Below are 54,869 nucleotides of genomic sequence, written 5' to 3'. Positions count from 1 at the left end.
GGTTGTGGCCGGCGGGCAGCTCATCCAGCGGCACCCCGCAGTCGGGGCACAGCCCTGGGCAGTCTTCACGGCACACGGGATTGGCGGCCAGGGAGAGCACCACCGCGTCCCGCAGTGCCGGCTCCAGGTCGATCAGGTCGCCCTGCAGCCGTCCGACCTCGTCCTCGTCGGCCGTCTCGTCCGTGGTGCTGTGCTCATAGGCATAGAACTCTTGGATCGGGACGTCCAACGTGGCACTGATCGGGCGCAGGCAGCGTCCGCACTCGCCCACCAGCGGGCCGGTGACGGTGCCGGAGACGAGGACGCCTTCTGACACCGACTCCATCCGAAGCTGGAGGTCGAGCTCGGCGCCGACAGGCACGCCGATCAGCTCCAGACCGAGGTCCTCAGGTGCCGGCACCTGTCGCGAGACCGCATGCATCGCGCCCGGGCGGCGCGGCAGGTCCACCGTTTCGAGGACCAGCGGCTTGCGGGGATCGAGGTGCGGGTGCGAGTGATTTGGCATCTTCAGACTCCGGCCAGGCAGGGCCGACGGACAAGGCTACCCGAGCGGCGGAACTCCCGTCGAATCGCCCCGGTCGGTCCCCGTCGCTTCGGGCACTTTTCTAGAAAGGCAGCGGCCGGTCGTCGTCGCCGGACGGTGTGAACGAGCCTATCTCGCGCAGCGCGTGCATCTTGTCGCGCCCCCGCTCGATCGAGGCGAGCGAGCGGGTGAGGAACTGCTCGAAGTTGGCCAGGGCCGTGTCGACGTAGTCGTCGACCTCGTCGCGGAGGCGCTGGGTCTCGGCCCGCGCCTCGTTGATCATGCGGGACGCCTCGTGCTCGGCGGAGACGACGATCTCGTTGATCGACACGAGCCGGTTGTGCTCGGCCTCCGCCTCGGCGATGATCCGCTCGGCCTCGCGCCGCCCGGCATCCACGATCTTGTCCCGCTCGTCGAGCAGCGCGGTGGCCCGGCGGAGCTCACCGGGCAGGTCGGCGCGCAGCTGGTCGAGCAGGTTGATCATCTCGGCGCGGTCGGCCACGAAGTTGCTCCGCGACATCGGCGCCGACCGTGCACCCTCGACCAGCGCGATGATCTGGTCGATGCTCTCGAGCGGATCCACTTGCGGTCACTCCCTGTCCCACGGCAAACAACTCCACCATCATGCGGCCCAAACCATGATGCCGCTCCATCGCCACACGGGAAGCCCTCAGTTTCAGGGTTTCACGAGCCGTTCCCGAAGCAGGTTCGCCACGAGATCGGGCACATGCGGCGAAACGTCGCCGCCCCATTTGGCGACCTCTTTGATGAGGCTCGACGAGACGAAGGAGTACTTCGGGTTGGTCGGCATGAAGAGCGTCTCGATGGCGCCGAGCCCGTAGTTCATCTGCGCCATCTGCAGCTCGTAGTCGAAGTCGCCGGCGACCCGGACGCCCTTGACGATCGCGCTGATGTCATTGGCCCGGCAGAAGTCGACCAGCAGGCCCTGGAACGCGTCGACCCGCACGTTGTCGTACGGCGCCGTCACCTCCTGGAGCATCTCCTGGCGCTCCTCGACCGTGAACAGCCCGGCCTTGCTCGTGTTGATCAGCACCGCGACGACGACCTCATCGAACATTTTCGACGCGCGTCCGACGATGTCCAGGTGCCCGTTGGTGACCGGATCGAACGAACCCGGACACACCGCGCGCCTCATTGCACCAGCCCAAGCCTCATGAGCGGGGACCGTACCAAAGTGCCCGCGGCCCTCCGCGTCACCCGCCCGCGTCGCGTCTGGCATACCACAGCGTCGTCTCGCCGTACCGCCGCTCGGCGCGCTGCACCAGGCCCTCGGGCCAGCGCATCGGGGCGCCACGGCTGCTGCGCTCGACCACGACCACCGCGCCGTCGGCCAGCCACCGCTCGGCGAGGGCCCGGAGCACCTCGCCGACCCGCTCGTCCGTCACCGCGTACGGCGGATCCACGAACACCACGTCGAACGGCTCGTCGGGCTCCTGCTGCAGCAGCCGCTCGACCTTGTCCGCGACCAGCTTGACGGTGCCACCGACGCCCAGTGTGGCGATGTTGGCCCGCACGATCCTGGCGGCCTTGGCGTCGGACTCGGCGAGCAGCACGTGCGCCGCCCCGCGCGAGCAGGCCTCGAAGCCGACGGCGCCGGAGCCCGCGTACAGGTCGGCGAACCTGGCACCGTCGAGGTCGGTCATGGCCTCCAGGCTGCTGAACAGGGCCTCGCGCACCCGGTCGGAGGTGGGGCGGGTGCCCTGGCCGGCGGGGACCGTGAGGCGCCGGCCGCCGAGGGTGCCGGCCACGATGCGTGTCACGCACTCCAGCCTAGGCTCCGGCGGGCAGTGACCTGCGCCACTCCCACTCCGGACATTCCCGATTTTTCATGTTGTACTGGCTTTCAATCCGGCATGACGGTTCCGCAGGCTTGACTACGGAACGTAATCGGCCTTTGAGCAGGACTTTTCAGCGTTGCGTGACGGGTTCTACGCTGATTGCGGTCGCGACAAATCGTCACGACCACCCAGAAAATGGGGAGATGCAGATCCGGGCCGAGCATCAATCGGTCACCGCTTTGCGGCCCGGGGAGTCAGTGGTGAGACCGCCCCCAGACGAGACGCCTTGGGGGCCACGTCTTGCGCAAGACCCTGCTCGTGCTCGGCTCGACCATGCTGTTCGGGGGTGCCTTCGCCGGCACCGCGTACGCCTCGGCCGCCACCTCCACGCCGTCCTGCGTGTCCGCGTCCGCGGCGACCTACCGGCACACCTTCGACGGCCCCGCCGGCACCGCCACGGTCACCGCGTCCGCGCCGCTGTGCGACGGCGAGCGCCAGGCGTTCACGCTGGTGTCGTACACCGCCCCGGCGAAGTCGTTCGGCAACCCCCAGTTCGTCTACGCCACCGACACCGCCACCGTCACCGCCGCCACGCCGTCGGTGACCCTGCGCGTCGACGTGCCCCGCTGCTACACCCAGGTCGACACGGTCTTCGGCACCGCTGTGATCAATCCCATCGTCGACGGCGGCCCGCGCTACGGCACGACGAAGGTCGGCGACACCGCCGCCCCCGGCAACCGCTCGTCGGGCGTGCGGGCCTGGTACAACGGCGGCACCACCACCTGCGCGCCGCGGCCCGCCGCCACCTTCACCAGCGCCTGCGACGGCACCCTGGCGGCGCACCTCACCAACGGCCCGGACGCGAACGTGGACGCCGTGTTCGCCCTCGACGGCCGGTTCGTGCGGGTCGCGCCGGGCGGGACGGCGGACGTGCCGGTCCCGGGCGGGCAGGTCACGGTGCGGGACAACACGTTCACCACCGTGCCGGGCACCTGGACGCGGCCGCCGTCGTGCGACACCGGGACCCCGGCTCCGACGGCCTCCCCCGAACCGTCTCCCTCGACGTCCGCGTCTCCTTCGGCGTCCGCGTCTCCCTCGGCGTCCGCGTCTCCCTCGGCGTCCGCGTCTGCGTCGACGTCCCCGTCCTCGTCCTCGTCTGCGACCGCTTCACCGTCCGCATCCGCACCGCAGACGAACTCCCCGGTCGAGACGGTCACCGAGATCACACCCGGCAACGGCAACGGCGACGGCAACGGCGCGATGCCCGCCACGTCCGCCTCCACGACGGGCTCGACCACCGGCTCGACAACCACCTCGACCGGCCTGCCCGTCACCGGTGCGAACGCCACCGCGCTCGGCGCCGCGGCCCTCTTCATGATCGCGTTCGGTGGCGGCCTGATCCTGCTCAGCCGCCCGTCCCGCCGCGGCCGTCACGCCGCCTGACCGCCGCCGTCACTCCCCCGCTCGGCGACCTCCTCTCCGGCCGTCAGCCCTTCTCCAGGTATTCGGCGCGCTCCTCGTCGACGAGCTGGGCCACCGTGGCGGCGAGGCCCGGGTGGCGGGTCAGCTCCCGGTCCTCCTCCAGCAGCTCGAACGCCTCGGCCCGGGCGTCACCGATCAGCTCGGCGTCGCGCAGCAGCGACAGCAGCTTCAGGTGCGAACGCCGGCCGGACTGGGTGGCGCCGAGCACGTCGCCCTCGCGGCGCTGCTCGAGGTCGAGCTCGGCGAGCTTGAACCCGTCGGTGGTCGAGGCGACCGCGTCCAGGCGTGCCCTGGCCGCGGTGCCCTCGCCGGACTCGGTGACGAGCAGGCACAGGCCCGGCGCGCTGCCCCGGCCGACCCGGCCGCGGAGCTGGTGCAGCTGGGAGACGCCGAAGCGGTCGGCGTCGAGGATCACCATCATCGTCGAGTTGGGCACGTCGACGCCGACCTCGATGACCGTGGTCGCGACCAGGACGTCGAGGTTGCCGGCGGCGAAGGAGCGCATGACGGCGTCCTTCTCGTCGGCGGGCAGCCGGCCGTGCAGGACCCCGACCCGCAGCCCGTGCAGCGGCCCCTCGGCCAGCTGCGGGGCGACGTCGAGCACGGCGAGCGGGGCCCGGCGCTCGTCGTCGCCGGCGGGGAGGTCCTCGCCGTCGGACTTGGCGTCGCCGATGCGGGGGCAGACGACGTACACCTGATGACCGGCGGCGACCTCCTCGCGGATGCGGCGCCAGGCCCGGTCGAGGAACGCCGGCTTGTCCATGGCGGGCACGACGTGCGACGCGATCGGCGAACGGCCGTTGGGCAGCTGGCTGAGCACGGAGGTCTCCAGGTCACCGAAGACCGTCATCGCGACCGTACGCGGGATCGGCGTCGCGGTCATGACCAGCACGTGCGGCGGCTGGTCGGCCTTGGCGCGCAGCGCGTCGCGCTGCTCGACGCCGAAGCGGTGCTGCTCGTCGACGACGATGAGACCGAGGTCCTTGAACGTGACCCCCTCGTACAGCAGGGCGTGGGTGCCGACGACGATGCCGGCCGCGCCGGAGCCGATCTCCTCCAGGACCTTGCGCTTGGCCGCGGCGCCCAGCGAGCCGGTGAGCAGCGCCACCCGGGTCGCGTCCGGCGCGGCGTCGAGCTCGCCCGCGCGGGCCAGGTCGCCGAGCAGGTCGATCACGTTGCGGTGGTGCTGGGCGGCGAGGACCTCGGTCGGGGCGAGCATCGCGGCCTGCCCGCCGGCGTCGACGACCTGCAGCATGGCGCGCAGCGCACAGACGGTCTTGCCGGAGCCGACCTCACCCTGCAGCAGACGGTGCATGGGGTGCGGCCGGGCCAGGTCGGCCGCGATCTCGTTGCCGACGTCGCGTTGGCCGCGGGTCAGCTCGTACGGCAGCCGCGCGTCGAAACTCGCCAGCAGCCCGTCGTCGCGCGAGGGCCGGGACCGCGCGGGCCAGTCGGCGGCGCGGTGCTTGCGCTGCACCAGGGTGAGCTGGAGCGCGAACGCCTCGTCCCACTTCAGCCGGCGCTTCGCGAAGTGCAGTGACTCGCGCGACTCCGGCCGGTGGATCTCCCGCAGCGCCTTGTCGAGCGACGAGAGCTTCCGCTTGGCCCGGACGGTGCCCGGCACCGGGTCGGACACGGGCGGCAGCACGTCCAGGACGGTGCGCACCGCGGCGGCGATCCGCCACGTCGGCACCTTCGCGGTCGCCGGGTAGACGGGGATGATCGCGCCGGCGAACTCCTCGACGCTCTCCTCCCCCTCGGCGCCGTCGAGCAGGATGTAGTCGGGCTGGTTGAGCTGCAGCTTGCTCTGGAACCGGCCGACCTTGCCCGAGAACAGCCCCCACCGGCCGGGCCGCAGCTGCGACTCCCGCCAGGGCTGGTTGAAGAACGTGACGCTCAGCTCGCCGCCGCTGTCGTCGCCGACGACGACCTCCAGCAGCGAGCCGCGCTTGCCCGCCGTCTTGCCCCGCTGCTGCATGAACGTCCGCGACGACACCCGCTTGACCTGGCCGAACACCGTGACCTCGGTGTCCATCTCCAGCGACCGGATGTCGGTGTGCTCGCCCCGCTCCTCGTAGCGGCGCGGGAAGTGGTACACCAGATCACCGACCGTGTGCAGGTTGAGGCTGTCGGCGAGCAGCTTGGCGCCGTTGCCGATCACCTTCTGCAGCGGCGTGGTCAGGTCGATCTCGGTCACCGGCTCACTCCACCCCGACCAGCAGCGGATAGTGCGGCTGGCCTCCCTCGTAGCACTGGACTTCGACGAACGGCCACGCCCCGGCCACGTGCGCGGCCAGCGTCTCACCGAGCCCGGCGGGCGCCCCCTGCCCCGCGATGAGCGTCACCAGCTCCCCTCCGCCCGCCAGCATCCGGTCGAGCAGCAGGCACGCGGTGCGCTCCAGATCCTGCCCGATCAGGTTGACCTCCCCGTCGACGATCGCCAGCACGTCACCCTGCTGGCAACGCCCGGCGACGGTGAGCGCCTCCCGCGCCGCGACGGTCAGCTCCGCCGACCGGCACCGCGCCGCCGCCTCGGCCATCGCGATCACGTCGTCCTCGAACCGCCGGCCCGTGTCCCGGACCGCGATCGCGGCCAGCGCCTGCACCGGCGACCGCGTCGGCACCACCCCGGCCCGGATCCCCGCGGCCCGCGCCTCGGCCGCCGCCGCGTTGGCCACGGCCAGGACGTTGGCGTCGTTGGGCAGGACCACCACCCTGGCCGCGCCCGTCGCCCGGATCCCCGCCAGCATCTCCGCCGTCGACGGCGTGCCGCTCAGCACCGTGGCCCCCTCGGCGGCGAGCAGCTCACCGATGCCCCGCCCGGTGCACACGACCACGACGCCCGACCCCTCCGAGCGGGTGGCAGACGACCCGGCCGGCGCGCCGACGGGTTCGCCGGTGGACCGGCTCGCGGACTCCCCGCCGGACGGACCGGTGCGCTGCCCCCCGGACGGCCCGGCGGATGACCCGGCGAACTGCCCGGCGAGCGCCCCGCCAGACGAACCGGTGGACGAGCCGGCAAGCGACCCGGCGGACGGGCCGGCGAACTGGCCTGCGGACGGGTCCGCGGACGGGCCGGGCCCCTGGGCCGAGCGTTGCTCCGCGATCTGCTCGGCGAACCGTGTCACGGTGATCCTGCTCGGCCGCCCCGCCGCGATCCCGGCCTCGATCGCCGCCCCGACGTCGTTGACGTGCACGTGGACGTGCCAGGTCGGGTCGTCGCCGACCACGACGAGGGAGTCGCCGAGCGCGCCGAGCGCCTCCCGCAGCGGCCCGATCGCCGCCGCCGGGGCGTCGAGCAGATACTGCACCTCGTAGCCGAACTCGGTCGACCCTGCCTCGCGCTGCATGACCCCGCCGGGCGCGGTGCCGTGCCCCGCGGGCGCCGGCGCCGCGACGGGCGGCGCCTCCCCGGTCAGCGACGTCACGAACGCCTCCAGCAGCACCACCAGCCCGCGCCCGCCGGCGTCGACGACCCCCGCCCGCGCCAGCGCCGGCAGCTGCTCGGGCGTGCGGGCCAGGGCGATCCGGGCCCCCTCGGCGGCCGCCCGCGCCACCGCCACGACACCCCCGGCGGTGAACCCCGAGGAGCCACCGGACGCGGCGACCACCGACGCCGCGGCCCGCGCCGCCGCGGTGGCGACCGACAGGACCGTGCCCTCCACCGGGGCGGCCACCGCCGCATACGCCGACCGGGCGGCACTGTCCAGCGCGGCGGCCAGCTCGGGCCCGCCCACGGCCCGGGCCGAGGCGAGCGACGACGCCAGGCCCTTGAGCAGCTGCGCCAGGATGATGCCCGAGTTGCCCCGGGCGCCGAGCAGGGCGCCCCGGGCGGCGACGGCCAGCAGGTCCGCGGCCCCAGCGGCGGGCGGCGCGGCGTCCACGGCGTCGGCGGCGGCGGACATCGTCAGAGCCAGGTTGGTCCCGGTGTCGCCGTCGGGCACCGGATAGACGTTGAGGGCGTCGATCTCTGACCGGTGCCGACGCAGCGCGTCGAGACCGGCGGCACACCACCGGCGAACGGCGGCACCGTCCCCACTCTCTGGCACGCGCCCGAGCCTATCGGCGACCACCGACATTTTCCTCGCGCGCCGCCCGCCGGGCAGGACAGGACCCCGACAAGGGCCGATTGGGAGTCGGCGGGTCCCATCAGGTAACCTTGCGGGGTTGCCCGCCGGTCAGCCGGTCGGTGACACCTGGAATCCGCCGCCGGCGACGCCGGTGAAGGGTCCAGCCCGAGACGCAATCAATCCCAGGAGATCCCCGTGGCTAGCGTGTGCGACGTCTGCGGCAAGGGACCGGGCTTCGGCCACAACGTGTCCCACTCGCACCGGCGGACCAACCGCCGTTGGAACCCCAACATTCAGACGGTGCGCACCCCGGCCGGTGGCGGCACCACGCGGAAGGTGCAGGCCTGCACCTCCTGCCTCAAGGCCGGCAAGGTCGTTCGCGGCTGATCGCCTGCACCGAAGCAAGGCCGAGGCCGCACCGGCCGAAGCGCTGAAGAAGCCCCGCGACCCGATGGTCGCGGGGCTTCAGCACGTACTAGAGCGAACGCCCGAACGACCGCACGCTCGGGTACCCCTTGTAGTGCCCGAAATCCGGGATGCGCGAGTAGCCGGCCTGCTCGTACAGCGCGATCGCCTCGGGCTGCGCCGTGCCGGTCTCCAGCCAGATCCGCTCCCGACCGGCCCCGCGGGCCGCCTCCTCCACCGCCGCGAGCAGCCGCCGGGCCACCCCCTGGCCGCGGAACTCGGGCACCACGTAGAGCCGCTTGAGCTCCGCGGTGGTCTCGTCCTCGGCGAAGGTGCGCCAGCCGCAGCACCCCGCCGGCACGTGGTCCACGTACGCGACGAAGAAGCCGCCCATCGGCGGGTCGAACTCACCCGGCTGGACGGGGGTGGTGTCCCCGTCCCCGCCGTAGCGCCGGCTCAGGTCGGCGAGCGTGGCGCTGATCAGTTCGGTGGCGACCCGCGAGCCGTAGCGGGTCAGTCGGATGTCGAGCTCAGTCACCCGTAAAGGGTATAGAGGCGATCACTCGTTACCGGAAGTGGTCCCATCCTGGGGCTCCGCCCGTGTACCGGCGACCGTCCACAGTCACGCCGTCACCCGCGGTGAAGAGGCTGGCCGGCAGGACCTCACCGACGATCCGCCACTCGTCGGGCAGCCGCACGGACGAGGGGAAGGTGGCAGCCAGGGCGTGGTCGTCGCCGCCGGCGAGGATCCAGCCGTACGGGTCGACGCCGAGCGCGGTCGCCGCGTCACGCATCTGCTCCGGCACCACGAACGCGGAGCGGCGCAGGTCGATCCCGACGCCGCTGGCGGTCGCCACGTGGCCCAGGTCGGCGAGCAGCCCGTCGGACACGTCGATCATGGAGGTGGCCCCGAGCAGCGCCCCGGCCGGGCCGGCGGCGTAGGGCACCTGCGGCCGGCGGTGCGCCTCCACCAGCAGCTTCGGCGAGCGGAAGCCGCGGGAGAGGATGGTGTAGCCGGCCGCCGCGTACCCGATGCGCCCGCAGACGGCCACCACGTCACCGGGGCGTGCCCCGCTGCGGACCAGCGGCTCGCGCCCCTCCAGGGTGCCCAGGGCGGTCACCGCGACGGTCAGGGTGGGGCTGGCGGACGTGTCGCCGCCGACGACGACCGCCCCGACCTTGCCGGCCTCGGCGGCCAGCCCGTCGGCGAGCTCCTCCGCCCAGGCGATCTCGAGGCTGGCGGGTGTACAGAGCGCGACGAGCAGCGCCGTCGGGCGGGCCCCCATGGCGGCGATGTCGGCGAGGTTGGCGGCGGCGGCGCGGTGGCCGATGTCGCGCGCGGCGGACCAGTCGCGGCGGAAGTGCCGGCCCTCCACGAGCACGTCGGTGCTCGCCACGACCCGGCCGTCAGGCGCCGCGACCAGGGCCGCGTCGTCGCCGGGGCCGAGCTGGACCAGGGGCGACGCCGCCCCGAGCCGGGCGGTCACCCGTGAGATGAGCCCGAACTCACCGGCGGTTGCAACGGTCACCCGTCCTCCAAATATCGAACACTGACTGCGCAATGTTGAAGTTGACGCAGCGTGTCGTGGCACGATCACGCACGGCTGCTGCTTCGCTGCCTCCCATGGTGCGGTAGGTTCAGCGCTGATCAGCGCTCGCGCGGCGCAGGAAGGAGTCGTGTCGTGGTACAGGCATACATCCTGATCCAAACTGAGGTCGGCAAGGCACGTGATGTGGCGACCGCCATCCAGGAGCTCGCCGGCGTCGTCCGGGTGGACGCGGTCACCGGGCCGTATGACGTGGTGGTGCTCACGGAGGCGCGCAGCGTCGACGAGCTGGGCAAGCTGATCGTCAGCAACGTGCAGCTGGTGCCGGGCATCACCCGCACCCTGACCTGCTCGGTGGTGCACTTATAGATGACGGCGATGAGCCCCGCCAGGCTCGCCACCATCACCGCGGTCCCGGTCGCGCTGGTGGTCGGCGTCCTGGCGTTCTGGCTGCTCGGCGGCTTCCCCAAGGCCGCCGCGACCGGTCAGGTGCGCACCGACGCGGCCCCGATGGACGAGGCCACGGCGGCGACCTGCCGCGCCCTGGTGGCCCGCCTGCCGGAGACGCTCGGCGGGCTGCACCGGCGGCCGGTCAGCGCCGGGCCGGAGCAGAACGCGGCGTTCGGCGACCCGGCGATCGTGCTGTCCTGCGGCACGGTCGGTAAGCGGGCAATTCCGCAAGATGCCCAGCTGATGGGCCTGTCGGACGTATGTTGGTATCCGGAGGAGCGAGGCGAGGAGACCGTCTGGACGACGGTGGACCGCCAGGTCCCGCTGCGGGTCGTGGTGCCGGCGAAGGCGGACGGCGCGTGGCTGGTCAACCTCTCGGCACCGATCGTCGCGACCGTGCCGTTCGCCGATCCGGGCACCACCCACTGCTGAGACCGAATCTCCCCTCGGTTGCGCAACCGGACGAGGTTGCGCCCGGACGAGGGAGAGATCCATGCGTACTGTGCTCACCGCCGCGGCCGCCCTGGTCGTCGGCGCCACGACCGGCGTCACCCCGGCGGCGGCCGCGCCCGCACCCCGAAGCGTGTCGCTGAGTGCCTACCTGAGCGGCGCCCAGGAGGTGCCCAAGGGCAAGGGCGACCCCGACGCGACCGGCATCGCGCTGCTCCAGCTGCACCGCGACGGCCGTCTCTGCTACGTGCTGCGGGTGCGCAACGTCGGCGGCGACATCGACGCCGCCCACCTCCACCGGGGCCGGCCCGGCAAGAACGGCCCCGTCAGCGCTCCCCTGGCCGCGCCGGTCTGGTCGGGGTCGGTCGCGGCGTGCACGCGGGTCGGCGACCGGCTCGCGTGGCGGCTGCGGGACGACCCGGAGCGCTACTACGTCAACGTGCACTCCTCGGCCTACCCCGACGGCGCGCTGCGCGGGCAGCTGCACCGCACCTGAGCCTCGGCTCAGTGCAGGCCGGTCCCCCGCCGCACGGCCGCCTTGACCAGTCTGGAGATCAGCGTCTGGTACGCGACGCCGCTGGCCTGCCACACCACGGGGAACGGGGCGCCCGGATCGAAGCCTGGCATGGTGTCGATCCGGTCGAAGAAGACCTGGCCGTCCGGGGTGACGGTGCACTCGACGACCGCCAGCCCGGCGCAGTCGAGGGTGACGAACGCCGCCACGGCCAGGTCCCGGACCCGGCGCTCGACGTCGCGGTCCAGCTCGGCCGGTGCGGTCGTGCGCCCGCCGACGACTTCGCCGGGGACGCTGGCCTCGGGCCGGTCGGCCGCGCCGGTGTCCAGCACGCCCACGGTGATGCGGCGGCCGGCGGGCGCGGCGGCGACGACGACCTTCGCGTCGACGGCCCGGGCCGCGGCGACCGCGGGCGGCAGCTGCGCCCAGTCGGTGACCTCGGTCACGCCCCCGGCGCCGCGGGCCGGGCGGACCACGGCGGGCAGGCCGAGCCGGTCCCGGTCGGCCGCGGTGACCTCCGCGTCGCCCCTGAGCACGACGTACGGGGCGACGGGCAGCCCGGCGGCCACGACGAGCTTGCGGGAGAAGTCGTGGTCCATCGCCACGGCGGCGGCGAGCACGCCCGACCCGACGTAGGGCAGGTCCGCCATCTCCAACAGCCCCTGGACGGTGCCCTCGTCGCCGAAGACGCCCTGCAGGACGGGGAAGACCACGTCGACGCCGCCGAGGCTGGCGACCCCGGCGCCGGCGTCGACGACGGTGACCGCGGCGCCGGCCGACACCAGGTCCGTCGAGGGCCGCTCGGCGCGGGCGGCGGCGCTGAGCACCCAACGGCCCTCGTGGGTCACCCCGATCGGCACGATCTCGAACTCGTCGGTGTCGAGGGCGTCGAGGAGGTCGGCGGCGCCGACGCTGGACACGGCGTGCTCGGTGCTGCCCCCGCCGAACACGACGGCGACCCGGGTCTTCTCTGGCGTTTCCACGCGCCGACCCTAACGGCCCGGTCAAGCCGCCGCTGTCGGGCCGTCGTCGGGGTCACAGCCGCGAAGCCGACCCGTCGCGGTGCGTCAGCCCTTGATCGCGTCGAGTGCGCGGCGTACGTCGGCGACCAGGTCCTCGGTGTCCTCGACGCCGCACGAGAAGCGGATCAGACCCTCGGGGGTGGCATCGCCCCACTGCGCCCGGCGGTCCGCCGAGGTGTGCAGGCCACCGAAGGACGTGGCGGCGAAGACCAGCTCCGACGCCTCCAGGAACCGCTCGGCGGCGGCCCGGTCGGCGACGGTGAACGTGACCACGCCCGGGATCCGGCGCATCTGCCGGGAGGCGACCTCGTACGCGGGATCCTCCGGCCGGCCCGGCCAGCGCACCGACAGGACCGCCGGGTGCGCCGCGAGGACCTCGGCGACGGCGGCGGCGTTGGCGGACTGCCGGGCCAGCCGCAGGTCGAGGGTGCCGAGCGAGCGGTGCGCGAGCCAGGCCTCGAACGGGCCGACCACGGCGCCGGTGGCGCCGCGCCACGCGGTGAGGGCCGCGGCCCGCTCGGGGTCGCGGGTGCACACGTACCCGAGCAGGATGTCGGAGTGGCCGGTCAGCGCCTTGGTGCCGGAGGCGACCGAGAAGTCGGCGCCCAGGTCCAGGGGGCGCTGCCCGAGCGGGGTCGCGGTGGTGTTGTCGACGGCGACGAGCCCGCCGCCGGCGTGCACCCGGGCGGCCAGCTCCGCGATGTCGCACACGTCGAGGCCCGGGTTGGCGGGGGTCTCGACGAGCAGCAGCCGGACGGCGTCCAGCGCCGGGTACGGCCCCACGGTCGGCGCCTCGAGCACCGTGACGCCGCGCTCGGCGAGGTGCGAGGACGCGAACGCCCTGGTCTTGTAGTAGCCGTCGGCGGGCACCACGACGGTGTCACCGGGGCGCAGCACACTGAGCAGCACCGCGCTGACGGCGGCCATGCCGGAGGCGAACGTCACGCACTCGGCGCCCTCCAGCGAGCCGATCGCGGTCTCCAGCGCGCGCCAGGTCGCGTTGTCGGTGCGGCCGTAGCCGTCGACGCCCGCCTGCGGGCCGGCGACCGGGTCCAGGTGGTAGGGCGCGCCGAAGGCCGGGTTGGGCAGGAACGGCCGGCCGGGCACCGGCTCGGGCAGCCCGGCATGCACCACTGCAGTCCCGTCACCGGTCACGACGTCACCTCCGCTGCGGCGCCCCGCCAGTGATCGCGCCCCTGGGGCCCGACCCTACTGAAGCTCGGACGTCGACGGCACGCCGGGCCGCTCCGGCTTGGTCTCGCGGGACATCAGCGCGGCGAGCGCCTTGAGCGGGTCGACGCCCTCGTGGCAGACGAGCTCGACCTGCTCGGTGATCGGCATCTCCACGCCGACGCTGTGCGCCAGGTCGCGGATCGACAGGCAGCTCTTCACGCCTTCGGCGGTCTGCCTGGTCGCGGCCTGGGCCTGCTCCAGGGTCTCGCCGCGGCCGAGGTGCTCGCCGAACGTGCGGTTGCGCGACAGCGGCGAGGAGCAGGTGGCGACCAGGTCGCCCAGGCCGGCGAGGCCGGCGAACGTCATCAGGTTGGCGCCGAGCGCGCCGCCGAGCCGGGTGGTCTCCGCGAGCCCGCGGGTGATCAGCGTCGCCCGGGTGTTGTCGCCGAACCCGAGGGCCGAGGCCATCCCGTAGGCGAGGGCGATCGCGTTCTTGACCGCGCCGCCCAGCTCGCACCCGATGACGTCGTCGTTGGTGTACGGCCGCAGGTACCGCGTGCTGATCGCGCGCTGCACCAGCTCGGCGCGGCGGATGTCGGTGCACGCCACGACGGTCGCCGCCGGCTGCTCCGCGGCGATCTCCAGGGCAAGGTTGGGGCCGGTGACCACGGCGATGCGCTCCGGCTCGACGCCGGCGGTGTCGACGATCACCTCGCTCATCCGCTTCAACGTGCCCAGCTCGATGCCCTTCATCAGGCTCACCAGCGTGGCGTCGGCGCCGATCGTGCCGGCCCAGGCGCCCAGGTTGTCGCGCAGCGTCTGCGACGGCACCGCCAGCACCACCAGGTCGGCGCCGTCGATCGCCTCGCCGGCGTCGCCGGTCGCGGTGATCGCCTCGGGCAGCCACATGCCGGGCAGGTAGTCCGGGTTCACGTGCCGCTCGCGGATCGCCTCGGCCAGTTCAGCGCGCCGGGCCCAGACGGTGACCTCCGGCGTGCCGGCGTCGGCGAGCAGCTTCGCGAAGACGGTGCCCCACGATCCGGCCCCGAGCACCGCGGCGCGTCGAATGCTCATGTGCGCTCCGTCCCAGTCATGCGTGTGTCTTGCGCGGTGTCCACAGCGGCGGCGGGGTCCCGCCGCGGATCTCCACGAGCATGTCGCGGAGGTGCAGCATGATGTGGTCGGTGATCTCGTTGAGCGTCTGGGCGGTCGGCTGCGCGTCGTCCCAGGCGGACAGGTCGATCGGCGCGCCCGCCACGACCGTCACGTCGGCGCGCGGCAGGAGCCGCAGCTTGCTGGTGCGGGGGTCGTAGATCCGCTCCGGGCCCCACATCACGATCGGGATCATCGGCGCGCGGGTGTCCAGCCACAGGCGCGCGGCGCCGGTCTTGCCCCGCATCGGCCACAGGTCGGGCTCGCGGGTGGTGGTGCCCTCGGGGTAGATGACCACGGCCTCGCCGTCGCGGACCCCGGCCCGGGCGGCCTCCAGGGCCTTCACCGCGTCGGTGGTGCCGCGGCGGACCGGGATCTGGTGGGTGGCCCGCAGCAGGTAGCCGAGCACCGGCACGCTGAACAGGCTCGACTTGGCCAGGAACGACGGCCAGCGGCCGGCGTCGTAGATGTAGTGCGCGACGGTGAGCGGGTCGGCGTGCGAGATGTGGTTGACCACGATGATCACCCCGCCCCCGGCCGGGACGTGCTCCATGCCCGACCAGGTGCGGCGGGTCAGCATCCGCATCGTGGGCTTCACGGTCACGACGGCGAAACGCCGCCAAAAGCCGAGCCTCCGACGCGTCATCTCACCCTCCCCTCATGGTTCTGCTGCGAATCATGCCACTGCCGGGCGTCGGGGCGGCGTGTCAGGATGGGTCATGCTCAGCACCCGGGTGGCCACCTGGACGGCGGTCGTGCCCGTCAAGCCGCTCGGTGCGGCGAAGACGCGGCTGCGCGGTGCCGTGCCGGACGCCACGCATCCCGGGCTGGTGCTGGCCATGGCCCGGGACACGGTCGCCGCGGTGCTCGCCTGCCCGGCCGTGAGCAGGGTGGTCGTGGTCTGCGACGACCCGCAGGTGCGGGCCGGCCTGGTCGCCGCCGGCGCCACCTGCCTGCCCGACACCCCCGCCGCGGGCCTCAACGCGGCGCTGGCCTTCGGCGCCCGCGCGGCCGGCGGCGCGCCGGTGGTCGCGCTCACCGCCGACCTGCCCGCCATGCGCCCCGCCGACCTGGCGGTCGCCCTGGCCGAGGCGGCCCGGGCCGGCCGCCGCGCGTTCGTGCCGGACCTGGAGGGCAGCGGCACCGTGCTGCTCGCCGCGCCCGCCGGGGTGCCGCTCGACCCGCACTTCGGGCCCGGGTCCGCCGCGGCGCACCTGCGCTCGGGCGCGCTGCGCCTCGACGGCGACTGGCCGAGCCTGCGCCGCGACGTGGACACGGCCGCCGACCTCGACGCCGCCGCCGGCCTCGGCCTCGGCTCGCACACCGGCGAGATCCTCTGCACCCTCGCGTAACACAACCGGCACGCGGGCGCTGTCACGCGAAACACGCCAGCACATCGACACGCGGTAGCGTGGACTGATGCAGGGAACCGTGGCGACGTTCGACGACGACACCCACACCGGCACGGTGCTGCTGGACGACGGCACCGAGCTGCACTTCCCGGCCGCCGCCTTCGACGCGTCGGGGCTTCGGCACCTGCGCCTGGGGCAGCGGATCCGGCTCGATCACGACGCCGAGGGCGCCGTCGTGAAGGTCACACTGCCAACCTTGCCGTAGCCGCCAAGCCGCGGGAAGTTCATGTTCAGACCGGCACAAACGGGCCATGATGATCCGGTGGACGAGACGCCGACCGGTCGCAGCCGCCCCCGCAACTCCGCGCAGCGCCCTGACCCGCAGAGCGCGCCCCCCAAGGCCGCCCCGCGCAAGGCGGCACCGCGACGGGCGGCTCCGGCAACTGGCGCGACGCCACGTGTCCGGCGGGCAACGAAGGCCGCGGCACCGGCAACCGGTGAAGACGCCCCCCAGGCGCCCGAGGAGGTCACCATGAGCGACACGGTGGCGGAACAGACCCCCCTGGTACCCACCCAGAAGACCACGGCCGGGCCGTCGCCCGAGGACGACGCGCTGGTCGTGCCGAGTGAGAAACCACTGCCCGAGGACCGGTACCTCAACCGGGAGCTGTCCTGGCTGGACTTCAACGCGCGGGTGCTGACGCTGGCCGAGGACCCCGCGACGCCGCTGCTGGAGCGGGCGAAGTTCCTCGCCATCTTCGCCAGCAACCTCGACGAGTTCTACATGGTCCGGGTCGCGGGCCTGAAGCGGCGGCTGCAGACCGGCATCCCGGTGCGCCGCCCCGGGTTCCTGCCACCGACGGAGCAGCTGGAGCAGATCGCGGAGCGCACCACGGCGCTGGTCGCGCGCCAGTCGCGGGTGTTCGCCGAGGAGATCGCCCCGGCGATGGCCGAGGAGCACATCCACATCGTGCGGTGGAGCGAGCTCGACCCGGCCGAGCGGGAGCGGATGCGCACCTCCTTCCGGGAGCAGATCTTCCCGGTGCTGACGCCCCTCGCGGTCGACCCGGCGCACCCGTTCCCTTACATCTCCGGCCTGTCGCTCAACCTGGCGGTCGTGGTCCGCGAGCGCGACGGCGGCCAGGAGCTGTTCGCCCGGATCAAGGTGCCCAACAACGTGCCGCGCTTCTACGCGCTGGACCGCATCACCCGCGACGGTGTGCGCACCGTGCGGTTCCTGCCCGTGGAGGAGCTGATCGCGGCGCACCTCGGGCAGCTGTTCTCCGGGATGCAGGTGGTCGAGCACCACCTGTTCCGGGTGACCCGCAACGCCGAGGTCGAGCTCGACGAGGACCGCGACGAGGACCTGCTGCAGGCCCTGGAGCGGGAGCTGGCGCGGCGCCGCTTCGGTCCGCCGGTGCGCCTGGAGGTCGCCGCGTCGATCTCCGACCATGTGCTGGAGCTGCTGGTCCGCGAGCTGGACATGGACTCCCACGACGTGCTGCGGGTGCCGGGGCTGCTGGACCTGACCGCGCTGTGGGAGATCTACAACGGCGTGGACCGGCCGGCGCTCAAGGACCCGCCGTTCGTGCCGGCGACGCACCCGCACTTCGCCGAGGGTGAGACCCCGCGCAGCGTCTTCGCCCGGCTGCGCGACCACGACATCCTGGTGCACCACCCGTACCACTCGTTCTCCACCAGCGTGCAGCGCTTCGTGGAGCAGGCCGCCGCCGACCCGCACGTGCTGGCGATCAAGCTCACGCTCTACCGCACCAGCGGCGACTCGCCGATCGTGGACGCGCTGGTCGACGCGGCCGAGGCGGGCAAGCAGGTGGTCGTGCTGGTCGAGGTGAAGGCGCGCTTCGACGAGAAGGCCAACATCGGGTGGGCCCGCACGCTGGAGCGGGCCGGCTGCCACGTCGTCTACGGGCTGGTCGGGCTCAAGACCCACACGAAGACCGCGCTGGTGGTGCGCCAGGAGGGCAACCACATCCGGCGCTACTGCCACGTCGGGACCGGCAACTACCACCCGAAGACCGCGCGGCTCTACGAGGACTACGGCCTGCTGACCGCGGACCCCGAGGTCGGCGCGGACCTCACCGACCTGTTCAACGTGCTCACCGGGTACAGCCGGCAGACCTCCTACCGGCGGCTGCTGGTCGCCCCGCACGGGGTGCGCCGCGGCATCATCGACCGGATCGACGGCGAGATCGCCCTCGGCGAGCGGGGCCTCATCCAGCTGAAGGTCAACTCGCTGGTCGACGAGGAGATCATCGACTCGCTCTACCGGGCCGGCCAGGCCGGGGTGAGCGTCGACCTGATCGTGCGCGGCATCTGCGCGTTGCGTCCCGGCGTGCCGGGCATGTCGGACAACATCCGGGTCCGGTCGGTGCTCGGCCGGTTCCTGGAGCACTCGCGGGTGTTCCGGTTCGGCCGCGACGCCGCCGCGGAGTACTGGATCGGCTCGGCCGACCTGATGCACCGCAACCTCGACCGGCGGGTCGAGGCCCTGGTCAAGGTGACCGACCCGGCCGCGACCGGCGAGCTGGACCGGATGCTGACGCTCATGATGAGCGACGACACCGGCGGGTTCGAGCTGTCCGGCGACGGCACCTGGCACCGCCGGCAGGGCAGGAACCCGCAGGAGGTGCTGCTGCGGCGGATCGTCGACCGGGCGGAGCCGACCACGTGATGAGGCGGCCGGCCCGGTTCGCCGTCGGTGACGGTTTCACCCTGCCGGGCCTGGCCGGACCCGGCGGCGCCGTCACCCTCGACGCCACCTGCCACGACACCCCGGACGCGGCGCTCGCGCACGCCGGGGTGTCGCTGCGCCAGCACCGGGACGGCACCTGGTCGCTGCTGCTGCCGGGGCGTGAGCTGCGCCGCCCGGCCGCCGGCGCCGGGGTCGTCCCGCCGGACCTGCTCGACGTGCTGACCGCCCTGCACCGGGGTGCCGGCCTCACCGCGGTGCGGACGGTCCGCACGGCCGTCCACGTGCTGTCGTCGGCGGGTGGCGTACTGGCCGAGGTCCGCGTCCTGTCCGGGCGCGCGACGGGCCGGCGTCCCCGCGCCGTCGAGGTGGTGCTCATCGACGGCGGCGCCGCGGATCTCGCCGAGGTCGAGGCCGCCCTGACCGCGGCCGGCGCGGTGCCCGCCCGACCCGGCGGCGCCGACGACCCCGGCGAGGACGACGGCAGCGCGGGCGCCGTCGTGACCCGCGCCGTGCGCTCCGGCGTCGCCCGGATCCTGCGGCACGACGCCTTCGCCCGGTTGCGCGAGACCATGCCCAACGGCGACACCCCCGTGCACCAGATGCGGGTCGGCACCCGGCGGCTGCGCAGCGACCTGCAGACGTTCCAGGCGCTGCTGGACCCCGCGTGGAGCCGGCCGCTGCGGGCGGAGCTGGGCCGGCTGGCCGGCGCGCTCGGCGGCGCAAGGGACGTCGAGGTCATGCGGGCGCGCCTGCGGCTCACCGCCGCGGCCGACCCCCTCGCCCCGCTGGACACCGAAGCCGTCGAGCGCATCGACGCCGCGCTCGCCGGCCGGCAGGAGACCGCGCTGTCCGCGCTGGACGAGGCGTTGCGCTCGCCGCGGTACGTGCCGCTGCTCGACGCGCTGACCCGGCCGCCCCGGCTGGCCGGCAAGCACACGGCGCCGGCCGCCCGGGTCCTGCCGGGCCTGGTGCGCAAGCCGTGGCGGAAGCTGTACGACGCGGCGGAGGCGCTCAGCCCGCACCTGCCGGACGACGACTGGCACGAGGTGCGCAAGCTGGCCAAGCGGGCCCGGTACGCCGCCGACGCCGCCGCCCCGGTCGTCGGTGCGGAGGCGGCCGCCCTGGCCAAGCGGATCGCCAAGGCGCAGAAGATCCTCGGTGAGCACCAGGACGCCGCGACCGCCGCCGACACGTGGCTGTTCGTCGCGAGATTCCTCGACCGTGGCGAGCACCGTCTCGCCGTCACCGCGGGCAGACTGTTCGAGCGGGAGCGGGCGGCGGTCACCCGGGCGCGGGCCGCGTTCCCGGCGGTGTGGGCCGCGGTCTGCGAGGAGAACACCACGGCATGGCTGAGATGAGCACGGTCGTCCGCTCGGCGGGCGGGGTGGTGTGGCGCCCGGCGAGGGACGGCGTGGAGATCGTGCTGGTGCACCGTCCCCGCTACGACGACTGGTCCCTGCCCAAGGGCAAGATCGATCCCGGCGAGCACGAGCTGGCCGCGGCGGTGCGCGAGGTGCACGAGGAGACGCTCGTGCACGGCGTGCCGCAGGCCCGGCTGCCGTCGATCCGGTACCTGACCGGCGCGCCGGGCGTGGAGAAGGTCGTCGACTTCTGGTCGATGCGGGCGCTGGTGTGGCAGGACCGGCCCGCCGACGACGAGATCGAGGAGGCGCGCTGGGTGCCGGCCACGCAGGCGCCCGCGCTGCTGAGCTACGCGCACGACCGGGGCGTGGTGAAGGCGTTCCTGGAGCTGCCGCCGGTGACGTCGGTGGTGGCGCTGGTGCGCCATGCCCGGGCGGGCAAACGCAAGGAGTGGAAGGGCCCCGACGGGCTGCGCCCGCTGGACCGCGACGGCGAACGCGACGCGGAGGCGCTCAGCGGCCTGCTGCGGCTCCTGCGGCCGGAGCGGGTGGTGTCGGCCACCCCCCTGCGCTGCCAGCAGACGGTGGAGCCGCTGGGGCTGCCGTTCGCCCTGGACGCCACCTTCGACGAGGAGCGGTCGCCGACCGCCGCGGCGAACGCGCTGCGGGCCCTCGCCGCCCCGGGCGGCACGACCGTCGTGTGCAGCCAGGGCAAGCTGATGCCGCCGCTGCTGGTCGCATTGACCGGCCGCACCAATGTGGACTTCCACACCCGCAAGGGCAGCGGGTGGATCATCACCTTCAGCGGTGACCGGCTCCTCGGCTGGGAACCGCTGCGGCCGCTCACGGTCTGAACCACGACGGAAGGGGGCGGGCGCCACACGTGGCGCCCGCCCCCTTTTCCGTTCGTCCTACCGGTGCCGCCGCCGGGTCACTTGGCGGTGGCGGCCTTCTTGGCGGGCGCCTTCTTGGCGGCCGTCGTGGTGGAGGCCGTGGTGGTCTTGCGCGCGGTCGTCGACGCGGCGGCGCGCGTGGTCTTCGCGGCGGTCTTCTTGGCGGGGGCGGCCTTCGCCGTGGTGGCCTTGGCCGTCGCCTTGGTGGCGGTCGCCTTGGTGGCGGCCTTGGCCGGAGCGGCCTTCGCCGTCGTGGCCTTGGCGGCGGACGCCTTGGCCGGAGCGGCCTTGGCGGTGGTGGCCTTGGTCGCGGCCTTGGCCGGGGCGGCCTTGGCGGTGGTCGCCTTCGCGGCGGTGGTCTTGGTGGCGGCGGCGGCCTTCTTGGCCGGGGCGGCCTTCGGCACCTTGCCGGCGGCGACCATCTCGCGGAAGCTGGCGCCGGCCCGGAACGCGGGCACCGACGTCTTCTTCACCTTGACGGCCTCACCGGTGCGCGGGTTGCGCGCGGTTCTCGCACCACGGACGCGCTTCTCGAAGACCCCGAAACCGGTGATGGCAACCTTGTCGCCCTTGGTCACGGCAGCCTGGATCTCGGCCAGCACCGCGTCCAGCGCCGCGTTTGCCGACTTCTTGTCGCCCAGGCGAGCGCTGAGCGCCTCGATGAGCTCGGCCTTGTTCACGTTGTTTCCTCCCGTACCAGAAATAAGTCCCTGTGGGCAAGGTATCCCAACGAACACAGGATACAAACATATGACGGAAAAGAAATCGTTGTGGAGCAACGGATTGGGCCGGGGGCTCATCGAGACGCCCTGCTGGTGCCTAGTGAACGACGGGTGTCCACTCCGGACGGCGTTGTTCGAAGGCGGTGATGACGTCTTCGTGGCGCAGTGTCAGACCGATGTCGTCAAGGCCTTCCAGCAGGCGCCAACGGCTGAAGTCGTCCAGCGGGAAGGCCCATTCGCGGCCCGCCGCACGCAACTGGCGGTCCTGCAGATCGACCGTTACCGGCGCGGCCGGTTCCGCCTCGATCGCGGCCCACAGTTCCTCGACGGTTTCCACGTCCAGCTCGACGGGCAGGAGCCCGGCCTTGAGCGCGTTTCCCCGGAAGATGTCGCCGAAACGCGGTGCCACGACAACCTTGAAACCGTAGTCCTGCAAGGCCCACACGGCGTGCTCGCGCGACGATCCGGTGCCGAAGTCGGGCCCGGCCACGAGGATCGAGGCCCCGGCGTAGGCCGGATTGTTGAGCACGAATGCGGGATCCGAGCGCCAGGCGTTGAACAACCCGTCCTCGAACCCGGTGCGGGTGACGCGCTTGAGGTAGACGGCGGGGATGATCTGGTCGGTGTCCACGTTGGAACGGCGCAGCGGCACGGCCGTGCCGGTGTGGACGGTGAACTTCTCCATGTCAGATTCTGCCTGTCTTCTCGGCTAGTTCAGGTCCGCGGGGGCCGCGAGGCGGCCGACGACGGCGGTTGCGGCGGCGACCTGCGGCGACACCAGGTGGGTGCGGCCGCCACGGCCCTGCCGGCCCTCGAAGTTCCGGTTGGACGTCGAGGCCGAACGCTCGCCCGGCTTCAGCGTGTCGGGGTTCATGCCCAGGCACATGGAGCAGCCCGCGAAGCGCCATTCCGCGCCGGCGGCGGTGAAGACCTCGTGCAGGCCCTCCTCCTCGGCCGCGGCGCGCACCGACGCGGACCCGGGCACCACCAGCATCCGGACGCTGTCGGCGACCTTGCGCCCGCGCAGCACCTCGGCCGCGGCCCGCAGGTCCTCGAGCCGGCCGTTGGTGCACGAACCGAGGAACACCACGTCCACCGCGACGTCGCGCAGCGGCGTGCCCGGCGTCAGCGCCATGTACTCCAGGGCCTTCTGCGCCGCGACGCGGTCGGCGTCCTCGGCGAAGTCGGCCGGGTCCGGCACGCTCGCGCCCAGCGGCGCGCCCTGGCCCGGGTTGGTGCCCCAGGTGACGAACGGGGTCAGGTGGGTGACGTCGAGGGTGACCTCGCGGTCGAACTTCGCGCCCTCGTCGGTGCGCAGCGAGGCCCAGTACGCCTTCGCCCGCTCCCACTCCTCGCCCTTCGGCGCGTACTCGCGGCCCTCGACGTAGGCGAACGTGGTCTCGTCCGGCGCGATCATGCCGGCCTTGGCGCCCCACTCGATCGACATGTTGGAGACCGTCATCCGGCCCTCCATCGACATCTTCTCGATGGCGGGGCCGCGGTACTCCACGACGTGGCCGCGGCCGCCGCCGGTGCCGACCTGGGTGATGAGCGCCAGCACCAGGTCCTTGGCCGTGACACCCGGGGCGAGCTCGCCGACGACGTTGACCGCCATCGTCTTGAGGTGCGGCTGCGGCAGCGTCTGGGTCGCCAGGACGTGCTCGACCTCACTCGTGCCGATGCCGAACGCGAGCGCGCCGAACGCGCCGTGCGTCGAGGTGTGCGAGTCGCCGCACACGATGGTCATGCCCGGCTGGGTCAGCCCCAGCTGCGGGCCCATGACGTGCACCACACCCTGCTGGGCGTCGCCCAGCGAGTGGATCCGGACCTTGAACTCCTCGCAGTTGCGGCGCAGCGTCTCGATCTGCAGGCGGGACACCGGATCGCTGATCGTCAACAGGTTGTCGGTCGGCGTGTTGTGGTCCTCGGTCGCGATCGTGAGATCGGTGCGGCGCACGGTGCGCCCGCTCAGGCGCAGTCCGTCGAACGCCTGCGGGCTCGTGACCTCGTGCAGCAGGTGCAGGTCGATGTACAGCAGATCCGGCTCGCCGTCGGCGGCACGGACGACGTGCGCGTCCCACACCTTCTCTGCGAGCGTCCGCGGTCGTGCTTCTCCCACCATCTGGACATCCTAAAGTTTGGGAGGTATGTTTCGGTCTGTGGGACACAGTATGAGCGGTGTTGGCGTGCTCGACAAGGCGGTGGTCATCCTGGCCGCTTGTGTCGACGGCGCCAGCCTGGCCGAACTGGTGGACCGGACCAAGCTTCCCCGGGCAACGGCGCACCGGCTCGCACAGGCCCTGGAAATCCACCGATTGCTCGTTCGCGATGCACAAGGACGCTGGCGGCCGGGCCCGCGCCTGGGCGAGCTCGCCAACGCGGCACCCGACGTTCTCCTGACCGCGGCCGAGCCGATGCTCACCGCGCTGCGCGACGCGACCGGCGAGAGCGCGCAGCTCTACCTCCGCCGCGCCGACGAGCGGCTCTGCGTGGCCGCCGCCGAGCGCGCCAGCGGCCTGCGTGACACGGTGCCGATCGGCTCGGTGCTGCCGATGACCGCCGGCTCCGCCGCACAGGTGCTCCTGGCGTGGGAGCCGCCGGAGGCCGTCATGCCGCTGCTGCCTCGGTGCAAGTTCACCGGCCGCACCCTCGCCGAGGTCCGCCGCCGCGGCTGGGCGCAGAGCGTCGCCGAGCGCGAGGCCGGCGTCGCCAGCGTCTCCGCCCCGATCCGCGACCGCACCGGCCGGGTCATCGCCGCCATCAGCGTCTCGGGCCCGATCGAGCGGCTCGGCCGGCGCCCCGGCGACCGCCACGCGATGGCCGTGGTGCGGGCTGGACAACGCCTCTCCGGCCTGTAGCGTGCCGCACATCGAGCACGCCTGACTGGAGGAGCCAGTGCCTGAATCCACCCCGGCCGCCCCCGAACCGATCGACGACGGCCTCTCCGAAGCACCCGAAACCCCCGAGGGCGAGGCCTCCGGCGTCGGCGAGGCCCCGTCCGGCGCCCCGGACAAGCCGTCGACCGGTCCCGGCTCGCCCAGCCCCGACGGCCCCCAGCGCCCCGCCCCGCCGACCGTGCCGGCACCCCCGGCCCAGGCTCCCACGGGCGGCCGCGGCGGCTGCATGACCATGGTGCTGAGCCTGATCGTGCTGGTCGCCGCCCTGCTGGGCCTCGCGTCCCAGCTGTGATCGCTCCGGGTGCTCCGCGGTCCCCTCACCGCGGAGCACCCGGCGGCGCCGATTACAGGTCGACCACCTCGCGGCCCAGGGGCCAGAACGCGGCGGGGACCAGCTTGAAGTTGGCGATGCCGAACGGGATGCCGATGATCGTGAGGCACAGGGCGACGCCGGCGGCGATGTGGCTCAGCGCCAGCCACCAGCCGGCGAGGACGACCCACAGCACGTTGGCCAGGCCGGTGGCCACGCCCGCGTCGGGTCTGGCCTGGACCGTGCGGCCGAACGGCCAGAGCGAGTAGACGGCCAGCCGCCACGACGCCACGGCGAACGGGATGGTGATGACCAGCACGAAACAGATCGCCGCGGCGAAGGCGTAGCCCACGAACAACAGGAAGCCGCCCCCGAAGATCAGCCACAGGACGTTCAGGATGAAGCGAATCATCCTTCGATCATGCGCCTGCCGCGCCAGCGGCGAGGGTGACGACCTCGTCGGCGCAGCCCCAGGCGAGCGTGATCCCGGCGCCGCCGTGGCCGTAGTTGTGCACGACCCGCGGATCGCGCGGATCCGCCTCGACCCGGGCGCCGCCGTGGCGGGCCGGGCGCAGGCCGGCCGCCTGCCACAGCACGGGCGCACCGGCCAGCTCCGGGACCAGCTCGACGCAGCGGGCGAGGATGGCGGCGGTGACGGCCGGGTCGGCGCCGGTGTCCCACTCCCCGGGCTCGTACGTGCCGCCGAGCACGACGTCGCGGCTGCGGGGGTGGATGTACGTCATCCCCGCCGGGTGGTCCTCGTCCCGCACCGACGTGACGAGGCCCGGGTTGCCGACGCCGACGACGCGGCCGCGGGCGGGATGCACGGCGGGGTCGCCGGCGAGGTCCCGCGCCGCGAGGCCGGTCGCGTTGACCACGACGTCGGCGCCGCCGGACACCCGCGGCGCGTCCGACAGCCGCGCGACGCGGTGGCGCGCCACCCGGCCGCCGGCCGTCCCGAACCGGCTGAGCAGCCACGGCAGGTACCACTCCATCTCGACTGACGGGACGGTGAAGCGCCACTCGCCCGGTGCGGCGGCGAAGTCCGGCACGGCCGCCGCCCACCACGGCGTGGCGTGCGGCCCCCGCAGGATCATGCGGGTGGGCCGGGCGACCACCCCGGGCACGCCCGCGGCGGCCTGCGCGGTCAGCTCGTCGTACGTCCGGCCCGCCCAGGCCAGCACCCGCGGGTCGGCGGCGGTGTGGGTGGGGTACCAGACGGCGGCGGCCAACCGGGAGACGGTCGCGGCCGGCTCGTCGGCGGTCACGACCGTCACCGCGTGCCCGGCCTCCTGCAGGCGCACGGCGCAGGCGAGCCCGCTGATCCCGGCGCCGACGACAGTCACGTCCATGCGGCCCACGCAACCACGCCCGGCACGCGGTGTCCAAGACCGGCCGGCTGCGTCGTGATAAGCCTGGCTTATGGAACTGCGGCGACTGCGGTACTTCGCTGCCCTGGCCGAGGAGCTGCACTTCACGAGGGCCGCGGCGCGGTTGCGCATCGCCCAGCCGGCGCTGAGCCAGCAGGTCGGCGCCCTGGAGCGGGAGGTCGGCGCGCGGCTGGTCGAGCGCCGACGCGGCGGGTGCGCGCTGACCCCGGTCGGGGTGATCGTCGCGGCGGAGGCGGCGGCACTGCTCGCCCAGGCCGCCGCCGCCGAGCAGCGCATCGCCGCGGCGGTGCTCGGGCAGGGCGGCCGGCTGCGGCTGGCGTACACGCGGTCGGCGCGCGGCGGGTGCGTCGACGAGCTCATCGAGCGGTTCCGGGCCGCGCACCCGAACGTGGAGGTGGTGCCGGAGACCGGCTGGACCGCGCCGAACGTGGCCGGGCTGCTCGCGGGGCGCTACGACGCGGCGTTCGTGCGGCCGCCGGTCGACGACCCGGGGATCCGCTGGGTGCGGGTCGGCACGGAGGAGCTGCTGATCGCGCTGCCCGCCGGGCATCCGCTCGCGGCGCGCCGGCGGGTGCCGCGGGAGCTGCTGCGCGGCGAGCCCGCGGTGATGTGGCCGCGGGACAACGGCCCCGGCATGCACGACCGGATCGTGGCGCAGATCTGGCCCACGGGCAAGTTCACCCTCGCTCGGCACGAGCCCGACGACGAGCAGCTGCTGCGGGCCGTCGCCGCCGGCGGGGTGGTCGCCGCGGTGCCGGAGGGCCGGGCGAGGGCGCTGCGGCTGCCCGGGGTCGTGCTGCGCCGCTGCACCGGCCCCACGCCGACCGTCGACATCGGCCTGGCCTGGGCCGAAAACACCACGAATCCCGTGGTCCGCGGCCTGATCGGGCTCGTGCCTTAAGGCGGGCTGGACCCTACCTTAAGTGAGAGCGCTCTATCGACCCTTTTCCATAAAGGTTATTTACTGTTAACAATCCTTCCTTTACATTGGCGGCATCACCCCCACTGCACGAAGGGAGCGATCGATGCGAAGAACGATCGCGCTGGCACCACTTGCGCTCGCCGCCATCGCCACATCACTGCTCGTCTCGGCCCAGCCGGCCGCGGCGCACGGCTACATCTCCTCGCCCGCGAGCCGCCAGGCCATGTGCGCCCAGGGGCGCGTCGCGAACTGCGGCGAGATCGTCTACGAGCCGCAGAGTGTCGAGGGTCCCAAGGGCCTGATGAGCTGCAGCGGCGGCAACAGCCGGTTCGCGCAGCTGGACGACCCCAACAAGGGCTGGCCGGCCACGGCCGTCGGCAACTCCGTCACGTTCAACTGGGTGCTCACCGCCCGGCACAACACCAGCACGTGGGAGTACTTCGTCGGCGGCACCCGCATCGCCGTGATCGACGACGGGGGCCGCCAGCCCGGCGCCACCGTCTCGCACACGGTGAGCCTCGGCGGGCGCACCGGTCGCATCCTGGTCCTCGCCCGGTGGAACGTCGCGGACACCGGAAACGCCTTCTACTCGTGCGTCGACCTGCAGGTCGGTGGCGGCGGCAACCCGACGCCGACGCCCACCCAGCCGAGCCCGACGCCCACCGTCAACCCCACGCCCACCCCGACCTCCACCACGCCCCCGGCGGGCGGCACGTGGCAGGCGGGCACCGCGTACAAGGTCGGCGACCGCGTCACGTACGGCGGCGTCACGTACCAGTGCCGCCAGGCGCACACCGCCATCGCCGGTTGGGAACCGCCCAACGTCCCGGCGCTCTGGCAGCGGGTCTAGATCGCCCCTCGGGGTGCCCGGCCCGATGGCGGGCACCCCGTCCCAGCGGAGGAGTTCGAGTGCGGTTCCTGCTAGCGCTCACCTCGGCGTTGCTCCTCGCCGGCTGTGCCGCCGCCCCGGCACAGCCGGCCCCGGCGGCCGCCGCGACGGGCAAGGTCTACAACGACACCGACGTCATGTTCGCCCAGATGATGGTCGCCCACCACACCCAGGCCCTGGAGATGGTCCGCCTGGCGCGCACCAAGGCCGTCCGGGAGGACGTGCGCACCCTCGCCGCCGCGATCGACGTCACCGAGGCCGACGAGGCCAAGACGATGCGGGTCTGGCTGGAGTCCTGGCAGCAGCCGCCCAGCGCCGCCGCCGACTCCCACGCGGGGCACGGCGGCGCGCACGGCACGAACGCCGACGACATCGCGGCCCTCGCCACGTACGACGGCGCCCAGTTCGAGCGGCGCTTCCTCAACATGCTCGTGGCCCACCAGCACAACGCGGTCGAGATCGCCCGCATGGAGACCGGCTCCGGGGTCAACCCGGGCGCCCTGGACCTGGCCGGGCGCATCACCGACAGCCGTACCGCCGAGATCCAGCAGATGCTGCGGTACCTGGAGACGCTCTGACCACTCGCGGGCGATCCCGCCGCCGTCCCGGCTACTCGCAGGCGATCCCGTCGCCGTCCCGGTCGAGCCTGTAGACGTCGGTGCCGATGACCCTGACCGGCCCCTGCACGTAGGACGGGCCGTTGCCGCCGCCGCCCGCGCAGTCCACGTCCACCGGGTCGTTCGGCACGCACGGCGAGTAGTTCGGGTTGCAGTTGCCCGCCGGCCTGGTGGTCGCCTTCGTCGTCGGCGCCTTGGCCGGGCCGGTCGTCTTCGTCGCGGCCGGCGTCCTTGCCGCGGGCGGTGTCGTCGTGCTCGCGGGCGGTGCGCTCGCGGGCGGTGTGGTCGCGGGCGGCGGTGTGGTCGTGGCCGCCGTTTCCGGCTGCGCGGCCGCGCTGGCCGTCCGTGTCGCGCCGGTCGGCGGCGCGAGCGCGGCGGCGCCCTTGATGTCACCCGTCGGGTCGCCCCGGTCGTCGCTGCCGGCGGCCGCGACGATGCCGCAGACCAGCAGCACGCCGAGCACGGCGGCGCCGACGGCGAGCTGCGGGCCCCGGCGAGGGCTCCGGCGAGGACTCTGGACGGGCCGGTTGAGCGGCGGAAATGTCACCGGGAAAGTCTGTGACGGGCCGCACCCGCCCGCCAGTAGCCGAACGGTCGCGGTCGGTGATACCCGGGGTGGGGCCGGGCGGCGAACGGTGCGCCGCGAATAGACTCGGCCGCATGAGCATCACCAACTGGGCGGGCAACATCGCGTTCGGTGCCGCCCGGGTGCACCGACCGTCCACCGTGGACCAGGTGCGCGCCGTGGTGGCGCAGGCGCAGCGGGTGCGCGTGCTCGGCTCCGGGCACTCGTTCAACGACATCGCCGACACGCCCGCCGATCTGGTCAGCGTGGCCGGACTGCCGGTGGCGCCGCGGATCGACCCGGCGGCGGGGACCGTGACCGTGGCCGGCGGCGTGCGGTATGGCGAGCTCGCCGCGCACCTGGACGCCCAGGGGTATGCACTGCACAACCTCGGGTCACTGCCGCACATCTCCGTCGCGGGGGCCGTCGCCACCGGCACGCACGGGTCCGGTGCCGCCCTGGGCAACCTCGCCACCGCCGTGACCGGCATCGAGCTCGTCACCGCCGGCGGGGACCTGGTCCGGCTGGACCGCGGTGACGCCGAGTTCCCGGGCGCCGTCGTCGCACTGGGCGCCCTCGGGGTCGTGGTGGGTGTCACGTTGGCGGTGCGGCCGTCGTACAGCATCCGCCAATTCGTCTTCGAGCACCTGCCGCGGGCCGTGCTGGACGAGCGCTGGGAGGAGATCGCGAGCGCCGGCTACTCGGTCAGCCTGTTCACCCGCTGGGCCGGCGACACCGTCGACCAGCTGTGGCTCAAGCTCGCCGACGGGCAGGAGCCGGACGGGTTCGGCGCGACGCCGGCCGGCCGGGCGATGCACCCGATCGCGGCGATGCCCGCCGAGAGCTGCACCGAGCAGGGCGGCGTGCCCGGCCCGTGGCACCGGCGGCTGCCGCACTTCAAGCTCGACTTCACGCCCAGCAGCGGCGAGGAGCTGCAGAGCGAGTTCTTCGTGGCGCGCGGCGACGCGGTCGAGGCGTTCGCCGCCATCGAGCGGGTGCGGCACCTCGTCACGCCCGTGCTGCAGATCTCCGAGATCCGCACGGTCGCCGCCGACGACCTGTGGCTGAGCCCACACCACGGGCGCGACAGCGTCGCGCTGCACTTCACCTGGATCAAGGACCACGCGCGGGTGGCGCCGGTCGTCGCCGCGCTCGAGGAGTCCCTGGCGCACCTGGCGCCGCGCCCGCACTGGGGCAAGGTGTTCCACCACGCGCCGCGGCCCGAGCGGCTGGCCGACTTCCTGGCGTTGCGGGAGCGGCTCGACCCCTTCGGGAAGTTCAGCAACGCGTTCGTGGAGCGGCACCTGACGGGTTCGTAGCCCGGCACCGGCGGCGGAGTAGATTTCACGACGTGCGTATCGCTCGTTTCGCCCACAGCAGTGGCATGTCGTTCGGAGTCGTCGAGGGCGAGCCCGCCGCCGGGCTCACCGGACTCACCGTCGCCGAGATCGACGGTCACCCGTTCGGGGAGCTGCGGTTCACCGGTCAGCGCTGGGCGCTCGCCGACGTGCGGCTGCTCTCCCCGATCCTGCCCAGCAAGGTGGTGTGCGTGGGGCGCAACTACGCCGACCACGCCGCCGAGCTCGGCAACGACGTGCCGAAGGAGCCGCTGCTCTTCCTCAAGCCGTCCACGTCGATCATCGGCCCCAACGACGCCATCCGGATCCCGCCGCAGTCGCAGCAGGTCGAGCACGAGGCCGAGCTCGCCGTCGTGATCGGCGTCACCGGCGCCCGCCGCGTCGACCGGGCCGGCGCCGCCGCGGCCATCTTCGGCTACACCGCCGCCAACGACGTCACCGCCCGCGACCTGCAGCGCAAGGACGTCCAGTTCACCCGGGCCAAGGGCTTCGACTCGTTCTGCCCCATCGGCCCCTGGATCGTCACCGGCGTGGACGTCAGCGACGTCGAGGTCCGCTGCGAGGTGAACGAGGAGGTCCGCCAGCTCGGCCGCACCAAGGACATGGTGTTCGACGTGCCGACCCTCGTGTCATATGTGTCACACGTCATGACCCTGCTCCCGGGCGACGTCATCCTCACCGGCACCCCCGCCGGCGTCTCCCGCATGGTGGCCGGCGACGAGGTCACCGTCTCCATCGAGGGCATCGGCGCGCTCAGCAACAGGGTCCTGACCTTGGAATAGGCGTGTTTGCGACAACCGATTTGGCCGGATGGGTTCGCTCCGGTAAAGTTTCCAACCGGCGCTGACAGCGCCGATGGGGTATGGGGTAATTGGCAGCCCAACTGATTCTGGTTCAGTTAGTCTAGGTTCGAGTCCTGGTACCCCAGCACCGCAGCAAGATCGCGGTGCTGTATTGTTCCACCCGCAAGGCCGCACCACCCGCACCACGCACCACCTGGGGCCCCGTCGTCTAGCGGCCCAGGACGCCGCCCTCTCAAGGCGGTAGCGCCGGTTCGAATCCGGTCGGGGCTACAGTCCGCAAAGCGGCTGGTCAGAGGGAAGTTTCCTCCGGCCAGCCGCTTTCGTTTGCGGTCCGGTCAGACGCCCGCAGTCAGCGGATCGTCAGCGAGGGTCGTCGAACACCCCCGTCACGCGGCCGTGGTACTCGCTCGGCGCGTGGGTGTAGAGGTTCAGCGTGGTCGAGGTGCTTTCGTGCCCCATGACCGCCCTGACGACGTTCACGGGCACGCCGTCGGACACCAACCACGTCGCGTACGAATGCCTCAAGTCGTGGAAGTGCAGTCCGCCGGCCGCGTGGGCAACGGCGTGCTCCACCGCCTCGCGCTCCCCTTCGAACTCCCTGGTGTGCTCCAGCCCCGCCGCATCGGGCCAGGAGGCGAGCCACCCCCGGGGCGGGCGCTCCGTCACCCGGCCGAGAAGAGCAGGGCGGTCGGCCTCGGCGGCGCGTCGAGCGACTTCCGCAGCTGCGTCAGCTCCTCCACCAGGAACGCGGGCAGCGGGATGGAGCGGACGCCCGCCCGCGACTTCGGGTAGGGCTTGATGCTCCGCACACCCCCGGACTCGATGACGACCTGGACCACGCGCACGCGCGCCGCGTCGAGGTCGACCGCGCCCCACGCCAGCCCGGCCGCCTCGCCCCAGCGCAGCCCGGTACCGGCAGCCAGCGCCACCAGCGCGCGGTAGTTCGGCGCCGTGGAGGGCAACAGCCGCTCGAAGAAGTCGGCACGGCTGAGTGCCTGTGCGGGACGGCGCGGCTTGTGCGTGCTCGGGAGGTTCACGCCCTTGCACGGGTTGATGCCGATCAGCCGGGCGTAGATCGCGGAGTCCATCACCATCGACAGCACGCCGAAGCACTTGGCGACCGACGCCGGGGCTAGCTTGCGGCTGAGCGCGTTCACCCACTCCTGCACGGCGCGGTGGTCGATGTTCGCCAGCGGCCAGCTGCCCCACTGCGGCAGCACGTGGATCCGCATCACGGACAGCGTCCGCTCGTGCGTGCGCACCTCCACGTGCCGCCCGGCGAGCCAGCCCTCAGCGTGCTTGGCGAACAGGAGCTTGCCCACCTGCGGGTCGATGTAGGTGCCGTGGTTCTTGGCGCTCTCAACCTCGGCGAGGAACGCCTTGGCCTCCTTCTGGGTCTTGAACGTCTTGGCCTTCTGCTTGTTGGAGGGGTCGCGCCAGTTGGCGCGGAACTTGCCGGACGGGGTCGGGGATACGTGTCCCATGGGGTTGACTGCTCCTCAGGTGTCGTGACTGAGCGTGTTTTGGGCGTGGGGCATCGCGGCGCCTCGCTAGCAGCAGCTCGGGGTGTCGGATTCGGCGTCCTGACGCGCTTCGGGCCGTTTGCGCTGGTGGGCTGCTAGTCGCTAAGCGCCTGATGGGGTACGGAATTCGGTGCTAGCGGGGGTGCTAGCGCTAGCAGGGAGGGCCGCTAGCGCTAGCACCGATCGCCGGGCGTTCGGGCGACGCTGTTCGGCTACGCGCCGTGATGGGTGCGGTCGCGGCCGGCGGCGCGGTCGAGGGCCGCAAGCTCGCGGTCGAGGTCGTCGGTGCTGGCGGTGGGCAGGTTGTTGAGCCACGTCTCGAAGCGGCGCACCGGGATGACCCATCGGCCGCCGAGCTTCATGGCGGGGATGTCGCCCTTGCGCACGAGGGCGTAGGTGCTGCCGGTCGAGAGCGAGAGCAGCTCGGCGACCTCGGCGACGGTGTAGACCGCGCGGGTAACGGTCGCGGGCGTGGCACGCTCGGGCGCGTCGGCGGGATCGCTGTTACGGGGCGTGAACGGCAGGACGTTGCTGGACATGGGGTGGATCTCCCTCAGCGGTAGCGGGTAGCGGTGAGTAGGTGGGCCGAAATCGTGCTGTGGGCTGGTTTTCGGGGTGCGGGCGGCGGTGCCGCTACCCGCTACCTTTCGGTGTTCGTGCTGGCCAGGCAGGTAGCGGCTGAGGTAGCGCTGTCGCTACCTGGTAGCGGGCCGCTACCTGCGCCGCTACCTGCCGACGATCGACGGGTGACCGTTACGCACGGTCAGGACGGCGCTATCGGTTGCCGGGCGGGTAACGCGGATCGTGGGGGCCGGTTCAGGGCTGCGGCGGGGGCATCTCGCCTCGTTCGGGGCGTGCCGTTACCGGCCGTCGCGGCGACGTCGGCGCAGGCCGGACGGCGGATCGGCGGGTAACGGCAGCGGTAACGCGGGCGTTACCGGTCCCGCTGCCGTTACCCGTGCCGTTACCTCGGTTCGGGGATGCAGTCGTCACACAGGGCGTAGGCGAGTAGGACAGGACCGAACGCGGCGACGCTGCCGGTGAGCAGGGGTGCGGGCAGGTGGCACCGGTCGCACGTGGTGTCGTCGGGGCTGGGGTCGAGGGCGGGCAGGCAGTCGAGGCAGACGAGCAGCCCGGGGTGCCACGCGGCGGCGTGCAGCAGCTGCGGCGCGGCGCCGATGTGGGGGCAGCAGCGGGCGGCGCGGTTGAGGATGGCCGCGCGGATCGCGGCGGCCTGAGCAGCGAGCCACTCCGCGGGCGGGTTCGCGTCGAGGACCGCGCGGCCGTGGTCCGCTGCGCTGGTGAGGATGTGGCGGGCGTGGGCGGTCGCGGCGCCGAGCTGGTCGGCCAGGGCGACGGGGTGCAGGGTGCGGGCGTTCATGCTGCGGCTCCTTCGCCGGGGCGCGGCCGAGCGTGGCCGCTGTGGTCGGTGACTGCGGTTACGTCGGTGACATGCCTGGTCAGCCCGGTAACCGCAGTGAGGGGCGTAACCGCTGCATCGGTTACACGGCCGTGCGGCGTAACCGCTGTCACCGAGGGCTGTCCGGTGCGGTTACCGCCCTGACCTGCGGCGTAACCGCTGTCACCGCTGTCACCGGACCGGGCAGGCAGGTACCGATCCCAGGCGTCAGCCAGGCCGACGTTCCCGGTCGTCGGGTAGGTGGTGTAGCCCTTCGACGGGCGTCCGTCCGCGTCGCGGATCGGCGTCGGGCCGACCCCGTAGCGGCCGAGCTCCTTCGCCAGGCGCCGGGCGTCGAGCGGCTTGCCGCCGAGGTCGGCCCACGGCGCCTCCTCAACGCTCGTCAGCGCGTCGAGCAGCTCCACGGTCGGCATTCGGTCGCGTCCGGCGTACAGCGTCCGCATGTCCGCGAGCAGTCGGGTGCCGAACGTCGGCGCGCTGGCCGTGGCGAGCACGAAGTACTCACACGCGCCACGTCCGGTGTCCGGCCACTGCCCGCCCGCCGCGTCGGCGACCGCGAGGAGCGCCTCCCACACCTCGGCAGGCCGGTCGACCACCCCGGCCGGCATCTTCGGCTCGGCGTCGGCCAGGTCCTGGGCGACGTCGGCGACCCACATGCCGAGGCGCTCCCGCAGCGGCGCCGCGTCGCGCTCGGCGAACTTCTCCCGGAACGGCTGGACCGTCTCCCCCGACGCCCGCCGCCGCATGTGGATGGTGACCGCGCGGGTGGTGATGGTCGGCGGCATGTTGCCTGCCAGCCCGGCCAGGGCGACCGGAGAGAACACGGGGAACCGTTGCACCGCCATGGCTTTGGCGTCCCCGACGCACCGGGCGACGGTCGCGCCCCGCTTGTACCCGGAGTTGAGCAGCGCCCGGAGATCCTCGTAGTTGCCGCCGGTCTTCGGGTTGAAGATGGCGTCGACCTCGTCGAAGAGGATCGTGTGCGGCTTCTCGTTGATGAGCCGGAACAGCGCCGCCGTCGATGCCGAGATGGTCATTTCCGGGTTGCGGCAGAGCAGGTTCAGCAGCTCCAGCACCCGCGTCTTGCCGGACCCGGGTTCGGCCGAGTCGAGCACCAGGCGCGGCGTGACGTAGAAGCATCCGGCGGCGTGGGTGTGGGCCGCCCACAGTGTCACGGCGGTGAGGGCGTGCTCGGTGGGGAAGGCGACGTAGCGGGCGATGAACGCGGCCACCTCATCCAGCACGAGCGCGCCGGACGTGTCCGGGTGTCCGGCACCCGTGGGCGGCGCATTCACGCGGCACCTCGGCGGCTACGCGGCGACCGCTGCCCGGCCGCCAGACCCGACCGGATCGTGCGGGCCGCCTCGTGCTCGCTGAGTCCGGACCGGGCCGCCGCGTGCAGCAACGCTGTCGACACGCTGTCGACAGACAGCGCACCCGCGCCGACGAGCTGCCCGAGGCTGAACGCGGCCCGGTTCAGCGCGTTGTTCCGCCCGGAGTCCGGTGGCATGGCAGCGATGGCGTCGCACTCGCGCCGTAGGGCCGCCTCGGCGTACGGGTCGACACGGTTGGCGTGCCACGCCCGCGCGGGGGTGGTACGCAGAGCCTGCGGTGCGAGTGCCTCCAGCAGCCCGACCGGCCCGGTTGGGACGAGCGTTGGGAGCGACCACAGCGGCTCGTTGAGCCACGTGTACTGGTCTCCCGAGATGTGCACGGACGGCGGCAACACCACGTAGCCCGCCGTGCCGCGCCAGTCGCAGCCCGGCATGAACTTGCTGCGGTTGCCACGCCCGGTCGGCGCCACGAACACGTGCGTTCCGCCGGAGCCGGTGCGGGCCGCCGGCCAAACGTCGGCCAGGTCGCCGAGGTACTGGCGGAGCAGCGGCCCGGCATTGGGCAGGTCGATGTCCCAGACGTCGAACCGGTGCCCGGTCGCGGCGCCGACGTTCGCGGTCGGCCACCACCGCCACCACCGCGCCACCACGGCCGGATCGGCGCTGGCGCCGTGCACACCGTTCGGCGTGCGCGGGTGCTTGCCCGGTCGGTCGCACTTCGACCAGCCGCACGCGCACCGGCCGTCGCGGACCTCGTACAGGGGAAGTATGGGCACGCCCGCCAGGGCGTACCGCTCAGCGGCGTTGCGGAGCAACGCTTGCAGGTCAGCACGCAGTGCCATTGCTGTTCTTGCTCCTCACAGATCGGCCAGAGTGACCCGCCCACGGGCAGCAGGAACCCGCCGCGCAGCTGCGCGGCTCCTTGCCAGAGGCGGGGATGAATCGAGGGGGTGACCGGCGCGCGGCGTGGTTCCTAGCCCAGAGGGCCGCGCGCCGGAAGCTCAGTCAGCGCGTCAGGAGACGTAGTACGGGAACTCGCCGTCCTCGTTGACGGGTGCGGTCGTCGGCAACTGCCGGAACACCTGCTCAGCGACGAGGGCCTGGGGTGCCTCAACGACGCCACCCATGCAGTGGCACCCGACGTCGAACCCGTCGCAGGTCTCGCACACGATCCACAGCGACGCCCGGTGCATCGCGACGCACTGCTCCGAGGCGCACCACCGCGTCATGCAGTAGATGCAGACGCTCGCGTTGTTCAGCCGCATCGGCTTCTGCGCGGCCTGGGCTGCCGACAAGGGGCCGAACGGCACGAGCACCCGAGACTGATGCGCTGGCCTCGGTAGGGTTGCCGCCCTGCCGGGGCCGTCTTGCTTGAGCTAGACGCTACACGGCTCCCCGCTAGCCGTCTACCCGTATCTACGGTAGCCGTCCAACCGGTACGCTTGTGGGCATGACCGACCTCGATCGCCTGCGGGCCGCCGCCGAGAGCGTCCGCGCAGCCACCGAAGCACTCGACGCCGCGCGGGCTGACCGCGACAAGCTGATCCGCGCCGTCCGCCAGTCCACCGACCACACGGTGCCCGAGATCGCCGACGCCGCTGGCGTCTCGCAAGCAACCGTGAAGACCGTCATTCGCGGCCTGCGCTGAGCACTGGATGTCATAAGACGAGAAAACCCGACAACAGGTCAGATCGACAGGTGTCACCGTGGTGACACCTCATTGTCACCAGTTGATGTCACCGGGTAGACGGGGATACTTGATCGCATGGCCGACGAACAGCGCGACGCCGTAGACGTGCCCGGATGGTCCCGCCGAATCCGCGCCGAGCGGACTGCCCGGGGATGGTCGCAGAGCCAGGCCGTGGAGGCGCTACGCGCTCACGCTGGCGAGAACGCCCGCCTAGCCGAGAAAACCAGCCTCCTACGCAACTGGAAGCGTTGGGAGGCAGGCGATGCGGAGCCTGACGCCTTCTACAAGCCGTTGGTGGCCGAGACGTTCGGCACGGTGACCGCTGCGTTCTTCCCGGCGCCGCGCCCTGAGCATCCTGCGGTGCTCGGCAACACCGGCATGGACACCCTGGAACTCATCTCCAGGCTGCGCGTCTCTGACGTCTCGCCTGCGGTGCTCGAAGGCATGCACGCCGCCGTGGAGCAGCTCAACAACGACTACTCACACATGGAGCCGGCCGTTCTGGTCGAGGAGGGTCAGCGGTGGCTCAACCGGCTGATCGCGCTGCACGACGGCAGGCTCTCCCTGGAGCAGCACCGCGAGGTGCTCTCACTGGCGGGCCAGGTCGCACGCCTGGTCGGCTGCGTCGAATACGACATGGGCCGCAAGGCCGCCGCCGAGGCCACCCGCCGCGCGGCACTCACCCTCGGCAAGGAGTCCGGCGACAGCGACGTCGTGGGCTGGGCGCACGAGATGCGCAGCTGGTACTCGCTGACCGAGGGCAACTACCGGGCCGCCATCGCGGCCGCACGGGCAGGGCTGGAAGCGGTCGGGCCGGGGCACAGCGTCACCGTGCAGCTCTGGGCGCACCAGGCGAAGGCATGGGCGCGCATCGGCGACCGCCGCCAGGTCGAAGTCGCGCTTGACAACGGCCGCGCCATCCTGGAAGCCCTGCCATACCCTGAGAATCCGGGTAACCACTTTGTCATTGACCCGTCAAAGTGGGACTTCTACACGATGGACTGCTATCGCCACGTGGGAGAGGACCGTCTCGCCGCGACCTATGCGGAAGAAGTCATTCGTACGGGTACTACGCCGGATGGTGTTGTACGTCGGCCAATGAGAGTGGCGGAAGCGCACATTACCCTGGGAATCGTCGCCGCACGGCAGGGCGAGTTGGAGGCAGCGCTAGCCGCAGGACGGACCGCGCTGGCACTCGATCGGAAATCTTTGCCATCTTTGGTTATGCACTCTCGCGAGCTTGTAGCTGAGTTGGATCGGCGATTTGCGGGCGACCAGAGAGTTGTCGAGTACGTCGACCTTCTACGTTCACTGGCCAATTAAACCGGTCGACTATTGAGTGAGATGCTCGATTTCGTCAATCAGAGCGACAACCTCACTGCCGGTCGCCGAAAGAGCGCGGACGCCATCTGCACTGACATTGAGGAACTCCCAGATGCGCAGGACGCCGGACATGAACCACCCGCGCTGCGCCTGATCTGTTACGACAGCAGCTCCCCCTCCGAGGGCTGCCACTGTGCTAGCCACGTCGTCGAAGCCGCCAAGCCAGTATGATTGAAGCGCACGCTCTACGTCGTGCAGCAGCTTCACGATGTAGTTCTTCTCGTGAAGAGAAAGATGCTCATTGAACAGAACATCTTCCTTGAGCTTGCGCACATCTTGCAGCATTTGTTGGCGCGTGTCTTCACTAAGGAAGTTACTTCTGTATGTCTGACGCAGCTCGCGCGAGAGGAGTTCTAGGATGCTAATCTTGTCGTCAGTGATAAGTGGCTTGAATGCCTCCATATTTGACTGCGTGATGTGGCTGACCAGATATGATTGAAGTGTATCGAGAGATCCGAATAGGGTTGAATAAAAAGTGCGGTCGTCGCCATCTCGCGGGTTAACGAGCGCACTCTTCGCCTCTTCGATAAGCATCATGAAGCGCGCGATGTTTGAATACACGTCAGGCGCGCTTCCACCTCCTAGAGCCTGACCCCAGACGCTAAACGCGGGGCCGTCGCCGACGGCCCTGACCTCACGAAGCACTGCCACGATCCGAGCCGCAGGGTCATCTAAGAACTCAGCCATAGCACAGCATTGAAGCACACTGGTGCTACCGATTGAGTGGTGACGGTGCTGCTAGCGCTTGATCAAGTCAGGCGCGACCTGATGGCGCTTGCCGGACGACTGCTGGAGCAGCCGCACAGTCAGCGGATAGTCAGCGAGCCTGCCGACAACGGGTGCCACCAAACCACAAAACTTGACGTTGGGTAGGGCCCTGGCCAGCGGGAGCGGCGGCCCAGCCCGGTATTCGCCGCCCGTGCCACCGCGCTCTCAAGGCGGTAGCGCCGGTTCGAATCCGGTCGGGGCTACAGTCCAATGGGTCCACCCTGTTCACGGGGTGGGCCCGTTCCCGTTGGTGGACTTTCGCATTCCCCGCGCACGGCTTCGCCGCGCTCCCCGGCGGGGGGTTCCCACCCCGCACCCCCCACGCTCCGCTTCGCGGTCGCGCTGTTGGCTTGCTTCGCTTCGCCTTGGCTCCCTTCGCTTCGCTTGCGTGTCCTGTGGTTGAGGGGGATCGGTTTTGGCCCCCCGTGGGCTGTCGCGCTGGTTGAGGTTTGTGGGATCGGTGGCTGTTCGTCTTGGCCGGTGTGTTCGTCGATGGCCCCTGGGGTTCCAGGGCAGCCGGCTGGCGGCTCGCGCATCCGGTGCGGGGGCGCCCACCCCGGTCGGCCCCCGTCAGCCCGGAAGGGCGGCGCCCCGTCGGCCCCCGTCGGCCCCCATTGGCCCGGAAGGGCGGCGCTCCGTCGGCCCCCATCGGCCCCCGTCGGCCCGGAAGGGCGGCGCCCCGTCGGCCCCCGTCGGCCCGGAAGGGCGGCGCCCCGTCGGCCCCCATTGGCCCGGAAGGGCGGCGCCCCGTCGGCCCCCGTCGGCCCGGAAGGGCGGCGCCCCGTCGGCACGGTTGAGGGCCGGCTCGTCTGTTTCTGTGGCGCTTGCCTCGTTGTGGGGGGGGCTTCTCGGCCTGGTGGCGTCCAGAGTCGCGCGAAGGGCGGTACGACCCGTTCTCGGCGCGCGGCCGGCCGGGGCCGTGGTGCTCGTGCTGCCGTCCGGGTTGGCGCTCTCGGCATCCGTCCGGCGTGGCGACCGTCCGAGGCGGGGTGCACGACTTGGACGCTTCAACGGCGCACGGTTCGACCCGTCCTGCCCGGTCGGCGTCCGGCCCTGACCGGCCGGGGCACCGGTCTGCTGGCGCTGCCGTCTCGAGTCGCGGTTGCCGGGCGTGGTCAGGTGTGGTCAGGCGTCCCTGGTCTTGAACAGGTACGCGGCGACCGCCAGCAGCAGCACCGTCCAGCCGGCGAAGACCCCTAGGCCCTGCCACTGGGTGAGCAGCGGGTCGGGTGGGAGGGTCGGCTTGAAGATGAGCTGGCCGGCGTTCGTGGGCATCCAGGCGTGCACGTGGGCGCCCCAGGAGCCGGGGAGCAGGACGGTCAGGTTCGACACGATGAGGATCAGGCCGAGGACGCCGGTGATGGCGCCCGCGGTGTGGCGGACGATGGCGCCGAAGGCGAGGGAGAACAGGCCCAGGACAGTGAGGAAGAGGCCGGCGCCGAAGACGGAGCGGGCGACGCCGGGGGTGTCGAGGTCGACGGGGATGTGGTCGGACATGATCCAGCGGCCGGCGAAGAAGGCGGCGAAGCTGAGCAGCTGCCCCACCACGAACATGAGGACGGCGAAGACGACGACCTTCGCGGCCAGGACCTGCAGGCGGCGCGGCTGGGCCTGGAGGGTGGAGCGGATCATGCCGGTGGTGTACTCGGCGGAGACCGTCATGACGCCCAGGACGGCGACGATGAGCTGGGAGATGAAGACCGGCTGGTCGATGATGATCTGCAGCGGCTCGGCCGCCATGAGGGCCTGGTCATCCGGGGAGAACGTGTTCCACTGGCGCATGACGACCCAGGCGATGAAGGACATCAGGCCGACCGAGATGGCGGCCATCGCGGCCAGGGACCAGGTGGTCGAGCGCACGGTGCGCAGCTTCGTCCACTCCGAGCGCAGCAGGCCGTCGAAGCCGGCGCGGCGGGTGGCGGTGATCGTGGTCATCGGGTCTCCAGGGTGCCGTGGTACTCGACGCTGTCCTTGGTGAGCTCCATGAACGCCTGCTCCAGCGACGCCTGCAGCGGGGCGAGCTCGTGCAGCCGCAGGCCGTTGTCGAACGCGAGGTCCCCGACGCGGCGCATGGGCAGCTCCGTCACGAGCAGCGCGCCGTCGGGTTCGGTGGTGACGGTGCCGCCTGCCGCGCGTACCAGAGCCGCCAATGCCGACGCGTCGGGTGTGCGGACCCGGGTCGCCAGCACGGAGTTGCGCTCGATGAACTCCTTGACGGTGCAGTCGGCGATCAGCCGGCCGCGGCCGATGACGAGCAGGTGGTCGGCGGTGTGCTCCATCTCCGACATGAGGTGGCTGGAGACGAAGACGGTGCGGCCCTCGGCGGCCAGGGACCTCATGAGGTTGCGGATCCACAGGATGCCCTCGGGGTCCAGGCCGTTCACGGGCTCGTCGAACATGAGGGTCCGCGGGTCGCCGAGCAGCGCCGTGGCGATGCCGAGCCGCTGGCCCATGCCGAGGGAGAAGCCCTTGGACCGCTTCCGCGCGACCGCGCTGAGGCCGACCGTCTCGAGGACCTCGTCGACGCGCCGCCGGGGCAGGTTGTTGGTCTGCGCGAGGCACAGCAGGTGGTGGTACGCGCTGCGCCCGCCGTGGATCGCCTTGGCGTCCAGCAGCGCCCCGACCTCGAGCATCGGGTTGTCCAGCCGGGCGAACGGGCGGCCGTTGACCGTGACCCGGCCACCGGTGGGCGCGTCCAGGCCGAGGATCATCCGCATCGTCGTGGACTTCCCGGCGCCGTTCGGCCCCAGGAACCCGGTCACCTGACCGGGCCGCACCGTGAAGGACAGCTGGTCCACCGCGACGCGGTCGCCGTACCGCTTGGTGAGGCCGACAGCCTCGATCATGACGTTCCCTCCGCTCCCGAAGCCGGTGACCGGCACCGGCGAGCGGCAAGCTATCCAACCCTCGCTGTGGCGCGGCTAAGAAGAGCTGAGGCGCTCCACAGCTTCAGCCGATGACGTTGACGGCGCGGGCCACCACGAGCAGGACGGTGACGAGGGAGACGGCGGACTCGGCGAGCATGCCGGCCTTGGCCCACGTCGACATCGGCAGGGTGTCGGTGGGGCTGAACGCGGTCGCGTTGGTGAAGGACAGGTAGAGATAGTCGAAGAAGGTGGGCTCCCAGTCGCGCGGGGCGAGGTCGGGGGTGGTCATCTGGGTGAAGAGGAAGTCGGGGTGCGGGTTGTGCCCGTCGGCGCGGGCCGCCGGGCCGCCGCGGTCGCCCTCCCAGAACCACAGGGCGAACACGATGACGTTGGTCAGCCAGATCGCGGCGCCCCACAGCAGCAGGTGCTCGGGCGTGACGTGGCCGTGGCCGAAGAGGGCCCGCACGAGCAGGGCCGCGGACCAGGCGGTCGCGACGCCGAGCAGCGCGGCCAGGCCGAGGCTCAGCGGGCGGATCAGCCGGGTCTCCCGGTTGATCCGCAGCGGGTTCACCACGACGACGCTGACCAGCAGGGCCGCCTCCAGGCCGGGCAGCAGCCACCGCGGGCGGGGCGCCAGGTCGGCCGGCAGCAGCAGGTGGATGCCGACGGCGACGGCGATCGCCAGGGCGGCGGGCCAGCGCTGCTCGGCCTCGGTGCGCCGCAGCCAGCCGGGCACCTGCGGCGGAGGCGCCGGCGGGTCGGGCGCGGGAGGCAGGTCACTCACCCGGCCACGCTAGACCATGTCGTAACGTGCGACGAATGGCACAGCACCAGCTGCACGAGCGCGTCACGTGCGTCGCGGCGCCCGCCACGTGGCTGTCCGGCCCGGACGGGCGGATGACCGGCGGCGCGGACGGGCTCTTCGTCGAGGACCGCCGGGCGTTGGCGCGCCTGGACGTCACGGTCGACGGCGCCCCGCCGGAGCCGCTCCGGACGCGTCGCACCGGCGCCGCGTCGGCGGTCTTCGCGGGTGTACGACCAGCGTCCGGCCTCCTCGTCACGCGGGCCCGGCTGGCGGAGCCGAACGGCGGCACGGAGACCGTCACCCTGTCGAACGAGTCGGACGAGCCGCTCGGCGTGCTGCTCACCGTGACGGCCGCGACGGACTTCGCCACCACCGGCGCGGTCCGCGACGGGCAGCCGACGTCCACAGTGGACTTCGAGCCGGCCGGCGGCGCGTGGTGGGCCAGGTCCGCCGACGGCATGGCGGTCCGGCTCGACGTCACCCCGGCGCCGGACGCGGACGCGTTGCGGTGGGCGGTCACCGTGCCCGCGGGGCAGACCTGGGCGGTCGAGCTGCGGTGCACCCGCGCCGACGTCGCGCCGGTGCCGCGGGCCAAGCGGTTCAGCACCCTGCGGGTCGCGGCGGCCGACGCGCGGCTCGACGCGCTGGTCCGCGCCGGCGTGCAGGACCTCGACGCGCTGCGCCGCACCGACGGCGCCGACATCTACTACAGCGCCGGCAGCCCCTGGTACCTGACGCTGTTCGGCCGCGACGCGCTGTGGGCCGCCCGGCTGGGGCTGCCGCTGGGCGTGGAGGTCGCCGCCGGCACGCTGCGCGCGCTCGCCGCCCGGCAGGGCACCGCGTACGACGGCGACACCGAGGAGGAGCCCGGCAAGATCCTGCACGAGGTGCGCCCCGCCGACGCCGCGCACCGGCTGCCGCCGGTCTACTACGGCTCCGTCGACGCGACCGCGCTGTTCGTGTGCACCCTCGCGGAGGCGTACCGGTGGGGCATGCGCCGCGACGCCGTGGCGGCCCTGCTGCCGAACCTGGAGGCGGCCCTGGAGTGGCTCGCCGGGCACGACGGGTTCGTCGCCTACCGCTCGACCGGTGCCGGCCTCACCCACCAGGGCTGGAAGGACTCCGCCGACGGCGTGCGGTTCGCCGACGGGCGGGTCGCCGCGGGCACGCTCGCGCTGTGCGAGGTCCAGGCGTACGCGTACCAGGCGGCCCGCGCCGGCGCCGACCTGCTGGACGCCTTCGGCCGCCCCGGCGGGCCGCGGTGGCGCGCCTGGGCCGACGCGCTCGCCGAGCGGTTCCGGGCGGCGTTCTGGTGCCCCGGCGGCTACCCGGCGGTCGCGGTGACGGGCACCGGGGAGCAGGTCGACGGCGTCGCGTCCAACATGGGACACCTGCTCGGCACCGGGCTGCTGGCCCCGGCCGAACGCGCCGCCGTCGCCGGGCACCTGGAGCGGCTGCGGTCGCCGTACGGCCTGCGCACGCTCGCCCCGTCCAGCGCCGGCTACGACCCGGGCTCCTACCACGCCGGCTCGGTCTGGCCGCACGACACCGCGATCGCGCTGCTCGGCCTGGCCCGCGACGGGCACCGGCGGGAGGCGGCGGCGCTGGTGACCGCGCTGCTGGCCGCCGGGGAACGGTTCGACCACCGGCTGCCGGAGCTGTACGGCGGCGACGACGACGCGACGCCGTACCCGGCCGCGTGCCGCCCGCAGGCGTGGGCCGCGGCCGCCGGCCCGGCGCTGCTGGTCGCGCTGCTCGGGCTGGACGTCGACGTGCCCGCCGGGCGGATCACGTTCGACCCGCTCGCGCCGTCGCCGGTGGGCGCCTTCCGGGTGCGGGGGCTGAAGGTCGCCGACGGCGAGCTCGACGTGAGCGTGGACGCCGGCGGCGCGGTCACGGTCCACAATGGACCGGTCGGGGTCGTGTTCCTCCTCGCCGACGGCGCCCCGGCGAGGATCGCCCGCGCGGCGCCGGTCGGTTGAGCCGTCCCTCCGGCCGGCAGCGCCGCTACTTCGGCGGGGTGAGGCGGAGGATGGAGCCGCCGAGGTCGTCGCTGACGAGGATCGAGCCGTCGGCGTCGAGCGCCGCGTCGACCGGCCGCAGCCACGGCTTGCCGGCCTTCGTGTCGACGAGCCCGGACAGCAGGTCCACCGGGTCGCCCGGCCCGCCGGCCGTCCACGGTACGAACACCACCTTGTAGCCGACCGGTCTGGTGCTGTTCCACGAGCCGTGCATCGGGATGACGGCCCCGCCGAGCGCCGGTGAGAACGTCAGCCCCAGCGGCGCGGTGTGCGCGGGCAGCCCGAGGTCGATCGGGTCGGCCTTGGCGCAGTCGGCCTTCTGCCCGTCGCGGTTGAGCTCGTAGTCGCGGTGGAACGGCAGGTTGTGGGTGCCGTTGTCGCTGTTCGGGTTGCAGAACGGCCAGCCGTAGAACCCGCCGTCGCGCACCTTGATGAGCTCCTCCACCGGGTACTGGTCGACGAACTGGCTCATCCGCTTGCCCTTGTCGGACTTGCCGTCGCCGTCGACGTCGCGGTCGTCGGGGACCAGGGTGTTGTCGCGGTTGTTCACCACCACCCACAGCTCGTCGGTGCCGGGGCGGAACGCGAGACCCTCGGCGTTGCGGATGCCGGTCGCCAGCAGGTGCCGCCCGGCGTTGCGCCCGGCCGCGTCGTAGGTGTAGATCGCCGCGCGCCGCGGGTCGCTCACGGTGTCCTCGACGCACGCGTTGCAGGTCGAGGCGATCGACACGTACAGCCGGCCGTCCTTGACCGCGATGTTCTTCAGCACGTGGGCGTAGTTGCCGCGCAGCTCCGGGGTGCTGGTGTCGGGCAGCCCGTCGACGACCACCTGGCCGTCGTGCGCCTTGAGGTCCCCGGCCTTGTACGGGTAGCGCACGACCTTGTCCGCCTCGGCCACGAACAGCCAGGTGGCCCCGCCGATCTCGGCGAACACCAGGTCGTGGGGGCGGTTGAGCCCGGTGGCGAAGTCGGTGGCCTTGCCGGCCCGCACGACGCGCACCTTGCCCTGGCTCGGCTGGGACACCAGCAGGTCGCCGCCCGGCGTGAACGTCATGAACCGGGCCTTGTCCACCCGCGCGTACACCGCGGCGGTCCACCCGGTGGGCAGTGTCACGGTCCGTGCCACGTCGAACGGGGCGGCGTTGAGCCCGGCCCCGGTGGTGACCCGCACGCTCGCCGGCGCGCCGAGCACGAGCGCGGTCGCCGGCTGCGAGCCCGCCGCGGCGCCGCCGGTCGTCGCCGGCCTGGCCTCCTCCCCCGCGCCGTCGCCGCCGCAGGCGGTGAGGGCCAGCGAGCAGACGGTGGCCGCGAGCAGTGCACCGAGCTTGCGCATGCGTGTGACGGTACAACTTAAACTTGGCGGATGCTCACAGACCAGTCATCGTGGCCGGCCCGCCGGGCCGCGCACGAGGCACGGGTCGACGAGTGGATCGTGCCGCACCTGGAGCGCCGCCGCCGCGGGGAGAAGCACCCGGTGCTCGACTTCCTGTTCACCTACTACTCGTTCCGACCGGCGCAGCTGCGGCAGTGGCGGCCGGGCGGTGAGGCGCACCGGCGGCCGGAGACCGTCGCCTGGGTGCGGGAGCTGCTCGCCGCGACCGCGGCCCGCCCGCCGCACCTGGGCTGCTTCGGCCTGCACGAGTGGGCGATGGTCTACCGGCAGACCCAGGAGGAGCTGCGGCACAACGCGTGGCCGCTGCGGCTCGGCGCCGCGGGCACCGACGCGGTCGTGGAGGCGAGCCGGATCCGGTGCAGCCACTTCGACGCGTTCCGCTTCTACACCGCGCCGGCCCGCTCGCTGAACCTGCTGCAGCCGACCCGTGAGACGCAGGTGGCCAACGAGCAGCCGGGCTGCCTGCACGCCAACATGGACCTCTACAAGTGGTCCTACAAGCTGAGCCCGCTGACCGCGAGCGAGCTGATCGCCGACTGCTTCGCCCTCGCCGTCGACATCCGGACGCTCGACATGCAGGCCAGCCCGTACGACCTGGCCGACCTGGGCTACCCGCCGGTGCCGGTCGAGACGCCCGACGGGCGCGCCGAGTACACCCGCCGCCAGCGCGAGCTGGCCGAGCGGGCGGCGCCGCTGCGGGCCGCCCTGATCGCCGTGTGCGACGACGCCATGGCTCAGCTCAGCCAGGTGTAGACGTTCCAGCCGATGCCGGCGGCCGCCGCCAGCGCGAGTGCGCCGAGGTAGGTCAGCACCAGGCGGGTGTCGCGCAGGACGCACTTGGAGCGGGTCAGGCCCTGCCGGCGGGCCCGCACGTAACCGGCGAAGCCGAGCAGGGCGAAGCCGAGCAGGGCGACCGGGCCGAGCAGCCACGCGAGGGCGGCGATCGTGGCGTACACGCACAGGCGCAGCGGGTCGTAGGGCTGCGGGGTCGACGTCATGTCACACCGAACGGCAGCGCCACGGGGCCGGAGGGGCCCGCGGCCCGGGGCAGGCGCTGCGCGGACAGGGCCGGCCACGCCTGCACGGCGCAGAACGGGGCGCACTGGTGCCTCGGGTCGCCGTCGCGGGCGTCGACCGTGGCGACATGCACGCAGCACTGCAGGAGCCGCTCCTCGATCATCGTCGCCATGTCCATGAACGGCTTCACCGTGATGCGTTTGACGCGCTCGCCGAGCATCTTGCGCAGCCGGTTGCGGCCGCCGGGCAGCGACGAGGAGACCAGCGTGGTCAGCGTGGAGATGCCCAGGTCGCAGTTCTCGCAGATGTCGCGCCACAGCGAGCCGACGGCGGGGTGCGACAGCGACGACTGCTCCGACAGCAGGCCGAGCAGCGAGTCCTTCACCGCGGCCCGCAGCGCCGCCGGCAGCCGCACGTCGGCGATGCGGTTGGCGACCAGGTCCGGTTCGAGGTCCAGGAACGTCAGCAGCCGGTCGTGGCCGATGAGCTTCGTCATCGACTGCCACTCGCCGCTGTCGTCGCGCAGCAGATACCCCACCGAGCAGCAGTGCGGGTGCGAGCACGGCAGCGCCGTCAGGTCGCGCCAGGTGACCTGCCCGCCGGTCTGCGGGCCGAGGCGGGCCAGCACGCCGGTGTGGGTGAGCCGGTCGAGGGGGTCGATCGCGGCCGAACGACCGGAGCCGAACTGTGGCTGCAGCGACACGCCGCCGACGTACGGGGTGTCCAGGGCCCGCTTCACGACGGCGCCGATCTCGTCGTCGTTGACGCCGAGGGCGCAGGTCATCGTCAGCGTGGTGAAGATGCCGCGGGACGAGAGCCGCTCGACCGCCTGGTCCTTGAGGCGGCGCAGGTCGGCGCCGCGGTGGTGGCGGGCGGCGCGTTCGGTGACGCCGTCGTACTGCAGGTAGACCTCGACCCGATCGCGGTGCTCGGTCAGCAGGTCCAGCAGCGCGTCGTCGCGGGCGATCCTGACCCCGTTGGAGTTCACCAGGACCCGCACCACGTTGCGCGCCGACACCTCGCGCAGCAGCTCCGGCAGGTGCGGGTACAGCGTCGGCTCGCCGCCGGACAGCATGAGCACGTCGATGCGCCCGTTCTCCCGGGACAGCTTCGTGTCGACACCGGCGAGCACCTCGGCGAGCGGCACGACACCCTCGATCGCCGGGGACGAGTCGGTGAAGCAGGTCGGGCAGCGCAGGTTGCAGCTGTCGGTGAGGTCGGCCAGCAGGATGCAGGTGTGCTGGGTCTGCATCTCCGGCAGCCCGGCGAGGTACGCCGACGGCACCGGCGCGAAGTTCCCGGCGAGGTCCGGCACGTGCGTCTTCGTCGGCGCGGTCCACTGCTCCAGGTACCGCAGGATCTCCGGCGACTCGTCGTAGAGGGTGCGCACGAGGCCGTGGCGCGGGCAGCCGCGCTCCAGCCAGATCCGGCCGCCGCGCTCGGCGAGCCAGCCCGACAGCCGCTGCACCGTCTCCAGTGGACGGTCGGGCCGCTCGTCGTGGCAGTGCGGGCAGAACGCGTTGACGTAGCGGTGGATCCGGTCGCCGCGCAGCTGCATCCCCGCGCCGCTGCCGGTCACGGCGTCTCCTTCGCGGTGCGCGGGACGGTCACGGCGTCTCCTTCGCGGTGCGCGGGACGGTCATACGGTCCCCGAGTTGGCGTTGACGAGGGCGATGCAGACGCCGATGCCGGCGACGGGGAAGACGATGACGCTGACCGCCCAGCCGATGAGGATGCCGATGCCGAGACCGCGGTCCCGGCGGGCGATCCAGACGATGCCGACCACCAGGCAGGCGACGAACAGCACCAGCTGCAGCAGCATCTCCAGGTAGACGCCCAGCAGCGCGTTCTCGCTGTTGTCGGACGAGGCGAGCAGGATCGTCACCAGCACCCCGACGCCGATCGCGAGGACCTGCCCGCCGGCGGCGATGCCGAGGCCGGCGGCGACCTTGCGGCCGTGGATCGGTCGGTCCTGCCCGTTCGGGGGCAGCGGCGGCGGTGGGGGCACCGTCCAGCCCGAGTCCGGCGGCATCGTCATGCCGTCACCGCTTCCTTTCGTCGCACCAGATCACGCACCACACCCGCCACCACGAGCGGCAGGCAGACCAGCAGGAACAGCTGCGGCCGGGTCAGGCCGAGCCACACCACCTCGTTGCCCCGCACGAACTCCACCACGAAACGGAACGCGGCGTAAGCGGCCAGATAGATTTTGAACAGCGCCCCGGGGGCCGTGATCTTCCGCCGGAGGGCCAGCAGCGCGCCGAACGCGGCGAGGTGGAACAGGATCTCGTAGGCGAAGGACGGGTGCAGCGGCACGCCGGCGACGGTGTGCATCGCCTCGGCCTGCGCCGCGTCGAGGGTGACGCCCCACGGCAGGTCCGTCGGCGTGCCGGGCGGCTCGGCGAGCAGGCAGCCGACCCGGCCGACCGCCATCCCGGCCGCGACGGCGGGGGCGAACAGGTCGCCGGTGCGCCACGGGTAGCCGGACGCCTTCTTCGCCACGATCGCGCCGACGTACGCGCCGACGAGGCCCGACAGGATGCTGCGGTTGCCGTACGCCCACTGCTCCAGCAGCGTCGCGTTGTCGCGCGGGTCGAGGTGCTGCGCCCAGGTGCCGAGCCGGGCGAAGAGGGCACCGCCGACGAGGGCGCCGGCCAGCACGTACCAGAGCCGGTCGTCCTGCGCCCGGCGGCGCCGGACCTCCCACAGGAACACGACGGCGGCGACCCCGATGCCGAGCGCGACGCAGACGTCGTGGGTCAGGACCGCCACCGGGCCGAGCCTCGCGATCACCGGGTGCACAACTGGGCAGCCTAGTGGGCCGTCCGGGGGTTCTGTGAAGATTCTCAGCAGGGGCGGGGCCGGGTGGCGCGGCTCGCCTACCCTGACGGGATGGTCAGCACGCAGGATTCCCCGCCGCTCGCGGCGCCCACCGCCCCACCGGGGCGGCGCCGGTGGCTGACCGTGCTGCTGTGGCTGCTCATCGCGCCGTTCGCGCTGTGGGCGGCGGCCCGGGTGTTCGGCCTGGAGAGCGGCTTCCCGACGGTCCAGCTGATCGCGTTCACCCCGTATGTCGCGCTGGCCTCGCTGGCACCACTGGCGATCGCGCTGCTGACGAAGCGGATCTGGCCGGCGGTCGCGGCGGCGGTGGTGACCGTCGCGTTCGCGGCGTGCGTGCTGCCGCGCTGGATCTCCGACAGCGACGCCGGCACGCCGGCGGGCCCGACGCTGCGCGTGATGAGCGTCAACATGCTCCTCGGCGGCGCCGACCCGGGGCAGATCGTGCGCCTGGTGCGCGACAGCGCCGTGGACCTGCTGGCGGTGCAGGAGTACACCGACGAGGGCCGAGCCGCGCTGCGCCGGGCCGGGCTCGACGAGGCGCTGCCCAACGTGGTGGCGTACCCGCGGCCCGGGGTGACCGGCTCCGCCGTGTACAGCCGCTTCCCGCTCGTCGACAAGGGCTACCGGCGCTTCGCGTCCGACTTCGGGCAGGCGCGGGCCGGGGTGCGGGTGCCGGGCGCCCTCGACGTGTACGTCGAGTCGGTGCACCCCTGCGCCCCGTCGGACGGCGACCGGGACGCCTGCTGGGTGTCGGACCTGGCGGCCCAGCCGGCGGCGACCCCGGGCGGCCCGGTCAACCTGCTCATCGGCGACTTCAACGCGACCCTCGACCACGCGGCGTTGCGCCAGGTGCTCGCGAAGGGCTACCACGACGCGGCCGACGTCGTCGGTGCCGGGCTCACCACGTCGTGGCCCTACGACGACCGGTGGTTCATCCCCGGCGTGACGATCGACCACGTGCTGACCGATGAGCGCGTCGGGGTGCGCAAGGTGACGGTCCACCGCGTCGCGGGGACCGACCACAAGGCCGTCTTCGCCGAGCTGGTGCTCCCAAAGGCCGACCGCTGACCCGTCCGATCATGCCGAATCCGGACCTGATAGATCACTGGCGCGTACCTCCGGCTATACGCGGTTCGTTGGCCGGGAGTACCTTCACGTACGGATCGGGCGGAACGCCCCGACAGAACCACGTTGGAGCAGATGGGTGACACGAACCTTCCGCGGCACCGCGCTCGCCGTCATCGCGCCGGCCGTGCTCGCCGTCGTCCTTGCCGGCTGCTCGGACAAGAAGGACGACGCGGGCGAGACGGCGCCGGCCGACCGTCCGACGGTTGAGGTGACCGCCCAGCCGCAGGACCCGCAGACCGCGCAGGTCACGGCCGAGCAGGTCTTCGACAACCTGTCCGACGGCGACTGGGCCGGAGCCTGGGAGCTCTGGACCGACACCGCGCAGTCGGCCCTCGCCAAGGACGTCTACGTCGACCTCGTCTCGACCTGCACCGCGCTGCAGGGCGACTACGTCGTGACCGGGCTGACCCCGGTCGACGACTCGACGGCGACCGTCAAATGGACCAGGACACCGACCGGCGGCACCGCGACGAGCGGCACCAACACGATCAAGTACCAGAACGGTCACTGGCGGTTCGAGCCGGACCCCACGGCGCTGGCCGCGTTCAAGCAGAACAAGTGCCCGTGACCCTCGGCGACCGCGGGAGGGCGGGGCCGGCCGGCTCCGCCCTCCTCACCGGTCGTGGCTAGACCCGCACCTGGCGGGACAGGCCGTAGCTGAGTGCGTCGACGAGCGCGGTCCAGCTCGCCTCGACCACGTTCTCGTGCACGCCGACCGTCGTCCAGTCCTCGCCCGTCGACCGGGTCTCCACCAGCACGCGCGTCACCGCGCCGGTGCCGTGGCTGCCCTCCAGGATGCGGACCTTGTAGTCGGCCAGCTCGAAGCGCGACAGCTGCGGGTAGTGCTTCGTCAGGGCCACCCGCAGCGCCTCGTCGAGGGCGTTGACGGGGCCGTTGCCCTCCGCCGTCGCGATGATCCGCTCGCCCTTGACCCGCACCTTGACCGTCGCCTCGGAGACCACGGCGCCGTCCTCCCGGTGCTCCACGAGGACGCGGTACGACTCGAGCGTGAACGGCCTCGGCACCGCCCCGTCGGCGAGTTCGGCGCGCGCCAGCAGCTCGAACGACGCGTCGGCGGCCTCGAACGACCAGCCGCGGGCCTCCAGCTCCTTGACCCGGGTGGTGACCCGGGACAGGGCCTCCGGGTGGCCGGCCAGGTCGACCCCGAGCTCGCGTGCCTTGAGCTCGATGCTGGCCCGACCGGCCATCTCCGTGACCAGGATCCGCATGTCGTTGCCCACGACCTCGGGGTCGATGTGGTTGTAGAGCAGCGGATCCACTTTGATCGCGCTCGCGTGCAGGCCCGCCTTGTGAGCGAACGCTGACGACCCGACGTAGGCCTGGTGGGTGTCGGGTGCGATGTTGGCGATCTCTGCGACGGCGTGCGAGACGCGCACCATCTGCTCGATGCACCCGTCCGGTAGGACCGGCATGCCGAGCTTCAGCTGGAGGTTCGCGACGACGGCGAAGAGGTCGGCGTTGCCGGGCCGCTCGCCGTAGCCGTTCGCGGTGCACTGGAAGTGCGGGACGCCCGCCTCGACGGCGGCGACCGTGTTCGCCACCGCGCAGGACGTGTCGTTCTGGCAGTGGATGCCGAGCCGGGAGACGGCCTCGTCCTCGCCGATGCCGAGCGCGCCGGCGAGCCTGCCCTTGACCTCGCCGATGGTCCGGATGATCAGCGACGGCAGCATGCCACCGTTCGTGTCGCACATGACGGCCTTCTCCGCGCCGGCGGCGAGCGCGGTCGCCGCGACCCGCGCGGTGTACTCCGGGTCGAACGCGTACCCGTCGAAGAAGTGCTCCAGGTCCAGGAAGACCCGCCGCCCCTCGCCCACCAGGTACGCGACGGTCTCGTGGACCATCGCCAGGTTCTCCTCGGCGGTGGTGCGCAGCGCCCGCTCGACGTGCCGCAGGTCCGACTTGGCGACCAGGGTCACGGCCGGGGTCTCCGCGTCGAGCAGCGCCCGCACCTGCTGGTCGTCCTGCACGCGGACGCCCGCCTTGCGGGTCGCGCCGAACGCGACGAACACCGCGTGCTTCAGGTCCAGCTCGGTGCGCGCCCTGCGGAAGAACTCGGTGTCCTTGGGCATCGCCCCCGGCCAGCCGCCCTCGATGAAGCCGACGCCGAACTCGTCGAGCAGCCGGGCGACCGCCAGCTTGTCGACGACTGAATAGCTGATCGCCTCGCGCTGGGCCCCGTCGCGCAGCGTGGTGTCGTACACCTGCATGGTCTTCTCCTGGCTTTGGGATTTTTGTGGCTTCTGGCGGGTGGGCCAACAAAAAGACCCCTCGCGAATGCGAGAGGTCTGCGCGGCCAGCTAGGGGATGCTGGACGCGCTAGGGGCCAATAATGAGCCGAGTCACGTTGGGTAGCTTGCCACGCGAGCGCCGCGCGTGGCAGGTGATTCCGGATTCTGAGAACCCGGGTGATCTGCTTCACGATTCACCCTGTTCGTCACGTACCTGTAACGCACGTCGGTCAAGGTTGGAGTCAGTCAAGCGAAAGCACCAGGGAGGTCCCCGTGCTCACCGTTGGTGAACACATCTCGGCACGAGTGCCGGGCAGGTCGTCGGTCTGATGTCGATCGAAGCACTGAAGGCCGCGCTGCCGTCGTACGCGAAGGACGTCGAGCTCAACCTCGACGCCGCGCTCGCCGGCGCCCTGCTCACCGAGCAGCAGCTGTGGGGCACCGCGCTCTCCTGCGCGATGACCACCCGCAGCGCCTTCGTGTTCCGCTCGATCCTCGCCGAGGCCGGGAATCACCTGAAGCCCGACGCTGTTACAGCAGCAAAGGCGGTCGCTTCCCGCATGGCGATCCACAACGTCTATTTCCGCGCCAAGCACCTCATCGGTGACGAGGCGTACCAACACCTGCCGGCGCGCCTGCGCCGCCAGGTGACCACCTGGCCCGGCGTCAGCACCACCGACGTTGAGCTGTGGTCCACAGCAGTATCCGCGATCACCGGGTGCGGGGTGTGCCTGGAATCGCACGAAAGATCACTTCGTGGTGCAGGGGTGTCCCGCGAAGTGGTCGACGAGGGTTTGCGCGTCGCCGCGGTAGTTCACGCGTTGGCCGTGACCCTCGATGCAGAGGCAGCTTCCATCTAGGAGCTTTCCTCTTGTACGGGTGTCGGAGTGGCGGCTCCGGCACCCGTACGCATCTCTGCCCCCGCCCACCTCGCGCCAGCGATGCGACCGGTTGAACTCACCAGTCACCTGTTCAGGGCCGCCGTTCAGGGCCGCCGTTCAGGGCCGCCGTTCAGGGCCGCCGTTCAGGGCCGCCGTTCAGGGCCGCCGT

General features: G+C 72.4%; 59 protein-coding genes and 2 tRNA genes (1 of these 61 running past the window's edge). 26 read left to right on the top strand and 35 right to left on the bottom strand.

What is annotated here, in order from left to right; genetic code table 11:
- The 4 genes from OP18_RS06360 to rsmD form a co-directional block, all read right to left on the bottom strand.
- Window positions 1-505: the 5' portion of a YceD family protein gene (locus OP18_RS06360; RefSeq protein WP_033357806.1), read on the bottom strand. It extends 59 nt beyond the left edge of the window; the window shows 505 of its 564 coding nt (coding positions 1-505); it begins with the start codon at window positions 503-505; the stop codon falls past the left edge of the window.
- A gap of 100 nt (window positions 506-605) precedes the next feature.
- Complete coding sequence (locus OP18_RS06355; protein WP_033357805.1) at window positions 606-1,106, bottom strand: ATP synthase subunit B family protein; 501 nt, start codon at window positions 1,104-1,106, stop codon at window positions 606-608.
- Window positions 1,107-1,199: 93 nt separating this feature from the next.
- Entirely contained in the window at window positions 1,200-1,679 is a 480-nt protein-coding gene (coaD, locus tag OP18_RS06350; RefSeq protein ID WP_033357804.1) for a pantetheine-phosphate adenylyltransferase, read from the bottom strand.
- Between the two features lie 58 nt (window positions 1,680-1,737).
- Window positions 1,738-2,304, bottom strand: a complete 567-nt coding sequence (gene rsmD / locus OP18_RS06345; RefSeq protein ID WP_033357803.1) for a 16S rRNA (guanine(966)-N(2))-methyltransferase RsmD — start codon at window positions 2,302-2,304, stop codon at window positions 1,738-1,740.
- A 318-nt stretch (window positions 2,305-2,622) separates the two neighbouring features.
- Between rsmD and OP18_RS06340 the strand changes: the two genes are divergently transcribed.
- The gene (locus OP18_RS06340; RefSeq protein WP_033357802.1) at window positions 2,623-3,765 is read left to right on the top strand and encodes a hypothetical protein; all 1,143 of its coding nucleotides are present in this window, start codon (window positions 2,623-2,625) and stop codon (window positions 3,763-3,765) included.
- Window positions 3,766-3,808: 43 nt separating this feature from the next.
- Here OP18_RS06340 and recG read toward each other — a convergent pair whose 3' ends face one another.
- Window positions 3,809-6,001 (bottom strand): ATP-dependent DNA helicase RecG, encoded by a 2,193-nt coding sequence (gene recG, locus OP18_RS06335; RefSeq protein WP_033357801.1) that lies wholly within the window; start codon window positions 5,999-6,001, stop codon window positions 3,809-3,811.
- A gap of 4 nt (window positions 6,002-6,005) precedes the next feature.
- Window positions 6,006-7,853, bottom strand: a complete 1,848-nt coding sequence (locus OP18_RS06330; protein WP_033357800.1) for a DAK2 domain-containing protein — start codon at window positions 7,851-7,853, stop codon at window positions 6,006-6,008.
- 216 nt (window positions 7,854-8,069) lie between these two features.
- Between OP18_RS06330 and rpmB the strand changes: the two genes are divergently transcribed.
- Window positions 8,070-8,261, top strand: coding sequence for a 50S ribosomal protein L28 (gene rpmB / locus OP18_RS06325; protein ID WP_033357799.1), 192 nt, complete (start codon window positions 8,070-8,072; stop codon window positions 8,259-8,261).
- A gap of 88 nt (window positions 8,262-8,349) precedes the next feature.
- Here the strand turns inward: rpmB and OP18_RS06320 are convergent, their stop codons facing one another.
- Complete coding sequence (locus OP18_RS06320; RefSeq protein ID WP_033357798.1) at window positions 8,350-8,817, bottom strand: GNAT family N-acetyltransferase; 468 nt, start codon at window positions 8,815-8,817, stop codon at window positions 8,350-8,352.
- Between the two features lie 28 nt (window positions 8,818-8,845).
- Window positions 8,846-9,808, bottom strand: a complete 963-nt coding sequence (locus OP18_RS06315) for a thiamine-phosphate kinase (protein WP_052386298.1) — start codon at window positions 9,806-9,808, stop codon at window positions 8,846-8,848.
- A 153-nt stretch (window positions 9,809-9,961) separates the two neighbouring features.
- On the opposite strand from OP18_RS06315, the gene OP18_RS06310 reads away from it, so the two are divergent.
- The 3 genes from OP18_RS06310 (at window position 9,962) to OP18_RS06300 (ending at window position 11,222) form a co-directional block, all read left to right on the top strand.
- Window positions 9,962-10,195 carry an Lrp/AsnC ligand binding domain-containing protein gene (locus OP18_RS06310; protein WP_033357797.1) on the top strand — a complete coding sequence of 78 codons (234 nt, stop codon included), beginning with the start codon at window positions 9,962-9,964 and terminating at the stop codon, window positions 10,193-10,195.
- A gap of 9 nt (window positions 10,196-10,204) precedes the next feature.
- On the top strand, window positions 10,205-10,708 hold the full coding sequence (locus OP18_RS06305) for a DUF3515 domain-containing protein (protein WP_162189747.1): 504 nt from the start codon (window positions 10,205-10,207) through the stop codon (window positions 10,706-10,708).
- A 61-nt stretch (window positions 10,709-10,769) separates the two neighbouring features.
- The gene (locus OP18_RS06300) at window positions 10,770-11,222 is read left to right on the top strand and encodes a CHRD domain-containing protein (protein ID WP_033357796.1); all 453 of its coding nucleotides are present in this window, start codon (window positions 10,770-10,772) and stop codon (window positions 11,220-11,222) included.
- Window positions 11,223-11,230: 8 nt separating this feature from the next.
- Here OP18_RS06300 and OP18_RS06295 read toward each other — a convergent pair whose 3' ends face one another.
- The 4 genes from OP18_RS06295 to OP18_RS06280 all read right to left on the bottom strand — a co-directional run bounded on the left by OP18_RS06295 (window position 11,231) and on the right by OP18_RS06280 (window position 15,233).
- Window positions 11,231-12,223 carry a D-alanine--D-alanine ligase gene (locus OP18_RS06295; protein WP_033357795.1) on the bottom strand — a complete coding sequence of 331 codons (993 nt, stop codon included), beginning with the start codon at window positions 12,221-12,223 and terminating at the stop codon, window positions 11,231-11,233.
- Window positions 12,224-12,307: 84 nt separating this feature from the next.
- The gene (locus OP18_RS06290) at window positions 12,308-13,417 is read right to left on the bottom strand and encodes a cystathionine gamma-lyase (RefSeq protein ID WP_033357794.1); all 1,110 of its coding nucleotides are present in this window, start codon (window positions 13,415-13,417) and stop codon (window positions 12,308-12,310) included.
- Window positions 13,418-13,471: 54 nt separating this feature from the next.
- Window positions 13,472-14,509 (bottom strand): NAD(P)H-dependent glycerol-3-phosphate dehydrogenase, encoded by a 1,038-nt coding sequence (locus OP18_RS06285; protein WP_052386295.1) that lies wholly within the window; start codon window positions 14,507-14,509, stop codon window positions 13,472-13,474.
- 16 nt (window positions 14,510-14,525) lie between these two features.
- On the bottom strand, window positions 14,526-15,233 hold the full coding sequence (locus OP18_RS06280) for a lysophospholipid acyltransferase family protein (protein WP_033357793.1): 708 nt from the start codon (window positions 15,231-15,233) through the stop codon (window positions 14,526-14,528).
- Between the two features lie 73 nt (window positions 15,234-15,306).
- Here OP18_RS06280 and cofC point away from each other — a divergent pair, with 73 nt between their 5' ends.
- From cofC to OP18_RS06255, 5 genes are all read left to right on the top strand, one after another.
- Window positions 15,307-15,939 carry a 2-phospho-L-lactate guanylyltransferase gene (gene cofC, locus OP18_RS06275; RefSeq protein WP_033357792.1) on the top strand — a complete coding sequence of 211 codons (633 nt, stop codon included), beginning with the start codon at window positions 15,307-15,309 and terminating at the stop codon, window positions 15,937-15,939.
- 67 nt (window positions 15,940-16,006) lie between these two features.
- A complete protein-coding gene (locus OP18_RS06270) occupies window positions 16,007-16,204 on the top strand; it encodes a hypothetical protein (protein WP_033357791.1) in 198 nt (65 codons plus the stop codon).
- Between the two features lie 267 nt (window positions 16,205-16,471).
- Window positions 16,472-18,631 carry an RNA degradosome polyphosphate kinase gene (locus OP18_RS06265; RefSeq protein ID WP_052386294.1) on the top strand — a complete coding sequence of 720 codons (2,160 nt, stop codon included), beginning with the start codon at window positions 16,472-16,474 and terminating at the stop codon, window positions 18,629-18,631.
- Window positions 18,631-20,010 carry a CYTH and CHAD domain-containing protein gene (locus OP18_RS06260; RefSeq protein WP_052386293.1) on the top strand — a complete coding sequence of 460 codons (1,380 nt, stop codon included), beginning with the start codon at window positions 18,631-18,633 and terminating at the stop codon, window positions 20,008-20,010. The genes OP18_RS06265 and OP18_RS06260 overlap by 1 nt, the downstream gene beginning before the upstream one ends.
- The gene (locus OP18_RS06255) at window positions 19,998-20,867 is read left to right on the top strand and encodes an NUDIX hydrolase (protein ID WP_033357790.1); all 870 of its coding nucleotides are present in this window, start codon (window positions 19,998-20,000) and stop codon (window positions 20,865-20,867) included. The genes OP18_RS06260 and OP18_RS06255 overlap by 13 nt, the downstream gene beginning before the upstream one ends.
- Before the next feature lie 77 nt (window positions 20,868-20,944).
- On the opposite strand, the gene OP18_RS06250 is transcribed toward OP18_RS06255, so the two are convergent.
- The 3 genes from OP18_RS06250 to leuC all read right to left on the bottom strand — a co-directional run bounded on the left by OP18_RS06250 (window position 20,945) and on the right by leuC (window position 23,750).
- On the bottom strand, window positions 20,945-21,586 hold the full coding sequence (locus tag OP18_RS06250; protein WP_033357789.1) for an HU family DNA-binding protein: 642 nt from the start codon (window positions 21,584-21,586) through the stop codon (window positions 20,945-20,947).
- 139 nt (window positions 21,587-21,725) lie between these two features.
- Window positions 21,726-22,313: a 3-isopropylmalate dehydratase small subunit gene (gene leuD, locus OP18_RS06245; RefSeq protein ID WP_033357788.1), complete on the bottom strand. Its 588-nt coding sequence runs from the start codon at window positions 22,311-22,313 to the stop codon at window positions 21,726-21,728.
- Between the two features lie 24 nt (window positions 22,314-22,337).
- Window positions 22,338-23,750, bottom strand: coding sequence for a 3-isopropylmalate dehydratase large subunit (leuC, locus tag OP18_RS06240; RefSeq protein ID WP_033357787.1), 1,413 nt, complete (start codon window positions 23,748-23,750; stop codon window positions 22,338-22,340).
- Window positions 23,751-23,799: 49 nt separating this feature from the next.
- Between leuC and OP18_RS06235 the strand changes: the two genes are divergently transcribed.
- Window positions 23,800-24,486 (top strand): IclR family transcriptional regulator, encoded by a 687-nt coding sequence (locus tag OP18_RS06235; RefSeq protein ID WP_033357786.1) that lies wholly within the window; start codon window positions 23,800-23,802, stop codon window positions 24,484-24,486.
- A gap of 37 nt (window positions 24,487-24,523) precedes the next feature.
- Window positions 24,524-24,817, top strand: a complete 294-nt coding sequence (locus OP18_RS06230) for a hypothetical protein (protein ID WP_033357785.1) — start codon at window positions 24,524-24,526, stop codon at window positions 24,815-24,817.
- A gap of 52 nt (window positions 24,818-24,869) precedes the next feature.
- Here OP18_RS06230 and OP18_RS06225 read toward each other — a convergent pair whose 3' ends face one another.
- Together OP18_RS06225 and OP18_RS06220 are read right to left on the bottom strand one after the other, a co-directional pair.
- The gene (locus OP18_RS06225) at window positions 24,870-25,247 is read right to left on the bottom strand and encodes a YccF domain-containing protein (protein WP_033357784.1); all 378 of its coding nucleotides are present in this window, start codon (window positions 25,245-25,247) and stop codon (window positions 24,870-24,872) included.
- 7 nt (window positions 25,248-25,254) lie between these two features.
- Entirely contained in the window at window positions 25,255-26,187 is a 933-nt protein-coding gene (locus tag OP18_RS06220; protein ID WP_033357783.1) for an FAD-dependent oxidoreductase, read from the bottom strand.
- A gap of 70 nt (window positions 26,188-26,257) precedes the next feature.
- Between OP18_RS06220 and OP18_RS06215 the strand changes: the two genes are divergently transcribed.
- The 3 genes from OP18_RS06215 (at window position 26,258) to OP18_RS06205 (ending at window position 28,615) form a co-directional block, all read left to right on the top strand.
- On the top strand, window positions 26,258-27,127 hold the full coding sequence (locus OP18_RS06215) for a LysR family transcriptional regulator (RefSeq protein ID WP_033357782.1): 870 nt from the start codon (window positions 26,258-26,260) through the stop codon (window positions 27,125-27,127).
- 124 nt (window positions 27,128-27,251) lie between these two features.
- Window positions 27,252-27,998 carry a lytic polysaccharide monooxygenase gene (locus OP18_RS06210; protein ID WP_033357781.1) on the top strand — a complete coding sequence of 249 codons (747 nt, stop codon included), beginning with the start codon at window positions 27,252-27,254 and terminating at the stop codon, window positions 27,996-27,998.
- Between the two features lie 59 nt (window positions 27,999-28,057).
- A complete protein-coding gene (locus OP18_RS06205; protein ID WP_033357780.1) occupies window positions 28,058-28,615 on the top strand; it encodes a DUF305 domain-containing protein in 558 nt (185 codons plus the stop codon).
- Between the two features lie 31 nt (window positions 28,616-28,646).
- Here OP18_RS06205 and OP18_RS59510 read toward each other — a convergent pair whose 3' ends face one another.
- Window positions 28,647-29,201 carry an excalibur calcium-binding domain-containing protein gene (locus OP18_RS59510; protein ID WP_245635275.1) on the bottom strand — a complete coding sequence of 185 codons (555 nt, stop codon included), beginning with the start codon at window positions 29,199-29,201 and terminating at the stop codon, window positions 28,647-28,649.
- Between the two features lie 113 nt (window positions 29,202-29,314).
- Here OP18_RS59510 and OP18_RS06195 point away from each other — a divergent pair, with 113 nt between their 5' ends.
- The 4 genes from OP18_RS06195 (at window position 29,315) to OP18_RS06180 (ending at window position 31,650) form a co-directional block, all read left to right on the top strand.
- Entirely contained in the window at window positions 29,315-30,538 is a 1,224-nt protein-coding gene (locus tag OP18_RS06195) for an FAD-binding protein (protein WP_033357778.1), read from the top strand.
- 32 nt (window positions 30,539-30,570) lie between these two features.
- Complete coding sequence (locus OP18_RS06190) at window positions 30,571-31,359, top strand: fumarylacetoacetate hydrolase family protein (RefSeq protein WP_081970427.1); 789 nt, start codon at window positions 30,571-30,573, stop codon at window positions 31,357-31,359.
- Between the two features lie 74 nt (window positions 31,360-31,433).
- Window positions 31,434-31,505, top strand: a tRNA-Gln gene (locus tag OP18_RS06185).
- Between the two features lie 72 nt (window positions 31,506-31,577).
- Window positions 31,578-31,650 (top strand) — tRNA-Glu (locus OP18_RS06180).
- A 90-nt stretch (window positions 31,651-31,740) separates the two neighbouring features.
- Here OP18_RS06180 and OP18_RS52085 read toward each other — a convergent pair.
- The 7 genes from OP18_RS52085 to OP18_RS06150 form a co-directional block, all read right to left on the bottom strand.
- Window positions 31,741-32,046, bottom strand: coding sequence for a tyrosine-type recombinase/integrase (locus tag OP18_RS52085; protein ID WP_052386292.1), 306 nt, complete (start codon window positions 32,044-32,046; stop codon window positions 31,741-31,743).
- Window positions 32,043-32,864 (bottom strand): Arm DNA-binding domain-containing protein, encoded by an 822-nt coding sequence (locus OP18_RS51095; protein ID WP_052386291.1) that lies wholly within the window; start codon window positions 32,862-32,864, stop codon window positions 32,043-32,045. Before OP18_RS51095 ends, OP18_RS52085 begins: the two co-directional genes overlap by 4 nt.
- Window positions 32,865-33,115: 251 nt before the next feature.
- Window positions 33,116-33,442: a helix-turn-helix domain-containing protein gene (locus OP18_RS06170; RefSeq protein WP_063745442.1), complete on the bottom strand. Its 327-nt coding sequence runs from the start codon at window positions 33,440-33,442 to the stop codon at window positions 33,116-33,118.
- A gap of 425 nt (window positions 33,443-33,867) precedes the next feature.
- Window positions 33,868-34,284 (bottom strand): hypothetical protein, encoded by a 417-nt coding sequence (locus OP18_RS06165; RefSeq protein WP_033357776.1) that lies wholly within the window; start codon window positions 34,282-34,284, stop codon window positions 33,868-33,870.
- Window positions 34,281-35,618 carry a DUF3631 domain-containing protein gene (locus tag OP18_RS06160; protein ID WP_081970425.1) on the bottom strand — a complete coding sequence of 446 codons (1,338 nt, stop codon included), beginning with the start codon at window positions 35,616-35,618 and terminating at the stop codon, window positions 34,281-34,283. Before OP18_RS06160 ends, OP18_RS06165 begins: the two co-directional genes overlap by 4 nt.
- Window positions 35,615-36,499: a bifunctional DNA primase/polymerase gene (locus OP18_RS06155; protein WP_063745441.1), complete on the bottom strand. Its 885-nt coding sequence runs from the start codon at window positions 36,497-36,499 to the stop codon at window positions 35,615-35,617. The genes OP18_RS06160 and OP18_RS06155 overlap by 4 nt, the downstream gene beginning before the upstream one ends.
- A 171-nt stretch (window positions 36,500-36,670) precedes the next feature.
- A complete protein-coding gene (locus OP18_RS06150) occupies window positions 36,671-36,952 on the bottom strand; it encodes a hypothetical protein (RefSeq protein ID WP_156089322.1) in 282 nt (93 codons plus the stop codon).
- 155 nt (window positions 36,953-37,107) lie between these two features.
- Here OP18_RS06150 and OP18_RS06145 point away from each other — a divergent pair, with 155 nt between their 5' ends.
- Together OP18_RS06145 and OP18_RS60330 are read left to right on the top strand one after the other, a co-directional pair.
- On the top strand, window positions 37,108-37,305 hold the full coding sequence (locus OP18_RS06145; protein ID WP_033357773.1) for a hypothetical protein: 198 nt from the start codon (window positions 37,108-37,110) through the stop codon (window positions 37,303-37,305).
- A 117-nt stretch (window positions 37,306-37,422) separates the two neighbouring features.
- Window positions 37,423-38,670 (top strand): NsdA family TPR-like regulatory protein, encoded by a 1,248-nt coding sequence (locus tag OP18_RS60330; RefSeq protein ID WP_245635274.1) that lies wholly within the window; start codon window positions 37,423-37,425, stop codon window positions 38,668-38,670.
- Window positions 38,671-38,679: 9 nt separating this feature from the next.
- Here the strand turns inward: OP18_RS60330 and OP18_RS56825 are convergent, their stop codons facing one another.
- The 4 genes from OP18_RS56825 to OP18_RS06120 all read right to left on the bottom strand — a co-directional run bounded on the left by OP18_RS56825 (window position 38,680) and on the right by OP18_RS06120 (window position 43,149).
- Window positions 38,680-39,417, bottom strand: coding sequence for a hypothetical protein (locus tag OP18_RS56825; protein WP_156089321.1), 738 nt, complete (start codon window positions 39,415-39,417; stop codon window positions 38,680-38,682).
- 1,206 nt (window positions 39,418-40,623) lie between these two features.
- On the bottom strand, window positions 40,624-41,433 hold the full coding sequence (locus OP18_RS06130; RefSeq protein ID WP_033357771.1) for an ABC transporter permease: 810 nt from the start codon (window positions 41,431-41,433) through the stop codon (window positions 40,624-40,626).
- On the bottom strand, window positions 41,430-42,344 hold the full coding sequence (locus OP18_RS06125; protein WP_081970472.1) for an ABC transporter ATP-binding protein: 915 nt from the start codon (window positions 42,342-42,344) through the stop codon (window positions 41,430-41,432). Before OP18_RS06125 ends, OP18_RS06130 begins: the two co-directional genes overlap by 4 nt.
- A gap of 103 nt (window positions 42,345-42,447) precedes the next feature.
- On the bottom strand, window positions 42,448-43,149 hold the full coding sequence (locus OP18_RS06120; protein ID WP_052386289.1) for a hypothetical protein: 702 nt from the start codon (window positions 43,147-43,149) through the stop codon (window positions 42,448-42,450).
- A 35-nt stretch (window positions 43,150-43,184) separates the two neighbouring features.
- Here OP18_RS06120 and OP18_RS06115 point away from each other — a divergent pair, with 35 nt between their 5' ends.
- Window positions 43,185-45,152, top strand: coding sequence for a glycogen debranching N-terminal domain-containing protein (locus OP18_RS06115; protein WP_052386288.1), 1,968 nt, complete (start codon window positions 43,185-43,187; stop codon window positions 45,150-45,152).
- A gap of 25 nt (window positions 45,153-45,177) precedes the next feature.
- On the opposite strand, the gene OP18_RS52080 is transcribed toward OP18_RS06115, so the two are convergent.
- The gene (locus OP18_RS52080; RefSeq protein ID WP_052386287.1) at window positions 45,178-46,524 is read right to left on the bottom strand and encodes a PQQ-dependent sugar dehydrogenase; all 1,347 of its coding nucleotides are present in this window, start codon (window positions 46,522-46,524) and stop codon (window positions 45,178-45,180) included.
- 30 nt (window positions 46,525-46,554) lie between these two features.
- Here OP18_RS52080 and OP18_RS06105 point away from each other — a divergent pair, with 30 nt between their 5' ends.
- Complete coding sequence (locus OP18_RS06105) at window positions 46,555-47,337, top strand: hypothetical protein (protein ID WP_033357769.1); 783 nt, start codon at window positions 46,555-46,557, stop codon at window positions 47,335-47,337.
- Here OP18_RS06105 and OP18_RS06100 read toward each other — a convergent pair.
- The 4 genes from OP18_RS06100 to OP18_RS06085 are packed head-to-tail and all read right to left on the bottom strand — an operon-like array spanning window position 47,319 to window position 50,403.
- Window positions 47,319-47,582: a hypothetical protein gene (locus OP18_RS06100; RefSeq protein WP_033357768.1), complete on the bottom strand. Its 264-nt coding sequence runs from the start codon at window positions 47,580-47,582 to the stop codon at window positions 47,319-47,321. The genes OP18_RS06105 and OP18_RS06100 overlap by 19 nt on opposite strands.
- A complete protein-coding gene (locus OP18_RS59500) occupies window positions 47,579-49,180 on the bottom strand; it encodes a radical SAM protein (RefSeq protein WP_211273454.1) in 1,602 nt (533 codons plus the stop codon). Before OP18_RS59500 ends, OP18_RS06100 begins: the two co-directional genes overlap by 4 nt.
- Window positions 49,181-49,240: 60 nt before the next feature.
- Window positions 49,241-49,639, bottom strand: coding sequence for a hypothetical protein (locus tag OP18_RS06090; RefSeq protein ID WP_033357767.1), 399 nt, complete (start codon window positions 49,637-49,639; stop codon window positions 49,241-49,243).
- Window positions 49,636-50,403 carry a prolipoprotein diacylglyceryl transferase gene (locus OP18_RS06085; protein ID WP_052386286.1) on the bottom strand — a complete coding sequence of 256 codons (768 nt, stop codon included), beginning with the start codon at window positions 50,401-50,403 and terminating at the stop codon, window positions 49,636-49,638. Before OP18_RS06085 ends, OP18_RS06090 begins: the two co-directional genes overlap by 4 nt.
- A gap of 90 nt (window positions 50,404-50,493) precedes the next feature.
- Here OP18_RS06085 and OP18_RS06080 point away from each other — a divergent pair, with 90 nt between their 5' ends.
- Window positions 50,494-51,510, top strand: a complete 1,017-nt coding sequence (locus tag OP18_RS06080; RefSeq protein WP_033357766.1) for an endonuclease/exonuclease/phosphatase family protein — start codon at window positions 50,494-50,496, stop codon at window positions 51,508-51,510.
- 136 nt (window positions 51,511-51,646) lie between these two features.
- Complete coding sequence (locus OP18_RS52075; RefSeq protein ID WP_052386285.1) at window positions 51,647-52,138, top strand: hypothetical protein; 492 nt, start codon at window positions 51,647-51,649, stop codon at window positions 52,136-52,138.
- 58 nt (window positions 52,139-52,196) lie between these two features.
- On the opposite strand, the gene cimA is transcribed toward OP18_RS52075, so the two are convergent.
- A complete protein-coding gene (gene cimA, locus OP18_RS06070; protein ID WP_033357765.1) occupies window positions 52,197-53,798 on the bottom strand; it encodes a citramalate synthase in 1,602 nt (533 codons plus the stop codon).
- A 350-nt stretch (window positions 53,799-54,148) separates the two neighbouring features.
- Between cimA and ahpD the strand changes: the two genes are divergently transcribed.
- Entirely contained in the window at window positions 54,149-54,679 is a 531-nt protein-coding gene (gene ahpD / locus OP18_RS06065; RefSeq protein ID WP_033357764.1) for an alkylhydroperoxidase, AhpD family, read from the top strand.
- Window positions 54,680-54,869: the final 190 nt, after the last annotated feature.

This window comes from Dactylosporangium aurantiacum (assembly GCF_000716715.1).
In the GTDB taxonomy this organism is placed as follows: domain Bacteria; phylum Actinomycetota; class Actinomycetes; order Mycobacteriales; family Micromonosporaceae; genus Dactylosporangium; species Dactylosporangium aurantiacum.
The sequence above is the reverse complement of the archived record's forward strand: the minus strand, read 5'-3'. Positions and strand labels throughout refer to the sequence as shown.

Bases quoted from the DNA above. Each gene is read 5' to 3' on its own strand.
- coaD (WP_033357804.1), bottom strand. From the start codon at position 1,679: ATGAGGCGCGCGGTGTGTCCGGGTTCGTTCGATCCGGTCACCAACGGG.
- OP18_RS06305 (WP_162189747.1), top strand. From the start codon at position 10,205: ATGAGCCCCGCCAGGCTCGCCACCATCACCGCGGTCCCGGTCGCGCTG.
- OP18_RS06300 (WP_033357796.1), top strand. From the start codon at position 10,770: ATGCGTACTGTGCTCACCGCCGCGGCCGCCCTGGTCGTCGGCGCCACG.
- OP18_RS06285 (WP_052386295.1), bottom strand. From the start codon at position 14,509: ATGAGCATTCGACGCGCCGCGGTGCTCGGGGCCGGATCGTGGGGCACC.
- OP18_RS06280 (WP_033357793.1), bottom strand. From the start codon at position 15,233: ATGACGCGTCGGAGGCTCGGCTTTTGGCGGCGTTTCGCCGTCGTGACC.
- cofC (WP_033357792.1), top strand. From the start codon at position 15,307: ATGCTCAGCACCCGGGTGGCCACCTGGACGGCGGTCGTGCCCGTCAAG.
- OP18_RS06270 (WP_033357791.1), top strand. From the start codon at position 16,007: ATGCAGGGAACCGTGGCGACGTTCGACGACGACACCCACACCGGCACG.
- OP18_RS06265 (WP_052386294.1), top strand. From the start codon at position 16,472: ATGAGCGACACGGTGGCGGAACAGACCCCCCTGGTACCCACCCAGAAG.
- OP18_RS06260 (WP_052386293.1), top strand. From the start codon at position 18,631: ATGAGGCGGCCGGCCCGGTTCGCCGTCGGTGACGGTTTCACCCTGCCG.
- OP18_RS06255 (WP_033357790.1), top strand. From the start codon at position 19,998: ATGGCTGAGATGAGCACGGTCGTCCGCTCGGCGGGCGGGGTGGTGTGG.
- leuD (WP_033357788.1), bottom strand. From the start codon at position 22,313: ATGGAGAAGTTCACCGTCCACACCGGCACGGCCGTGCCGCTGCGCCGT.
- leuC (WP_033357787.1), bottom strand. From the start codon at position 23,750: ATGGTGGGAGAAGCACGACCGCGGACGCTCGCAGAGAAGGTGTGGGAC.
- OP18_RS06235 (WP_033357786.1), top strand. From the start codon at position 23,800: ATGAGCGGTGTTGGCGTGCTCGACAAGGCGGTGGTCATCCTGGCCGCT.
- OP18_RS06225 (WP_033357784.1), bottom strand. From the start codon at position 25,247: ATGATTCGCTTCATCCTGAACGTCCTGTGGCTGATCTTCGGGGGCGGC.
- OP18_RS06220 (WP_033357783.1), bottom strand. From the start codon at position 26,187: ATGGACGTGACTGTCGTCGGCGCCGGGATCAGCGGGCTCGCCTGCGCC.
- OP18_RS06215 (WP_033357782.1), top strand. From the start codon at position 26,258: ATGGAACTGCGGCGACTGCGGTACTTCGCTGCCCTGGCCGAGGAGCTG.
- OP18_RS06210 (WP_033357781.1), top strand. From the start codon at position 27,252: ATGCGAAGAACGATCGCGCTGGCACCACTTGCGCTCGCCGCCATCGCC.
- OP18_RS06195 (WP_033357778.1), top strand. From the start codon at position 29,315: ATGAGCATCACCAACTGGGCGGGCAACATCGCGTTCGGTGCCGCCCGG.
- OP18_RS51095 (WP_052386291.1), bottom strand. From the start codon at position 32,864: ATGGGACACGTATCCCCGACCCCGTCCGGCAAGTTCCGCGCCAACTGG.
- OP18_RS06170 (WP_063745442.1), bottom strand. From the start codon at position 33,442: ATGTCCAGCAACGTCCTGCCGTTCACGCCCCGTAACAGCGATCCCGCC.
- OP18_RS06165 (WP_033357776.1), bottom strand. From the start codon at position 34,284: ATGAACGCCCGCACCCTGCACCCCGTCGCCCTGGCCGACCAGCTCGGC.
- OP18_RS06155 (WP_063745441.1), bottom strand. From the start codon at position 36,499: ATGGCACTGCGTGCTGACCTGCAAGCGTTGCTCCGCAACGCCGCTGAG.
- OP18_RS06145 (WP_033357773.1), top strand. From the start codon at position 37,108: ATGACCGACCTCGATCGCCTGCGGGCCGCCGCCGAGAGCGTCCGCGCA.
- OP18_RS60330 (WP_245635274.1), top strand. From the start codon at position 37,423: ATGGCCGACGAACAGCGCGACGCCGTAGACGTGCCCGGATGGTCCCGC.
- OP18_RS56825 (WP_156089321.1), bottom strand. From the start codon at position 39,417: ATGGCTGAGTTCTTAGATGACCCTGCGGCTCGGATCGTGGCAGTGCTT.
- OP18_RS06130 (WP_033357771.1), bottom strand. From the start codon at position 41,433: ATGACCACGATCACCGCCACCCGCCGCGCCGGCTTCGACGGCCTGCTG.
- OP18_RS06125 (WP_081970472.1), bottom strand. From the start codon at position 42,344: ATGATCGAGGCTGTCGGCCTCACCAAGCGGTACGGCGACCGCGTCGCG.
- OP18_RS06115 (WP_052386288.1), top strand. From the start codon at position 43,185: ATGGCACAGCACCAGCTGCACGAGCGCGTCACGTGCGTCGCGGCGCCC.
- OP18_RS52080 (WP_052386287.1), bottom strand. From the start codon at position 46,524: ATGCGCAAGCTCGGTGCACTGCTCGCGGCCACCGTCTGCTCGCTGGCC.
- OP18_RS06105 (WP_033357769.1), top strand. From the start codon at position 46,555: ATGCTCACAGACCAGTCATCGTGGCCGGCCCGCCGGGCCGCGCACGAG.
- OP18_RS06100 (WP_033357768.1), bottom strand. From the start codon at position 47,582: ATGACGTCGACCCCGCAGCCCTACGACCCGCTGCGCCTGTGCGTGTAC.
- OP18_RS06090 (WP_033357767.1), bottom strand. From the start codon at position 49,639: ATGACGATGCCGCCGGACTCGGGCTGGACGGTGCCCCCACCGCCGCCG.
- OP18_RS06080 (WP_033357766.1), top strand. From the start codon at position 50,494: ATGGTCAGCACGCAGGATTCCCCGCCGCTCGCGGCGCCCACCGCCCCA.
- cimA (WP_033357765.1), bottom strand. From the start codon at position 53,798: ATGCAGGTGTACGACACCACGCTGCGCGACGGGGCCCAGCGCGAGGCG.
- ahpD (WP_033357764.1), top strand. From the start codon at position 54,149: ATGTCGATCGAAGCACTGAAGGCCGCGCTGCCGTCGTACGCGAAGGAC.